At 65.6% G+C, this 56,502-nt stretch carries 53 protein-coding genes, 1 tRNA gene and 5 pseudogenes (1 of these 59 only partly in view); 17 read left to right on the top strand and 42 right to left on the bottom strand.

Annotation, left to right across the window (positions count from 1 at the left end; translation table 11 throughout):
• Positions 1-626 carry the 5' portion of an aminoglycoside phosphotransferase family protein gene (locus AC5Y39_RS07075; RefSeq protein ID WP_500017096.1) on the bottom strand. It extends 487 nt beyond the left edge of the window, so the window shows 626 of its 1,113 coding nt (coding positions 1-626); its start codon is at positions 624-626; the stop codon falls past the left edge of the window.
• A 203-nt stretch (positions 627-829) separates the two neighbouring features.
• Between AC5Y39_RS07075 and AC5Y39_RS07070 the strand changes: the two genes are divergently transcribed.
• On the top strand, positions 830-1,519 hold the full coding sequence (locus tag AC5Y39_RS07070) for a DUF427 domain-containing protein (RefSeq protein WP_500016968.1): 690 nt from the start codon (positions 830-832) through the stop codon (positions 1,517-1,519).
• 4 nt (positions 1,520-1,523) lie between these two features.
• Here the strand turns inward: AC5Y39_RS07070 and AC5Y39_RS07065 are convergent.
• Together AC5Y39_RS07065 and AC5Y39_RS07060 are read right to left on the bottom strand one after the other, a co-directional pair.
• Positions 1,524-1,967: pseudogene (locus AC5Y39_RS07065) on the bottom strand (acyl-CoA dehydrogenase family protein); the annotation flags it as partial.
• Positions 1,968-2,024: 57 nt separating this feature from the next.
• Positions 2,025-3,770 (bottom strand): annotated as a pseudogene (locus AC5Y39_RS07060) (acyl-CoA dehydrogenase family protein); the annotation flags it as partial.
• On the opposite strand from AC5Y39_RS07060, the gene AC5Y39_RS07055 reads away from it, so the two are divergent.
• On the top strand, positions 3,769-4,677 hold the full coding sequence (locus AC5Y39_RS07055; protein WP_500016970.1) for an enoyl-CoA hydratase: 909 nt from the start codon (positions 3,769-3,771) through the stop codon (positions 4,675-4,677). The pseudogene AC5Y39_RS07060 and the gene AC5Y39_RS07055 overlap by 2 nt on opposite strands.
• Before the next feature lie 13 nt (positions 4,678-4,690).
• Here the strand turns inward: AC5Y39_RS07055 and AC5Y39_RS07050 are convergent, their stop codons facing one another.
• The 12 genes and pseudogenes from AC5Y39_RS07050 to AC5Y39_RS06995 all read right to left on the bottom strand — a co-directional run bounded on the left by AC5Y39_RS07050 (position 4,691) and on the right by AC5Y39_RS06995 (position 18,062).
• Entirely contained in the window at positions 4,691-5,875 is a 1,185-nt protein-coding gene (locus AC5Y39_RS07050; RefSeq protein ID WP_500016972.1) for an acyl-CoA dehydrogenase family protein, read from the bottom strand.
• 103 nt (positions 5,876-5,978) lie between these two features.
• A complete protein-coding gene (locus AC5Y39_RS07045) occupies positions 5,979-6,161 on the bottom strand; it encodes a hypothetical protein (protein ID WP_499962939.1) in 183 nt (60 codons plus the stop codon).
• A gap of 71 nt (positions 6,162-6,232) precedes the next feature.
• The gene (locus tag AC5Y39_RS07040) at positions 6,233-6,655 is read right to left on the bottom strand and encodes a lipoprotein LpqH (RefSeq protein ID WP_500016974.1); all 423 of its coding nucleotides are present in this window, start codon (positions 6,653-6,655) and stop codon (positions 6,233-6,235) included.
• 17 nt (positions 6,656-6,672) lie between these two features.
• Positions 6,673-8,201: pseudogene (locus AC5Y39_RS07035) on the bottom strand (adenylate/guanylate cyclase domain-containing protein).
• Positions 8,202-8,243: 42 nt separating this feature from the next.
• Positions 8,244-9,506, bottom strand: a complete 1,263-nt coding sequence (locus tag AC5Y39_RS07030; RefSeq protein WP_500016976.1) for a cytochrome P450 — start codon at positions 9,504-9,506, stop codon at positions 8,244-8,246.
• Between the two features lie 45 nt (positions 9,507-9,551).
• Positions 9,552-10,769 carry a cytochrome P450 gene (locus AC5Y39_RS07025; protein WP_500016978.1) on the bottom strand — a complete coding sequence of 406 codons (1,218 nt, stop codon included), beginning with the start codon at positions 10,767-10,769 and terminating at the stop codon, positions 9,552-9,554.
• 12 nt (positions 10,770-10,781) lie between these two features.
• Positions 10,782-12,230 carry an aldehyde dehydrogenase family protein gene (locus AC5Y39_RS07020; protein ID WP_500048204.1) on the bottom strand — a complete coding sequence of 483 codons (1,449 nt, stop codon included), beginning with the start codon at positions 12,228-12,230 and terminating at the stop codon, positions 10,782-10,784.
• Between the two features lie 20 nt (positions 12,231-12,250).
• On the bottom strand, positions 12,251-13,141 hold the full coding sequence (locus AC5Y39_RS07015) for an SDR family oxidoreductase (RefSeq protein WP_500016979.1): 891 nt from the start codon (positions 13,139-13,141) through the stop codon (positions 12,251-12,253).
• Entirely contained in the window at positions 13,138-14,262 is a 1,125-nt protein-coding gene (locus tag AC5Y39_RS07010) for a spirocyclase AveC family protein (protein ID WP_500016981.1), read from the bottom strand. The genes AC5Y39_RS07015 and AC5Y39_RS07010 overlap by 4 nt, the downstream gene beginning before the upstream one ends.
• Positions 14,263-14,266: 4 nt before the next feature.
• Positions 14,267-15,379 carry an ABC transporter substrate-binding protein gene (locus AC5Y39_RS07005; RefSeq protein WP_500016983.1) on the bottom strand — a complete coding sequence of 371 codons (1,113 nt, stop codon included), beginning with the start codon at positions 15,377-15,379 and terminating at the stop codon, positions 14,267-14,269.
• A gap of 186 nt (positions 15,380-15,565) precedes the next feature.
• Entirely contained in the window at positions 15,566-16,399 is an 834-nt protein-coding gene (locus AC5Y39_RS07000; protein WP_500016985.1) for a CbbQ/NirQ/NorQ/GpvN family protein, read from the bottom strand.
• A 16-nt stretch (positions 16,400-16,415) separates the two neighbouring features.
• The gene (locus AC5Y39_RS06995) at positions 16,416-18,062 is read right to left on the bottom strand and encodes a nitric oxide reductase activation protein NorD (protein WP_500017100.1); all 1,647 of its coding nucleotides are present in this window, start codon (positions 18,060-18,062) and stop codon (positions 16,416-16,418) included.
• Positions 18,063-18,189: 127 nt separating this feature from the next.
• Here AC5Y39_RS06995 and AC5Y39_RS06990 point away from each other — a divergent pair, with 127 nt between their 5' ends.
• Positions 18,190-19,119, top strand: a complete 930-nt coding sequence (locus AC5Y39_RS06990; RefSeq protein WP_500016987.1) for an SDR family NAD(P)-dependent oxidoreductase — start codon at positions 18,190-18,192, stop codon at positions 19,117-19,119.
• 148 nt (positions 19,120-19,267) lie between these two features.
• Positions 19,268-20,539 carry a TetR/AcrR family transcriptional regulator gene (locus tag AC5Y39_RS06985; protein ID WP_500016989.1) on the top strand — a complete coding sequence of 424 codons (1,272 nt, stop codon included), beginning with the start codon at positions 19,268-19,270 and terminating at the stop codon, positions 20,537-20,539.
• Between the two features lie 18 nt (positions 20,540-20,557).
• On the opposite strand, the pseudogene AC5Y39_RS06980 reads toward AC5Y39_RS06985, so the two are convergent.
• Positions 20,558-20,728, bottom strand: a pseudogene (locus AC5Y39_RS06980) (cytochrome P450); the annotation flags it as partial.
• Between the two features lie 96 nt (positions 20,729-20,824).
• On the opposite strand from AC5Y39_RS06980, the gene AC5Y39_RS06975 reads away from it, so the two are divergent.
• Positions 20,825-21,667 carry an SDR family oxidoreductase gene (locus tag AC5Y39_RS06975; RefSeq protein ID WP_500016991.1) on the top strand — a complete coding sequence of 281 codons (843 nt, stop codon included), beginning with the start codon at positions 20,825-20,827 and terminating at the stop codon, positions 21,665-21,667.
• A 15-nt stretch (positions 21,668-21,682) separates the two neighbouring features.
• Here AC5Y39_RS06975 and AC5Y39_RS06970 read toward each other — a convergent pair.
• Together AC5Y39_RS06970 and AC5Y39_RS06965 are read right to left on the bottom strand one after the other, a co-directional pair.
• Positions 21,683-22,758 (bottom strand): annotated as a pseudogene (locus AC5Y39_RS06970) (NAD(P)H-dependent amine dehydrogenase family protein).
• 9 nt (positions 22,759-22,767) lie between these two features.
• Positions 22,768-23,754, bottom strand: coding sequence for an LLM class flavin-dependent oxidoreductase (locus tag AC5Y39_RS06965; RefSeq protein WP_500016993.1), 987 nt, complete (start codon positions 23,752-23,754; stop codon positions 22,768-22,770).
• Positions 23,755-23,871: 117 nt separating this feature from the next.
• On the opposite strand from AC5Y39_RS06965, the gene AC5Y39_RS06960 reads away from it, so the two are divergent.
• Positions 23,872-24,975 (top strand): NAD(P)H-dependent amine dehydrogenase family protein, encoded by a 1,104-nt coding sequence (locus tag AC5Y39_RS06960; protein ID WP_500016995.1) that lies wholly within the window; start codon positions 23,872-23,874, stop codon positions 24,973-24,975.
• 94 nt (positions 24,976-25,069) lie between these two features.
• On the top strand, positions 25,070-25,432 hold the full coding sequence (locus tag AC5Y39_RS06955; protein WP_500016997.1) for a hypothetical protein: 363 nt from the start codon (positions 25,070-25,072) through the stop codon (positions 25,430-25,432).
• A gap of 4 nt (positions 25,433-25,436) precedes the next feature.
• Here AC5Y39_RS06955 and asnB read toward each other — a convergent pair whose 3' ends face one another.
• Positions 25,437-27,266 carry an asparagine synthase (glutamine-hydrolyzing) gene (asnB, locus tag AC5Y39_RS06950; protein WP_500016999.1) on the bottom strand — a complete coding sequence of 610 codons (1,830 nt, stop codon included), beginning with the start codon at positions 27,264-27,266 and terminating at the stop codon, positions 25,437-25,439.
• 227 nt (positions 27,267-27,493) lie between these two features.
• Here asnB and aceA point away from each other — a divergent pair, with 227 nt between their 5' ends.
• Complete coding sequence (gene aceA, locus AC5Y39_RS06945; RefSeq protein ID WP_500017001.1) at positions 27,494-29,794, top strand: isocitrate lyase ICL2; 2,301 nt, start codon at positions 27,494-27,496, stop codon at positions 29,792-29,794.
• Between the two features lie 35 nt (positions 29,795-29,829).
• Here the strand turns inward: aceA and ripD are convergent, their stop codons facing one another.
• The gene (ripD, locus tag AC5Y39_RS06940; protein WP_500017003.1) at positions 29,830-30,321 is read right to left on the bottom strand and encodes an NlpC/P60 family peptidoglycan-binding protein RipD; all 492 of its coding nucleotides are present in this window, start codon (positions 30,319-30,321) and stop codon (positions 29,830-29,832) included.
• Between the two features lie 234 nt (positions 30,322-30,555).
• Here ripD and AC5Y39_RS06935 point away from each other — a divergent pair, with 234 nt between their 5' ends.
• On the top strand, positions 30,556-30,978 hold the full coding sequence (locus tag AC5Y39_RS06935; RefSeq protein WP_500017005.1) for a DUF5313 domain-containing protein: 423 nt from the start codon (positions 30,556-30,558) through the stop codon (positions 30,976-30,978).
• A gap of 55 nt (positions 30,979-31,033) precedes the next feature.
• On the opposite strand, the gene AC5Y39_RS06930 is transcribed toward AC5Y39_RS06935, so the two are convergent.
• A complete protein-coding gene (locus AC5Y39_RS06930) occupies positions 31,034-33,010 on the bottom strand; it encodes a cadherin-like domain-containing protein (protein ID WP_500017007.1) in 1,977 nt (658 codons plus the stop codon).
• A gap of 97 nt (positions 33,011-33,107) precedes the next feature.
• On the opposite strand from AC5Y39_RS06930, the gene AC5Y39_RS06925 reads away from it, so the two are divergent.
• The 6 genes from AC5Y39_RS06925 to AC5Y39_RS06900 all read left to right on the top strand — a co-directional run bounded on the left by AC5Y39_RS06925 (position 33,108) and on the right by AC5Y39_RS06900 (position 35,513).
• Positions 33,108-33,479: a hypothetical protein gene (locus AC5Y39_RS06925; RefSeq protein ID WP_500017009.1), complete on the top strand. Its 372-nt coding sequence runs from the start codon at positions 33,108-33,110 to the stop codon at positions 33,477-33,479.
• Positions 33,480-33,887: 408 nt separating this feature from the next.
• Positions 33,888-34,034 carry a hypothetical protein gene (locus AC5Y39_RS06920; RefSeq protein ID WP_500048195.1) on the top strand — a complete coding sequence of 49 codons (147 nt, stop codon included), beginning with the start codon at positions 33,888-33,890 and terminating at the stop codon, positions 34,032-34,034.
• A gap of 180 nt (positions 34,035-34,214) precedes the next feature.
• Positions 34,215-34,291 (top strand) — tRNA-Pro (locus AC5Y39_RS06915).
• Between the two features lie 182 nt (positions 34,292-34,473).
• Positions 34,474-34,728, top strand: coding sequence for a hypothetical protein (locus AC5Y39_RS06910; protein ID WP_500017011.1), 255 nt, complete (start codon positions 34,474-34,476; stop codon positions 34,726-34,728).
• Positions 34,725-34,973, top strand: a complete 249-nt coding sequence (locus AC5Y39_RS06905) for a hypothetical protein (protein WP_500017013.1) — start codon at positions 34,725-34,727, stop codon at positions 34,971-34,973. Before AC5Y39_RS06910 ends, AC5Y39_RS06905 begins: the two co-directional genes overlap by 4 nt.
• Before the next feature lie 63 nt (positions 34,974-35,036).
• Entirely contained in the window at positions 35,037-35,513 is a 477-nt protein-coding gene (locus AC5Y39_RS06900; RefSeq protein ID WP_500017015.1) for a tyrosine-type recombinase/integrase, read from the top strand.
• Positions 35,514-35,557: 44 nt separating this feature from the next.
• On the opposite strand, the gene AC5Y39_RS06895 is transcribed toward AC5Y39_RS06900, so the two are convergent.
• The 3 genes from AC5Y39_RS06895 to AC5Y39_RS06885 form a co-directional block, all read right to left on the bottom strand.
• Positions 35,558-36,112 carry a hypothetical protein gene (locus AC5Y39_RS06895; RefSeq protein ID WP_500017017.1) on the bottom strand — a complete coding sequence of 185 codons (555 nt, stop codon included), beginning with the start codon at positions 36,110-36,112 and terminating at the stop codon, positions 35,558-35,560.
• A complete protein-coding gene (locus AC5Y39_RS06890; protein ID WP_500017019.1) occupies positions 36,109-36,321 on the bottom strand; it encodes a ribosome modulation factor in 213 nt (70 codons plus the stop codon). The genes AC5Y39_RS06895 and AC5Y39_RS06890 overlap by 4 nt, the downstream gene beginning before the upstream one ends.
• Positions 36,322-36,548: 227 nt before the next feature.
• Positions 36,549-36,908, bottom strand: coding sequence for a hypothetical protein (locus AC5Y39_RS06885; RefSeq protein ID WP_500017021.1), 360 nt, complete (start codon positions 36,906-36,908; stop codon positions 36,549-36,551).
• 385 nt (positions 36,909-37,293) lie between these two features.
• Between AC5Y39_RS06885 and AC5Y39_RS06880 the strand changes: the two genes are divergently transcribed.
• Positions 37,294-37,932 (top strand): group I intron-associated PD-(D/E)XK endonuclease, encoded by a 639-nt coding sequence (locus AC5Y39_RS06880; protein WP_500017023.1) that lies wholly within the window; start codon positions 37,294-37,296, stop codon positions 37,930-37,932.
• 23 nt (positions 37,933-37,955) lie between these two features.
• Here AC5Y39_RS06880 and AC5Y39_RS06875 read toward each other — a convergent pair whose 3' ends face one another.
• The 7 genes from AC5Y39_RS06875 to AC5Y39_RS06845 are packed head-to-tail and all read right to left on the bottom strand — an operon-like array spanning position 37,956 to position 43,936.
• The gene (locus AC5Y39_RS06875; RefSeq protein WP_500017025.1) at positions 37,956-38,723 is read right to left on the bottom strand and encodes a sulfite exporter TauE/SafE family protein; all 768 of its coding nucleotides are present in this window, start codon (positions 38,721-38,723) and stop codon (positions 37,956-37,958) included.
• Positions 38,724-38,741: 18 nt separating this feature from the next.
• Positions 38,742-40,142, bottom strand: a complete 1,401-nt coding sequence (gene der, locus AC5Y39_RS06870) for a ribosome biogenesis GTPase Der (protein ID WP_500017027.1) — start codon at positions 40,140-40,142, stop codon at positions 38,742-38,744.
• A complete protein-coding gene (gene cmk, locus AC5Y39_RS06865; protein ID WP_500017028.1) occupies positions 40,139-40,825 on the bottom strand; it encodes a (d)CMP kinase in 687 nt (228 codons plus the stop codon). Before cmk ends, der begins: the two co-directional genes overlap by 4 nt.
• Positions 40,822-41,577, bottom strand: a complete 756-nt coding sequence (locus AC5Y39_RS06860; RefSeq protein ID WP_500048203.1) for a pseudouridine synthase — start codon at positions 41,575-41,577, stop codon at positions 40,822-40,824. Before AC5Y39_RS06860 ends, cmk begins: the two co-directional genes overlap by 4 nt.
• Complete coding sequence (gene scpB / locus AC5Y39_RS06855) at positions 41,567-42,253, bottom strand: SMC-Scp complex subunit ScpB (RefSeq protein WP_500017032.1); 687 nt, start codon at positions 42,251-42,253, stop codon at positions 41,567-41,569. Before scpB ends, AC5Y39_RS06860 begins: the two co-directional genes overlap by 11 nt.
• The gene (locus AC5Y39_RS06850) at positions 42,246-43,076 is read right to left on the bottom strand and encodes a segregation/condensation protein A (RefSeq protein ID WP_500017034.1); all 831 of its coding nucleotides are present in this window, start codon (positions 43,074-43,076) and stop codon (positions 42,246-42,248) included. The genes scpB and AC5Y39_RS06850 overlap by 8 nt, the downstream gene beginning before the upstream one ends.
• Complete coding sequence (locus AC5Y39_RS06845; RefSeq protein WP_500017036.1) at positions 43,073-43,936, bottom strand: ParA family protein; 864 nt, start codon at positions 43,934-43,936, stop codon at positions 43,073-43,075. Before AC5Y39_RS06845 ends, AC5Y39_RS06850 begins: the two co-directional genes overlap by 4 nt.
• A gap of 127 nt (positions 43,937-44,063) precedes the next feature.
• Here AC5Y39_RS06845 and AC5Y39_RS06840 point away from each other — a divergent pair, with 127 nt between their 5' ends.
• Entirely contained in the window at positions 44,064-44,813 is a 750-nt protein-coding gene (locus AC5Y39_RS06840) for an O-methyltransferase (RefSeq protein WP_500017038.1), read from the top strand.
• Positions 44,814-44,817: 4 nt separating this feature from the next.
• Here the strand turns inward: AC5Y39_RS06840 and xerD are convergent, their stop codons facing one another.
• The 11 genes from xerD to AC5Y39_RS06785 form a co-directional block, all read right to left on the bottom strand.
• Positions 44,818-45,765 carry a site-specific tyrosine recombinase XerD gene (gene xerD, locus AC5Y39_RS06835; RefSeq protein ID WP_500017040.1) on the bottom strand — a complete coding sequence of 316 codons (948 nt, stop codon included), beginning with the start codon at positions 45,763-45,765 and terminating at the stop codon, positions 44,818-44,820.
• Positions 45,762-46,385 carry an NUDIX domain-containing protein gene (locus tag AC5Y39_RS06830; RefSeq protein WP_500017042.1) on the bottom strand — a complete coding sequence of 208 codons (624 nt, stop codon included), beginning with the start codon at positions 46,383-46,385 and terminating at the stop codon, positions 45,762-45,764. Before AC5Y39_RS06830 ends, xerD begins: the two co-directional genes overlap by 4 nt.
• A 24-nt stretch (positions 46,386-46,409) precedes the next feature.
• Positions 46,410-48,170, bottom strand: coding sequence for a CTP synthase (pyrG, locus tag AC5Y39_RS06825; protein ID WP_500017044.1), 1,761 nt, complete (start codon positions 48,168-48,170; stop codon positions 46,410-46,412).
• A 139-nt stretch (positions 48,171-48,309) separates the two neighbouring features.
• Positions 48,310-49,248: a copper transporter gene (locus AC5Y39_RS06820; RefSeq protein WP_500017046.1), complete on the bottom strand. Its 939-nt coding sequence runs from the start codon at positions 49,246-49,248 to the stop codon at positions 48,310-48,312.
• 10 nt (positions 49,249-49,258) lie between these two features.
• Positions 49,259-50,443, bottom strand: a complete 1,185-nt coding sequence (steA, locus tag AC5Y39_RS06815) for a putative cytokinetic ring protein SteA (protein WP_500017048.1) — start codon at positions 50,441-50,443, stop codon at positions 49,259-49,261.
• A 155-nt stretch (positions 50,444-50,598) separates the two neighbouring features.
• Positions 50,599-52,356 carry a DNA repair protein RecN gene (gene recN, locus AC5Y39_RS06810; RefSeq protein ID WP_500017049.1) on the bottom strand — a complete coding sequence of 586 codons (1,758 nt, stop codon included), beginning with the start codon at positions 52,354-52,356 and terminating at the stop codon, positions 50,599-50,601.
• A gap of 64 nt (positions 52,357-52,420) precedes the next feature.
• Entirely contained in the window at positions 52,421-53,362 is a 942-nt protein-coding gene (locus tag AC5Y39_RS06805) for an NAD kinase (RefSeq protein ID WP_500017051.1), read from the bottom strand.
• Positions 53,359-54,168, bottom strand: a complete 810-nt coding sequence (locus AC5Y39_RS06800) for a TlyA family RNA methyltransferase (RefSeq protein ID WP_500017053.1) — start codon at positions 54,166-54,168, stop codon at positions 53,359-53,361. The genes AC5Y39_RS06805 and AC5Y39_RS06800 overlap by 4 nt, the downstream gene beginning before the upstream one ends.
• Before the next feature lie 6 nt (positions 54,169-54,174).
• The gene (locus AC5Y39_RS06795) at positions 54,175-54,351 is read right to left on the bottom strand and encodes a hypothetical protein (protein WP_500017055.1); all 177 of its coding nucleotides are present in this window, start codon (positions 54,349-54,351) and stop codon (positions 54,175-54,177) included.
• On the bottom strand, positions 54,348-55,385 hold the full coding sequence (locus AC5Y39_RS06790; protein ID WP_500017057.1) for an HAD-IIA family hydrolase: 1,038 nt from the start codon (positions 55,383-55,385) through the stop codon (positions 54,348-54,350). The genes AC5Y39_RS06795 and AC5Y39_RS06790 overlap by 4 nt, the downstream gene beginning before the upstream one ends.
• A complete protein-coding gene (locus AC5Y39_RS06785) occupies positions 55,382-56,125 on the bottom strand; it encodes a tetratricopeptide repeat protein (protein WP_500017102.1) in 744 nt (247 codons plus the stop codon). The genes AC5Y39_RS06790 and AC5Y39_RS06785 overlap by 4 nt, the downstream gene beginning before the upstream one ends.
• Between the last annotated feature and the right edge of the window lie 377 nt (positions 56,126-56,502).

Here is a 56,502-nt window from a genome sequence, read left to right as displayed (position 1 = left end):
AGCCGCCGAGCCGAGAGCCGCATGAGATGAGGCGTCAACGGAATGGTCGGATCGCCGGACGCCGGCCACAGCCATCCGAATTGCCCTGAGCCGCCGCCACTTTCGGACAGTCGTCCCCAAAATGTGCCGTGCAAGCGGCCGAGGACTTCGACCAATAGTGCCATCTTGTCGTTGTCGAGAGGATGCAGCGTGTCGGGAAACTCGCACGGGCTTGTGGCCATGTCTTCCAGGACGACGACGTAGCGTCCGGTCAGTGCGTCGAAAGCGGTCCCGTAGCACTGCGGCACGTCGTCTGAGAGTTCGAGGGCCAGCTGACTGTAGAACCGCACATCTGTTTCACCGAGCCGCGCCAGTTCCCCCAGCATCCGGATAGCGGCGCTGGCTGCGGACATCTTGACGAACACCGATGCGGGTACCTCGTCGCCAGTGAGCGCCAAGCGGGCTCTGGACGACGTGCCGGCCGCGCCGTCGATAGGCGACACCGAGAAGACGCGCCGCCCCATGACCGCCGACAACGATTCGGCGGTGAGGTCGCTGATCTTGCGTGGAAACCGTCGTGCGCCGGCCAGTGCCGCGTCGGTGACGAGGCGCTGCACGCCGTGACCGACATGTCCGGCCAGCCGCATGAAAGGCAGGGCCCGTGCCAACTCTCTCCTATTTCCGCTCGGCCGGACCCAGCGTTACAGATAGTGCTATCGATGTAAATAGCTGACTCTCTGCGTTCGACTGGCAACTGCTTCGCCGACCGCCGTACCATGACGCCCATGCTGCAGTGGCTGCGTGAGCCGTCGCGCGCACGTCGCCGCGCCGGCGTGGAGGTGGCCGCGACATGAGCCTGGTCGCCGGACGGGGACCGCTGAGCAGCGATCCCGCGGGGTGGTTCGCTCCCCCGATCCCTGCGGGCGTGGTGTACGTCGAGCCGCATCCCCGCCGCGTACAGGCGATCCTCAACGGGCACAACGTCATCGACACTGAGCGCGCACTGCTGGTGCACCGTCGGGGTCGTCCGCTGAGCTACGCATTCCCGGTCGACGACGTCGGCGATCTACCCAACGAGCCAGAAGCCGAAGCACCTGGGTATGTCCAGGTGCCGTGGGACGCGGTCGACACTTGGCTTGAAGAGGGTCGCAAGCTCGTCCACTATCCGCCCAACCCGTACCACCGGGTCGACTGCCGCCCGACGCAACGCCGCCTGCGCGTCGTGGTTAACGGCACGACACTGGTGGACACCGGCGACACGATGATCGTCTTCGAAACCGCGCTCGAACCAAGGCTGTACGTGAATCCCGCATTGGTGCGCACGGAGTTGCTTCGGCGCACCGACACGTCGACCTACTGCAACTACAAGGGGTATGCGACCTACTACGCAGCCTTCGTAGGCGACACGATCGTCGAAGATGCGGCCTGGAGCTACGACGATCCGCCGCCGGAGACGCTGCCGATCAAGGGCTTTCTCAGCTTCGACCCTGCCCGCGTCGAGGTCGTCGCCGAGCTGCCTGCGTCCGAAATCTTTACTTGAGCAAGGGATCTCGCGGCAGTCCGAGGATGCGTTCGGCGATCGTGTTGCGGGAGATCTCCGACGTGCCGCCCGCGATCGTGATCGCGCGGCCCCCCAGATACGACCGCAACAGCAGGGGCGCTTGGCCGACGACGGCCGCGGTCCCGGCCAGCTCCATGCCCAGTTCGGTGAGGCGTTGCGACTGCTCGGCCAGCACCAGCTTGGTCACGTTGCCCTCAGGCCCGGGCTCGGCGCCGGCGATGGCGCGGCTGGCCCGGCGCAGATTGAGCAGCCGAAGGGTGTGGAAGTCGGCAATCACCGAACCCGCCTGTCGCACATGGGCCGTTGCGGTGTCGCGAGGCACACTGTCGAGCAGCTTGACCAAGTCGTCGACCGTGAACGCCAGCGTGCCCGACGAACCGCCGCCGATCGAGATGCGCTCGTTGCCCAGCGTCGCGCGTGCCACCAGCCAGCCGCGGTTCACGTCGCCTACCACGTCGCTGTCCGGCACGAACACCTCGTCGAAGAACACCTCGTTGAAATGCGACTCGCCGGTGATCTCGCGTAGCGGCCTGACCTCGACGCCGGGGGCGGTCATGTCGATCGCCATCATGGTGACGCCGGCGTGCTTGGGCGCATCAGGGTCGGTACGCACGGTGGCCAGCCCCCACTGACATTGGCGCGCGAGGCTGGTCCACACCTTCTGGCCGGTCACCTTCCAGCCGCCCTCGACCCGCTTGGCGGACGTGCGCACGGCTGCCGCGTCCGAGCCGGCGCCCGGCTCGGAGAACAGCTGGCACCACATCTCCTTGCCCCGCAGTACGGGTTCCACCCAGCGCTCGCGCTGGTCGTCGGTGCCGGCCTGCGCGATCGTCAGCGTCACCCAGCCGGTGATGCCCAGGTCCGGGATGTCGATGCCGCGGAACTCCTCCTCGATCACCAGCTGCTCCACCACGTCGGCACCTCTGCCCCACGGCTTGGGCCAGTGCGGAACCAGATAACCGGAGTCGACGAGTGCGTCGCGCTGTTGGTCAGCGGGCAGCGCGCGGATCTTCGCGGCGGCCTCGCGGGCTTGCTTGCGGTACTCCTCCGCCTCGGGCGGCAGCGTGAACGACGCACCCCGCGCCTGGCCGCTGCGCTGCGCGGCGACGATGTCGAAGAGCGGATCGGCGCCGTCGGCCATCACCGCGGCCAGCGTCCGGGCCCGGCGCAGATACAGGTGCGCGTCGTGCTCCCAGGTGAACGCGATGCCGCCGTGCAGCTGAATGTTCTTCTCCGCGTTGAAGACTTGTGCACGGATCGCCTGAGCGGCGGCCACCGCCGCGGCGAACGAGAGGCTGTCGAGGTCGTCGCCGCGGGCGGCATCCCATGCGGCGGCCGTGGCCACCTCGGCGTTCACCAGCATGTCGGCCAGATGATGCTTGACGGCCTGAAAGGTGCCGATGGTTCGGCCGAACTGCTCGCGCACCTTCGCGTAATCGCGCGCCATCTCCAGCGCGGCCCAACTGACGCCGACGGCCTCGGCGGCGGCCAAAAGTCGCAGCACCGTGCGCGCCCGCTGCGCCGCGCCGCGAATGATGCGGTCATCAGCCAGCGCGACGCCTTGTATTGCGACGGTGCCGATGGACCGCGTGGTGTCGAGCCCGTCGAGCGCGGTGACGGTCACGCCGTCGGCGTCGGCGTCCACCACAATCACGTCGTCGCCCGCGGCGAGGACCAGCACGGCCGCGTCTGGGGCGCCGAGAACGGCCGGGCTCTCGCCGCTCGCCGTCATGTCCGAATCCAGCGCGACCTTTCCTGCCAACCCCAGCGCCGCCACCGTCTGGCCGCTGGCTATGCCTGAAAGCAGTTGTCCCCGAAGGGAATCCGTGCCGCACCGGTCGATGACCAGCGCTGCCGCGGCAGTCGGCAGGAACGGGCCGGGACTCAGTTCGCGGCCCTGGGCCTCGAGCACGATCGCCAGCTCCGCGAGCCCGAACCCCGATCCGCCGTACTCTTCGGGCAGCGCCAAGCCCAGCCAGCCGAGCCGGCCGGCCGCCTCCCAGATCTCGGCTGACTGCGGTGGGGCGCCGTCAAGTGTCGCTCGGGCGGCCGCGCGACTGCCTGCCCTGTTCAGCTGTCCGTACACGGAATCGGCCAGGTCGCGATGCTCATCGGTGATTGCCAGCGCTGAAGAAGTCACAGCTAGACGGTAGCGCCGCGACGGTACGCCGGGCGAATGGGATGCTCCTTTTCGGAGTACGCGATTCTCACCCGCATAGGATGCGGGCATGGCAGAGGACTACCGCTTCATCACCTATGAGTTGCTCGACGACGGGCGCATCGCCCGCATCATGCTGAACCGACCGGACGCCCGCAACGCGCAGAACCGCGGAATGCTCGTCGAGTTGCACGAGGCCTTCCTGCGTGCCGAAGCCGACGACGAGGTGCGGGTCGTCATCCTCGGCGGGCACGGCCCGATGTTCTCGTCCGGCCACGACCTCGGATCGAAGGTGTTGCAGTCGGAATACACCCCGGGACCCGATCAGCATCCCAGCTACCGGGTGAACGGGGGCACCCGTAAGGCCGCCGAGATGCTGATGCTGCAGGAGTGGCACCACTTCTTCGACAACACGCGTCGTTGGCGCAACCTGCGCAAGATCACGATCGCGCAGGTGCACGGCGAAGTCTATGCCGCCGCTCTGATGTTAATGTGGGCCTGCGACCTCATCGTCGCGGCGGAGGGCACGCGGTTCGCCGATGTCGTCGGGACCCGGTTGGGCATGTGCGGCGTCGAATACTTCGCGCATCCGTGGGAATTCGGCCCGCGAAAGACCAAAGAACTGATGCTGACCGGTGATTCCCTGACCGTCGAGGACGCCTACCAGATGGGCATGGTGTCGAAGATCTTCCCGGAGAGCGAATTAGCCGATAAGACAGTGGAATTCGCGCGGCGGATCGCCCAAGTGCCCACAATGGCGGCGCTGCTGATGAAGGAGGCGGTCAACCAGACCGTCGACAACATGGGCTTCTACAACGCTCTCAACGCCTGCTTCACACTGCACGAGCTCAACCACGCGCACTGGGCATGGGCTCATGAGAACAGGTTCCCGGTCGGCTTGGAGGAGGACGGACTGAACTGGCGGACCGCTCCCCCGGTGCGGCCCGCGGTCAAGGACCAGGTCGGTCCGGAAGCCTAGCGCCGCAACGATTTCAGCGCTTGGGTGCAGCGTAGGCCGGGCGGCCGAGACCGAGCGCATGCTCGGCGATCATGTTGCGGAAGACCTCCAGCGTGCCGCCGTAGATTCCGGTTGGCAACGCCAGTCGGAAGAGGTATTCCACTTCTCCGTCGTCTCGCGAGCCCTCGGCGTCGCGGGGCAAGCACGATGCGGTACCGAGGATGTCCATCAGATCCGGGCTGATGTCGCGCATGGTCTGTGCGATCGCGACGCGGCCGAACATCTCCGGTGTGCTCAACGCGGCCTCCATCCGCGCGACACTGCGGCCCAACCGGTACGCGACGGACTGGTCGTCGAGCAGGCGGCGCCCGCCGGCATCTGGTTGCCCGACGATCGTTGCGACGCGGTCGACGGCCTCGCCCATCAAACCGCCGTGCTCGGACATGGCCGCGATCTTCTGTAATCCCGCATCGTCCGGGTCGACGAGCCCGTGTTCGACGTTGAGTACGGCCCGCAGCACGGTCCAGCCTCCGTTCACCTCGCCGACCCGATACTTGTCGTCGACGCGCACGTCGCTGTAGTAGGTGATGTTAGTGCGGTCGCCGTCGACGGTGCGGATGGGCTGTATCTCGATGCCTGGAGTGTCCGTCGGAACCAGAAACATCGTGAGGTTCTTGTGTTTGGGCGCCTCGGGATCAGAGTTGGTGAGCAGGAAGACGTACTGGCTGTTCTGCGCGTTGGACGTGAACATCTTCGACCCGTTGATCAGCCAGCCGTCGCCGTCGCGCACTGAGCGGGTTTTACAGGTCGCGACGTCGGAGCCGCCGTCGGGTTCCGTGAAGCCCAGGCACAAGCGGACCTCGCCGGAAAGCACCCCGGGCAGGATCTCCTCCTTGATCTGGGGCGAGGCGAACGGCTCGATGGTCCGCGCGATCATCGCGGTGGTGCCGGTGTGCCACCACGGCATCCGGGCCCGGCACCGCTCGAGTTCCCAGATGCGCCGGCGCACGGCGCTGAAACCACCGTCGGAGGCGGGTTTGACCTCGCCTGCCAAGAAGCCGGCCGCTCCCGCGGCCAAATGGACGGTTTCGTCGAAGTTCTCGCCGGTCTCGCGGTCGCGTCGGCGTACCTCGTCGGTCACATGCCTATCCAGGAAAGCTCGAACGTCGTCGAGGAAAGCCTGGTCGTCGTCGGACAACTCGACGCGGGAAAAATCCACTCGCTGCTCCGTTCCGCGGCCCAGGCACTGCCGGCCCGAGCGTGACGTTCTTCGCAACTAATGTAAAGCAGCCAGCGGTGCATGCCGGCGGCGAAGGCGCCTTTCAGCCCGCTGTGGCGGCCGGTGCCGAATCCGACCACTCCGCGCGCCGGAACCGGCCGACGTCCAGGGTGGCTGGTGGTAACTGGTCTTGCGCCACGGCGGGGCTGCAATAGGCGCACAGGCCGGGACCGAACTTCGGGTAGCCGCAACCGGGGCAGCTGTCGATTGCCGTCATCTCGCCCACTCACTCCTGCCTGTCAGATCTTGGACGGACTACCCCGCTTATTGCGCATTCAACCGCGTGAGCCGCGACGATCAGCACCGAACGACAATCTTGAATGGTGCGTTCACCGGCTTGGTGCTGCCGGTCCTGACGCCCGACGCGGTTCCGGTGATCGTGAAGGTCCGATTCATGAAGCTGGCGTCGGCGGTGGTGTTGCCGCCTTTCCAATACGTCCCGGTGAAACCGCCGAAGCCTTTGATGTCGACGTTCTGGACGGCCGCCTGGTCGCCCTCGATGTCGACGATCGCGCTCGCCGTGGCCGCTACCTGGCGGATGTCGATGAACCACGACGACTCGAACTGGTTGCATCTGACGTCGTCGGTTCTTCCTTGGTCGCGCCCGTCGATCGACACGGAGGCGTTCGTCTGGCTGCGTATTTCATGCTGTGAACAACCGGAAGTGCCGGCGACCAGTAACGCCAAGATCGCAACAGCAGTGCGTCTTCCCTTCGCCACCTCGATCCCCCTCGCGTTCAGGTGCGCGGCCGCACCTCATTGTGAGACACCGGGGCGAAGATGTGGGTCGGTTCGGCGCGTCCGCGCAGCACGACATTTCCCCGCGAGACCCAGTGGTGGCGCTCGTCGTCGTCGGCACCGTCGAGTGCGGGTGCCGAGCACAGGACGCGCTGATCCGACGTCTTGGCGAGATCGGCGAGCCGAGCGGCCTCGTTGACCGGGTCGCCGATCACGGTGTACTCGTAGCGGTTCTCGGCACCGATGTTGCCAGCGAAGACTTGGCCCGCCGACACGCCGATACCGAAATCCAATGGCAGATAGCTCAATTGAGCACGAAGGTCACGAGCGGTGGTCAATGCGGCAGATGCCGGCAGGTCCGTCTTCAGCGGTGCCCCGAACACGGCAAGTGCTGCGTCGCCTTCGAACTTGTTGATCAGCCCCTGGCGCTTGTCGACGGCGTCGACGACGATCCGGAAAAACTCGTTGAGCACGTGGGCCACCTCTTGTGGCGGATGAGTGGCCGCCAGCCGCGTGGACCCGACGAGGTCGATGAACAGGATCGCCGCTTCCCGGACGTCTCCGGACAGGGACACGCCTTCTTCCATCGCACGGCGCGCCACATTGTCGCCGACATGCCGGCCGAACAGGTCACGCAGCCGTTCACGCTCAGCCAGGCCGGTCACCATTCGGTTGAACCCCTTTGGAGCTGGCCGATTTCGGAGCGCTCGTAGACCCCGACGAAGGTGTCGAGTCGGCCACGTTCGACCTCTGCCATCGCATCGACCACCTCGCGCAGCGGGTCTGAGATCGACCGCGACGTCAGGATCATCACGGGCAGGCCGATGAGCACCGCAGCGGTGGTCACCACCACCACCGGTATCTCGATGGCCGCATTCTTCGAGATCACCCAGCCGTTGGCCCTGATCATGATGATTGCGACGATCACGCCGGACGGAAGTGCGCTGCACAACGCCCACATGCTGATCAGTCGCGCCAGGACGCCCGGTGCCGTGACACCGCCTTCGGATCCTTGGGTCGCGGCGATGAGGATCGGCTGGATGGCAGGCCGGGTGAGCAACAGGCCAGTCGCCACTGCCGCGGCCGCCCCGAACAACACCCCCAAGACTGTGGGCACCATGACGGCGGCGCCGCCGTCGAGGTTGACCACGAAGAAGATGGTCCCGCTGACACCCCACGTCGCCGCGAGAATCGCCGACTGGCGGCTGATCAGCCGCACCGCATTCCGGCGTTGCGCGGGATCGGGCGTCCGGCCCGGCACGAACCAACGCAGCGCCGGCGCGATGTTCGCCACGCCGGCCAGGGACACCACCGCCGTTCCGACAGCCACGCTCACTGCCATGGTGACCAAGTTCTTCTCGGTCCACGAGGCGACAGGCGCGCTGACGTTCAAGCCTCGCAGCGGTACCAGGATCAGGAAGGCCAACGTCGTGGAAATCAGGTAGGTCAGCGCGAGACGGCCTGCGTATTGCGCCGCCAGCACGGTGCCGGTGCGGCCGAGTCCGCGGTCCCGCCTCAAACGCACCATGCAACGAAAAGGTAGTCGGAGCCGACGCGCAGTTTGGCTAGTTCACAGCACAGGCGTGAACTCGAGGTGCAGCTCTGTCATTCCACGCAGGATGAAAGTCGGCTCGTATTCGTAGCGGCGGGCCTCAGCCGGACCATGCGCTGCCTCGTCGATCGTGATGTCGGCCATTCGGTCGAGGATGCGGTTCAGCGAGATGCGGCCCTCGGCACGGGCGAGCGGTGCACCTGGGCACGAGTGGCTGCCGCGACCGAACGCTACGTGCTCACGTACATTAGGTCGGTCGATCCGAAACTCGTGGGGCTCTTCGAATTTCGACGGATCGCGGTTGCACGCGCCGGGCAACAGCATCATCGTGGTGCCTGCGGCGACCGGCACGTCACCGACCGCCGTGGAATGACGCGCCAACCGGAAGTGGCTCTTGACGGGGCTTTCCAGCCGCAGCGTCTCCTCGAGGAACGTAGGAATCAGGCTTCTGTCGGTGCGGAGCAGGTCCTGGAGATCGGGCCGCTCGCCGAGTATCCGCAGTGCCGCGCTCAGCAGCTTCGTCGTGGTCTCCTGGCCGGCGGAGAAGACGAATGTGGCCAGATGAACGACATCGATCACCTCGGGTGTCGATCCGTCGGGGTATCTGGCCAGCGCCAGAGCGGTCAGCACGTCGTCACGCGGTTCGCGCCGACGGTCCACCACCAGCTTGGTGAAGGTGTCGTCAAGCCACACCAGCGGGTTGTGCGCCGGCGAATCATCATCGAGCGCACCGACGATCTCGTCCATCATGGCTTCCCGGAATTCCTCGTGGTCCTTCTCCGGGACGCCGAGCAGGTCGGCGATGACCAGTGTGGAGAACGGCCTGGCGTAGTCCTCGAGGAACTCGCATGATCCGCGATCGACGAATGTGTCGAGCTGCTGGTCGGCCAGCCGCCACATGAAGTCTTCGTTCTCCTTGAGTCGCTTCGGGGTCAGCAGTCGGCTCAGCAGTGCCCGGGTGCGGGTGTGTTCCGGCGGGTCTTGAGTGACGATGTGCTCGCTCATCGGGATCTTGTCGCGATGCTGGGCGATCAACTCGCCGATGTCGTCGCTGTCGGATTCGAACGAGACGCCGGCGAACGGACCGGCCACCGATATGCAGGCCGAGAACGCGTCCTCCTTGTACACCGTGCACGCTTCCTTGTGACCGGTGACAGCCATGACGCCGTAACGGGATTCGCGCGACACGGGGCATTTGGACCGCAGGTAATCGAAGTAGGGGTATGGGTCGGGTACCAACGATTGGTCCGAGAAGAAGTCGACCGAGTCGAAATCGCTCACTTACACTCCTTTCGCACGACCACGACCCGGCCGTCGCACCGCAGTTCAGCCATGCGGCACGTCGAAGAGGATCGGCACGGACGTCGGCGACCGAAACGCTTGGCCGCGGATATGCGGATCGTCCGCCGCGGGGTCGAGCCGCAGGTTCGGCAGGCGGTCCAACAGCAGGTTCAGCGCCACGCGCATCTCCAGGCGGGCGAGATGCATGCCGAGACAAACGTGGACGCCGTGCCCCCATCCGATGTTCGGCTTGGGTTCGCGGAAGATGTCGAAGCGGTCGGGATCCGGGAATCGCTCCTCCTGCCGATTGGCCGCACCCAGCACAGGCATCACCGAGCAGCCGGCCGGAATCTTCACGCCACCGAGCTCAGTGTCGCGACTCGCCACTCGCGTGATCATGATCAGTGGCGGCTCCCACCGCACGCCCTCCTCAATCGCCTGCGGCAACAAGGAGCGGTCGTTGCGCACCGCGTCGAGCTGGTCGGGATTGGACAACAAACCGAACTGAAGGTTTCCCAGTGCGCGATAAGTGGTTTCGACCCCGGCGGGAAGCAGCAACCGCAGGAACGAGAAAATCTCGTCGTCAGAGAGGCGCTCGCCGTCGATCTCAGCTGCGGCCAACCGACTGATGAGGTCCTCGCGGGGCTCATCGCGGCGGGCAGCCAGGATCGGCCTGAAATACTCGGCCAGCGCCTGCGAGGCCTGACGTCCCCGCTCGGCATTGACGGTGAACGCAAGCAACGAGATCGACCAACGCTGGAACTGCGGGTAGTCCTCCTGAGGAAGACCGAGTAGCGCCGCGATAATTCGCGTGGGATAGGGAAAGTTGAACTCCTTCACCAGATCCGCGCTGCCCCGGCTGACGAATCGGTCGATCAACTCGTTGGCGACCTTCGCGATCAATTCGTCTTCCCAATGCGCCAATGCCTTGTGCGAGAACGCCTTCGCCACCAGCGCCCGGTGCCGCCCGTGCTCCGGCTCGTCCATACCGAGCATGACGTGCTCGCCGAAGACATCGCCGAAGGCTTGGATGATGATCGACGACGAGAACGTCTCGTTGTCGCGCAACATCTGCTGGGCGTCTTCGTAGCGATACACCATGAAGATCGGCTTGCCTTCTTCGCCGGGCATTCCCGGGATCTCGATGCGCTGCACCGGTTCTTCGCGCCGCAACCGGGCGAGCTCGGTGTACGGGTCACGAACCGCGCCCGACACGAAATCCTCGAATGATCCGAAATCCTCGAGATCATCGAACAACTGCATACGTCATCTCCTTCATGGGGCCGGGTAGGCGACCGTCTTGATTTCGGTGTACTGGTCGAACCCGGCGACGCCGTTCTGGCGGCCGACGCCGCTTTCCTTGTAGCCGCCGAAGGGTGAGTCCGCGCCATAAGCCGCCGTGCCGTTCAAGCCGATGAAGCCGGCGCGGATCCGCCGTGCCACCGCGATCGAATGCTCGACGGAGCCGGACATGACATTGCCGGCCAACCCGTACATGCTGTCGTTGGCGATGCGCACCGCATCGTCCTCGTCGTCGAATGGGATCACACAGAGCACCGGCCCGAAGATCTCCTCCTGGGCGATGGTCATCCGGTTGTCGACGTCGGTGAAAAGCGTTGGCCTGACGAAGAATCCCTTGTCGAAGCCGGTGGGCGCATCGGGTCCGCCCACCAGGCACGTCGCGCCTTCCTCGATGCCCTTCTGGAGGTAGCCGAGCACCCGCTGGCGCTGCTTGTCCGAGATGACCGGCCCGCACAACGTGCTGGGATCTTGCGGATCGCCGGGCATGACACCCTCGTACATCCCCTTGAGCATCGCCACCCCCTCGTCGTAGCGGGAACGCGGCAGCAGCAGCCGGGTCGGATTGGCGCAGCCCTGGCCTGCGTGCATGCACGGAGCGATGTCGATTGCGCACGCCATGCCGAGGTCGGCGTCCTCCAGCACGATGGTCGCCGACTTGCCGCCGAGTTCCAAGAACAGCCGCTTCATGGTGGCGGCGCCTTTTTCCATGATCCGCTTCCCGACGACCGTGGAGCCCGTGAACGAGATCAGGTCCACTTTGCGCGAGAGCGTCAGCTCCTCCCCCACGAAGTGATCCGAGGCGGTGACGACGTTGACGACTCCTGCTGGGATGTCGGTGGATTCGGCGATCAACCGGCCGATTCGTGTCGCGTTGAAGGGCGTGTTGGGTGCCGGTTTGAGCACCACCGTGTTGCCGGTGGCCAGCGCCTGAGCCAGCTTCTGAATGGTGACTTCGAACGGGAAGTTCCACGGCACGATCGCGCCGACGACGCCCACGGGTTCGCGCCACACCTTCCGCCGGGTGTTTTGACCGGTGAGGGACACAAACCTGTCACCGAGGTCGGTTTCCCAGTGGTATTCGTCGATCAGCTGGGCGGGATATGTGAGGGCGTCTTCCAGTGGGGCATCGAGCTGGGGGCCGTAAGTGATCGCGCGTGGGCATCCGACCTCCAAGATCAGTTCCTCGCGCAGCTCTTCTTTTTCCTTCCCCAGCGCGTCGTGCAGTTGCAGCAGGCAGCGCTTACGCAGTTCGCGGTTCGTCGACCAGTCGGTCTCGTCGAAAGCGCGCCGTGCGGCATCGATGGCGCGATGCATGTCGGCTTTCGACGCGTCGGCGACCTCGCCGATGACTTCTTCGGTGGCCGGATTGATGTTGGGGAACGCGCCCGCCTGTCCGTCGACGAGCTTGCCGTCGATCATCATCCGCGATTCGAAACGCACCGTCATCTCTGCTCACTTTCGTCAGTTCTCAGTCCGCCGGTTTTCGGAAGGCCCATCATCAGCCGGATCATGTGGTGCAGTGCCGCCGCAGGCAGTAAGCGGTTGGCGGCCAACAACATTCGGGCATCCGGCCCCACCGGCCGCCGGACGAATGGCGCCTTGGCGTCCAAGGCCTTCTCCAGTCCGGCGGCGAAACGCTCGGGCGAGCGCGCGGTGATCCTCATCGCGAATCGTCCGCGGCGATCCATGGTGGCGTGATGACGCGCATACGGTCCGTCGAAGTCGCGGAAATCAGACGTGCCTGCATCAGTGATGATGTCGGTGTCGTAGGTGCCGGTCACCAGAACGGTCACGCCGAGGCCGAATGGCGCTATCTCAGCGGCCAGCGACTCACCCCACCGTTCCAGTGCGCCTTTGGCCGCCGAATACGGCGCGATCGCCGGCATGCCGCGGACACCACCTTGGCTGGAAACCAGCACGATCCGGCCCCGGCCTGCTTTGCGCATGGCAGGCAGCAGTGCGGTCGTCAGCGCCACGGGGCCGAAAATGGTGGTTTGAAACATCTTTTCCCACAGGCTGATCGGAGTCTCCTCCACCATCCCGGCGGCCGAGATGCCGGCATTGTGCACAAGCGCGTACGGCGCACCGACCGCCTCTTCGATCATCTTGGCCGCTGCGGTCACTGACGCGGGGTCGGTCAGGTCGAGCGGGACGCAGATCAACCGTGGATCGTCAGAGGAAGCACCCGTGGCATCCAGAAGCCGCTGCCAGCCGGCGTCGGCCGAGCGCATCGCCGCCACCACTTGCCAGCCAGCCTGGTAGAGGCGGGTTGCCGACGCGAGTCCGAGTCCTCGTGAGGCACCGGTGATGACGACGCTGCGCGGTTCCGTCATGGCGTGGGCGCACACCGATTGCTCTTGGCGCCCAGCTGCACGTCCGGCCGCCCGTCGGGCTGCGCGCTCATCCAGGTCGACCAGATGCCCACCGAATAGGGGCCCGGTTGACCGTTCTCCTCGTAAAAGCCTTGCGGGTCATAAACTTTGGCTTCCGGGTACGGCCATGGGCAGGCAACGGACGTCGCGGTGCGGGTCCACTTGATGATCGCGAAACCGGTTCCATATGCGAAGTAGGCGATGTTGACGATCACGAACATGACCACGAACATCCCGAGCGTCGGGCGATTCGGGAAAATGCGGGCCCGCCGGGCCAGCTTCTCCGCCACGGTACGGCCGGTGTCGTCGCGGTACAGCAGCACCCCGGCCGGGATCATCACGAACGTCACCATCACGGTTTCCCAAATGAACGGGAACTGGTATGTCTGCCCGGCGAATACAGAGCCGAACGGGATGACTTGCGAATAGATGTAGAAGCCGGTGCGTACCAGCGTGATCTCCAGCATGGCGTCGATCAGGATGCCGATCGGCAAGATGATCAATGCCAGGCTGATCAGCGGATGGCGCCACACGAACGAGTCGACGGGCCGGCGCGCCTGGATCTTGCGCATGATCCAGATCGCCGGGAAATAGGGGCCCAGGTAGAACATGATGTAACCGATCACCAGGAACGGTTCCACCGTCGGCGACAGCGACACCAGCGGCCAATCTTCAGGCCAGTGCCACAGTTCCGGGTTGTACACCGCGTACGGCGACCAGTTCATGATCGGGTCTTGCCAGACGATCAACGTGGTGACGATGCCCATCAGCAGCACCGGGTGAGCGCCGTGTCGGCGCCAGGCCACCACGTACACGAGCACGATGATCGACATCGAGATGATCGTGAAGATCTGGAAGAGATCCAGCCAATGGTGGAAGCCGAACAGCGGTTCCACCGGGCGCGGCGCGCCCGCTACCTCCGGGTTGCGAATCCGGGGCGACACCGCGCCTTTTCGTGCGTTGACGGCAATGAGCGCGAGCAAGATCAGGGCGACGGCGATCCACACGGCGCCGATCCACGATGTCTTCTTCGATTGGGCCGGCGGAGTTTCGGGCGGTGGTGTGGCTTGCGTCGTCGTCACCTGCTCACTCCTCACCGAATCGGTCGACCAGATGTGAGTTCACGCCGTCGGCGTCGAGCTTGCGTGCGACGAGGTAGCCCGCACCCATCCAGGCCCGGCGGATCCAATTTCCGAACGTGACTCGCGTTCCCGGTGCACCGGATGCGGCCGGCATCATCTTCACCCTCTCGAGGGCTTCCTTGACGCCGCGCGGACTCAACGGATGTGCGTCACTGAGCGCCCGAAGCAGCGTCATAGCCACGTCACGGTTCACCACCGTCACACACCACTCGGGGCGCCGGCCGTATGCCGCGTTGTACTCGTCGAGGAACTTCTGGCCTACTTGGTTGCCTTCGTCGTACTGGTCGACGCCGACCCACCCCATGAACGCGTCCCACATGATCGGGTTGAGCCAGGCGTTCTGGAAGGCGGTGCCGCAGAACCGCGGCGGATCCCAGTCGAGCGCTTCGAGTGCAGGGTTGACGAAGACGATGCCGAACCCGAAGCCGCAGTGCACGATCGCGGGTGCCTTGGCTTCGTAGAGCGTGCGGACCGCATCGGTGACGTCTTGACCCGTCTGCGCAATCGACGCTTCCGCGACGATGCGAATGCCTTTGTGCTTACATGCTTTTCGAAAGTAACCCAGATAAGTCTCGCCGACCAAGGATCGCTCGTAGAGCACGCCGACTTCCCTGTGGCCGCCTTTGGCCAGCAGGTCTGTCCAGAAAATCGGTTCGTCGGTCATCGATCCTTGCGGGAACGAGAAGAACCACTCGCCCAGCGCCTCGTCGGAACCCGTGACGCTGATGCACGGCACTTTGAACCGCTCGTTGATTGCTTCGGCCGTGGGGACGCAGTTGTCGGTGATGTGCGGACCGAAGACGGCCAGGCAGCCCTCGTCGCACAGCTCACCGTAGGCGTCGATCACGGCCTTGACCGAACCCTTCGGCAGTCCCTCGACCTCCCGGTAGATGATCTCGATCGGCCGGTCGATCAGTCCTTGCTCGACGCCCTGCTTGAACACCAGATCGAACGGTTGAGTCAGGTCTTGGAAGTAGGTCTCTGGAAAGCCTTCTGGGAGTTTGAAGTCCATGAGATAGCCGATCTTGATCGGCAAGGCGGTGCTCTCGTAGGACATGGAACCTCCATGGGCGTCGACGCGGGCTGGTCGATCGCAGTGGAAACCTAATATTTGTTCAGACCCTAGCGGCACTGCCGCGCGTCGTCAATCATTCGGCGGCCTCGCACTGGCCACCGCAGGCGACAATTTGTGCGCGCTGCTCGAACTTCCCTTGCAGAACGCATCTTTCGTGGGCGCCCCGTCTCATTCCGCAGGCTCGTCGGAAAGATATGCGTCGATCATCTCCACCAGACCGCGGGTCACCAGCGAGTCGTCCGTCAGTGGGCCGACGATCGCCGCCCGGGCGGCTTCGCGCGGACTCAGCCCTTCGGCAATGAGCCGACCCGCCGCGATCAACACTCTGGTGGAGGCCACTTCCCGCAGTCCGGCAGTGTCGAGCCGACGAATTGCATGCCCGAATCGCACGAGTTGTGCCGCCTTGTCGTGGTCGATCCCGGCCTCACACGCGACGATCTTCTCCTCGATGTCCGATGTCGGGAATCCCAATTCGATGGCGACCATCCGTTGACGGGTCGAGTCCTTGAGGTCCTTCAAAACACTCTGATAGCCAGGGTTGTACGACACCACCAAGCAGAATTCCGGCGCCGCGTCCAGGGTGACGCCCAGGCGCTCGATCGGCAGCTGGCGGCGGTGGTCGGCCAGCGGATGAAGCACAACCGTGGTGTCCTGCCGTGCCTCGACCACCTCGTCGAGATAGCAGATCGCACCTTCTCTGACGGCTCGCGTCAACGGGCCGTCCACCCATTCGGTTTCGCCGCCGCGCAGCAAGAACCGGCCGACCAGATCGGCCGTGGTCAGATCGTCATGGCAGGCAACGGTGATCAGTGGACGCCCGAGGTCGTAGGCCATCGCCTCGACGAAACGCGTCTTACCGCAACCCGTCGGGCCTTTCAGCAGAATGGACAATCCTTGCCGATAGGCCGCCTTGAACACGGGCTCCTCGTTGCCTACCGGCACGTAGTAGGGGCGGACTGTGTACTGCTCGTCGCGCAAGCGCTCGTCGACATTGTCAGGCATCATTTCCCTTCTGCTGCTAAGAGACTCGTCGTCGGATGTCGGCGGATTGCAATGCCACCCGAAACAGCGGCCCGACCATCCGGTTGAGCTGGTCGAGCCGATGAATGGTCGCGTGCGCGGCGCTGCCGAACACGCGCTTGAGTTCCTCTGCCTCTGTGCTGGCTCCGATGGTCAAGCAGACACAACCCGTGCCGTTGTGGCGGGCTTCGGCAAGGGCGCGGCGCGCATCAGCCGCGCCGTAGGTTCGTTCGTAGCCGTGGTCGTATGCCAGCCCGTCCGACAGCACGACCAGTAACCGCCGGGCTGTGCCGCCCTGTAGCTCGAGCACGGCCGTGCCGTGCCGGATCGCCGCGCCGAGCCGTGAGTATGCGCCGGGTGTCAGGGCACGCAGGCGCCGCATCATCAGCGTGTCGACGTCGTCGTCGAAGCGTTTGACCGGCATGACTTGCACGGCGGAGCGGCCCTGCGAGTGAAAGGCGTAGAGCGCCACGCGGTCTCCGAGGTCGTGGAGTGCGACGGTCAGCGCGGCGGCCGCGGAGCGTTGTTGTTCGTGGACGGTTTGACCGACGGCACCGGGCTCGGCGACCGAACCGGAGATGTCGAGCAGGATCATGACGGAAAGCTCACGCCGAAGCCGAAGGCTGTCGAGGTACACCGCTTCGTCGGGTGCCGACCCGGCCATTACCTCGACGCGTGCTTCCACCGCCGCGTCGATGTCGATGTCGTCGCCCTGGGCCTGCCGGTGACAGTGATCGAGGCCCATGCCCAGGCGCGCGAGCGGCCGGCGTAATCCGTAGGCCTCCGCTGAACCCAGCGACGTGTCGTCGGCCTTCGGGTGGGGCTCGACCTCCTCGACCGTGCACCACCTCGGGCGGTAACGCCGTCGATGCATGTCCCATTCGTGATACTTCGTGCCTTCGTGTTCGTCGTTCCCGTCGTCGGCGACATCCGTTTGACCGGTCGAGAACACCGCGGTGACGCTGCCGGACGTGCCGGAGCGGGTGCGGTGAGTCGGCGCATCGGCCCCGGGTGAACCGCCCTCGCCGACTTGGCGGACCACGCCGAGCATCTTCTGCAGCAGCCGGCCGATCGCGCCGCCACCGCCGACCGGACTCGAGAAGAGGTCGATGGTGTCTTCGCCGTCGCGGTCGTCGTCCTCTTCGTCGAGTTCGGGTAGCGGATTCTCGCGCTGGCGGTGCGAGGCATACTCGCCGCCTCGCTGCGAATTCTCAATGTGTCCCTTGCTGGTCAACAGCTTTCGTGTCTGGATCGCGCCGAAGATGTCGGGCGGGTCGGCGATCGGTTCTCGGCTTTGCGCCACGGCAAGCGACCCAGCAGGTGAATCGCTGCGGGCCGCTGCGTCCCGATCAACTAGCGCGCGGGCAAAAGGGGGCAAGAGATCGTCGTTGGCCGCCAGCGCCCGATGGCCTTCCACGGCCAGATACCGTCGTGCCAGACTTGGCCGCCGCTTGAACCTCCGGACGATGTCCGGTTCGAGGCTGCCCGCCGCAAGCAACGATGCCTGCACGGCGAGCGCATTGCGCTGATCGCGAGGCGCAATTCCCGGGTCGATGAACACTGTGGTGCCGTCCGTCCACGACGGTTCGCCATGCTCGGCGGAGGCAACCTGCAGCGGACGGCCGGACAGCGCGGACGCCAGCATGCTCAACCGCGCGTAGCCGTCGTCACCGGCGTCGTTGCTCGTCAAGACATCCCTCGCGTTGACCAAATATCTGTTCCACCGTATGGTCCGATGACGGCACAGTCAATCGCAATGGATCGAGGGGCACATGATCGACTTCACCGGGCAGGTTGCGAACGTCACCGGCGCGGGACGCGGCCTCGGGCGATTGTATGCCCTCGAGTTCGCGCGGCGCGGGGCTTGCGTTGTGGTCAACGACGTCGGCGCAACTATGCACGGCGAAGGGTCAGACCCCAGTGTCGCCGAGCAGGTCGTCGACGAGATCACACGTGCGGGTGGCGTCGCGGTTGCATCGCACGACTCGGTGGACAGCCCCGCCGGCGCACGGGCGATCGTCGACACCGCCGTAGACCGCTTCGGCCGGTTAGACGCAGTGGTGAGCAATGCAGGGATTTTCAACAGCATTGCGTTCGAGGATCTTTCGCCCGACGACTGGCGCCGTATGCTCAGCGTTCACCTCGACGGCGCGTTCTACCTGAGCCAGCCGGCGTACCGGGTGATGAAGTCGCAGGGCTACGGCCGCTTCGTCTTCATTTCGTCGTCCGCCGGAATGTTCGGTCAGCACTTGGAGGCTCACTACGCGGCCGCGAAGGCAGGTCTCGTGGGACTGGCCAACGTCATCGCCCTCGAGGGCGCCCCACACGGGATTCTCGCCAATACGGTGCTACCGTTCGGCTTCTCCAGAATGGTGACGGAAACGCTCGGCGATCCGAAAGCCCTTGAGGAGTCGGGATTCCTGAAGGCAATCAATCCCGAACTCGTCACGCCGATCGTCGTCTATCTCGCTAGCCGAGCCTGTGAATGCAGTCATCGCAATTATTCTGCTTTCGGCGGCCGCTTCGCGCGCGTATTCGTCGGCCTCGCCGAGGGATGGCTCAGCGAACCCGGCAGCGATCCGACCGCCGACGACATCGAAGCACATCTGGCGGAAGTTTCGGCGACGGAGCCGTTCACGGTCCCCGAGTCGATCTACGAAGAGGTGTTCGCGGTGTCCGAGCGGCTGGGCATCGCACCGTAGCCCAGGACACCGCCGCAAACGTGCGGCGTATCTATCGCAGTCCACAGCCCTGGTCGTGCCCGCGCCGAAAGGGCCGTTCACCTGGTAATCTATACCAAACTCTTGGTTCCTCCACGGGAATGGAGCCAATGAAGTCCCGGGAGGTGTTGTGGCGCTTGAACATCCGTCTGGCGCTGACGACGCCAAGGGCAGCCGGCGAACCGAAGTGCTCGAAACGGCGGCGTCGCTGATCGCGTCCTCCGGTCTGCGCACCTCCCTCCAGGAAATCGCCGACGCCGCGGGGATCCTGCCCGGCAGTTTGTACCACCACTTCGAATCCAAGGAAGCCATCCTCGTCGAGCTCATCCGGCGGTACCACGCCGACTTGGATCGCATCGGCAGAGAAGCCCTCGAAAAACTGGACGAACCGGACTCGCGCCCCGCTTCGGAAAAGATCGTGGAATTGGGCTCTGATATCGCACGTTGCGCGGTCAAGCACCGGGCAGCGCTGCAGATGTCGTTTTACGAGGCTCCCAGCTCCAACCAGGAGCTCGTCAAACTGCTTGAAGAGCCACCCACTGCTGTCCAGCAGGCGATGCTGCAGACACTGCGAGCCGGCAGGTGGAGCGGCTACATCCGACCCGAGATCGACCTTCCCACGCTTGCCGATCGCATTTGCCAGAGCACCATGCACGCCGGCCTCGACGTCATTCGCCACAACTTCTCACCCGACCGGGTTGCCACCGTTCTGTGCCGAATAATGTTGCAGGGTCTGGCAGCTCGCCCGCCCAGCGATGCCGAACTGGACCGCTCCAACGCTTTCGCCGCTGCCGAGGAGGCTATCAAGACCTGGATCGAGGAGACGGCTGCCGAGGCTGACGACAAAGGCGCCCACGTGCGTGCGGTGGCGCGCGCCGAGTTCGGCCGCAAGGGTTACGAGGTCACGACGATCCGCGACATCGCTTCGGCGGCTGGACTGGGCACCGGCACGGTCTATCGGTTGATCGGCTCCAAGGACCAGCTTTTGGCCAGCATCATGTTGTCGTTCGGCACCAAAGTCGGCGGCGGATTCGCGGCTGTGCTGGGTTCGGATTCGTCTCCGATCGAGAAGCTCGACGCACTGAGCTGGGTCTTCATCAACGCACTGGACCAATTTCCCGACGAGTGGAAAATCCAGCTGGCGTGGATGCGCCAGTCACCGCCCGACACCCCTAATCCGGGACTGTTGTTCACCGAGCGGATGCGTCAACTGAAATCGCTTCTGTCGCAAGGGATCAAGTCCAAAGAGGTCCGCGTCGACTGCCCTTCCATAGAGCTGCTGTCGCGTTGTGTGATGGACGTCTTGTGGATGCCCGAGAACATCGTGCGTGATCTGGAAACGCGGGCGGCGCTCATCCTGGCGCGCGACACCGTCGTGCGCGGGGTTGCCGAGCGCGGGTAGCCCAGTTTGACGGGCAGCCGGGCCCACGCGTGTGACGTCTGACCACCGACTCAACGCGTAAAGGTTGTACTTCTCGTTGTGGTAGAGCGGGGCTTCGTCGCGCAGGCGCTTCCAGCAGGGGTACGGGTGGTCGTCGATGTCGAAGTCGAAAGGGTCGTAGTACACGTCAAGAGTGCTGGAACCTGCCACACTGAATCTTCGGGTCGACCATCTCTGGAACCAAAGATATGTTCCTCGTATGGTAACGGTGTTCCCCTGCAGCGGCGGGCTCTTGGAGAGGATGACATGACTGGTATCGAGCAATTCCGCTACGACAACAAGCGGGCACTCGTGGTGGGTGGTGCCACCGGTATGGGAGCCGCGGCCGCCAAGCAGGCCAAGGAGCTCGGCGCAGAAGTGGTCGTGATGGATTACGCCCCGATCAGCTATCCGGTCGACAAGGCGATCTCCGTCGACCTGCGCGACCCGGCATCGATCGACGCCGCGCTCAGGGAAGTGGGTGGCCCGGTGCATGCGGTCTTCTCTGCAGCCGGTGTGGCCGACGGACCGGACCTCATGCGCATCAACTTCATCGGCCATCGCCATCTGATCGACCAGCTCTTCGCCAATGACCAGCTCCCCCGCGGCTCAGCCATCTGTTTCATCTCGTCGCTGGCGGGCCTGGGCTGGGAGAACGACCTTCCGCGCATCCAGGAGTTCTTGGCCACACCCGACTACGAGGCGGCCCAGCAGTGGGTGGCGGCGCATGAAGCCGAAGGTTTCCTGCACTACGGCTTTTCCAAGCAGGTGATCAACGCGTACGTGGCCATCCAGTCCTACCCGTTCATCAAGCGGGGCGTGCGGATCAACGCGATTTGCCCGGGTCCCACCGATACGCCGCTGGCCCAAGCCAACGCAGATCTGTGGCTCTCGTTCGCCCAGGATTACCGCGACGCGACCGGTTGCAAGGTGCATACCCCCGACGAGATGGCCAGCGCGATGATCTTTCTCAACAGCGACGCGGCCAGGGCCGTCAGCGGCATCAATCTTCTCGTAGACAACGGGCACGCGATGGCGTCGATCACCGGCTCCTACGCACCCGGCAAGCCGATCCTCGACTTGATCATGGGCAAGGTCTCGCTCGGCTGACCGCCGCGAGCCGAATCATCCGAAAGCGTGCGGGGGCAAGGTCATCGGCAGGTCAAGTGAACTCAGAAGCCCCGCAGGCGCTTTCACGACATAAGGGATAGCGTTGACGACGCGCATCGCGGTGCCGGTCATTGCGGCCCGGCCCGCAGCGTGACCCTCCGCGGCGCCCATCGTCATCGAACAGTGGATGTCGGGATCGCCCTCGATGTCCACGCGATAGGTCGCGTCGTATTTCGAATTGGGCCAGTCCGGGGCGACATCGCGGGCCATCCGGATAATGTGCTCGACGACGATCGCTTCGTTTCCGCCGACGACTCCGGCGACTCGCGTGCGCACTGCTCCGCATGTACCGGCTTTGATCGTGCCGAACGCAACTTCGATGTCTTTGTCTGTGACCCGACGGTCCAGTGAACCCGTGACCTCCTGGATGTCGACGCCGAGACCTTCCGCAATCAGGTGAATCGGTGCGCCCCAAGCCAATTGCATGAACCCGGGTGTCTTGAGCATCGGCTCGAAATTCAGGGGCCGGCCGAACCCCATCCCGTCCATCATCACCTCGGCGACGGGATAGTGGTCGTTGAGCGCGACTTCGGTGACGGTCATAGTCCGGATGGTCCTGGACTGTGTCGACAGCAGCAGCGCGAGGTGATCGGATGCGAATCCCGGAAAGATGCCTGAGACGTAGAACGAGACGTTGTCGGACTTCGATGCGGCCTCGAGCTGATCGTGCCATTCCTTCGCGAAGTAGGCGGGCGGGTAGACCAGGCTGGTGGACGTCGTCGAGACCACGTTGATGCCGGCCTCGAGCAACCGCAGATAATCGGGAACCGCGGCGGCGTCACGCTCCGGGCCGCTCGCGGCATACACGACGCAATCGGGCTGCAGCGCGATCAGCGCCTCGGCGTCGTTGCTCGCCGCGATCCCGACGGGTTCCCCACCCGCGAGCTCGCCGGCATCGCGGCCGACCTTGTCCGGTGATGCACCCACACGCCCACCAATTCGAGGTCCGGCCGGTGCCGGACCGCTTCGATAGCGATAGAGCCCACACCACCGGTCGACCAGACGACGACGCGAATTGGCTTGGCTAACAATGGTTCTCCTCAGACGGTTTTCGATACCTGAGCGCGCTCGACAGCGCTCGCTGCACGTTCGAGGTAGGGCCATGCCAGCTGTGGCGGTAGTCCGCCGCACAGTGGCAGCAGCTGCAACCCCCGCCCGCCGGCGACGTAAGAGCTCGCTTCGTCGACCGTGAAAATGCGGTACGGACTCGGCCCCGCCCGAAGTTCGTCGACGCTTCGGGCACGCGAAATGCTGGCCACTGTCTCGTCGCCGTGCCGGTACGCGGCGGCGGTCACCGCATCGTGGAGCAGATATCGGCCGAGTTCGTCCCACGCGCGATCGACGTCATCGGCGACGAACACCGCTGTTGGCGCATTGCTATCGGGGAACTGGACCATACCCGGCTGGTGGCCGTTGGCGCGGCACTGCACTTCGTAAAAGTCCTTGAGCGCAGGCGAATTCACTTGGGAGATGAACCCGAGCCCGTGGCGGGCCGCCCGTTTCGCTGCCGCAGGACTGCCGCCTGCGATCATTATCAGCGGACCACCGGGGGTCGCGCACGGCGGCGTTACATGGATGCGGCGGCCATCATGGTCGACCGGCTCACCTTCGAGCAACGCCAGCAGCAGTCCCAACTTCTCGTCGGCGAGCATGCCGCGTCGGCGCATGTCGACGCCGAAGTGTTCATACTCTTGCGCACGGTGCCCGATGCCAAACGCGTAGATGACACGCCCCTTGCTGATGTTGTCCAGCACACTGATCTCTTCGGCGAGGCGCACCGGGTCCCATAACGGAATCACCACGGCGGCCAGCAGAATCGCCAAGCGTTCGGTGCGCGCGGCGATCGCGGATGCCAGGATCGTCGGCGCCGGTAGATGGCCGTCCTCGGCGCCATGGTGCTCGGACAGCACTGCCACTACTGCGCCCCTCGTCTCGGCCCACGCGCACATCTCGATGGCGGCGCTGTAGAGCTCGGGGGCCGAGGCGCCGATGGCCGGCGCGCGCATGTCGAACCGCAGCGTGATCATCCGGGCCGCGACTCTACGCCGGAACAGATGTTTGGTCTAGTGTGAGCCCAGAGTGACCGGCTCCGCTCCACCAGCCGGCGAGTCCGGACCGGTCCAGCGATCAATCGAAGGAGAGCTATGGCGTCAGCCGCGAAGCGAGTTGTCGTGTGGTCCACGGGCGGCATCGGGTCTATCGCGATCCGCGCCATTTCGCGCCGACCTGATATCGAGCTGATCGGGGTCTGGGTGCACTCGGAGCAGAAGGTTGGCAAGGACGCCGGCGAACTGGCCGGCGGTGAACCTATCGGGGTGGCCGCCACCAACGACGCCGATGCGCTGATTGCACTCAAGCCCGACTGCGTCGTGTATGCCGCGAGTGGACCGGAGCGCGACGCCATCGCTATCCCCGACTATGTACGGCTGCTCGAGTCCGGCATCAATGTCGTCACGACGAGCACGACGCGCTTGGTCAATCCGTCGGCATACGAGCCGGCGGAATGGCGAGACCAGATGGCGGCCGCCGCGAAGACGGGCCAGGCGTCCCTCTACGCCTCGGGAATCGAACCGGGGTTCGCCGCCGACTACCTGCCGCTGGTCCTGATGACCCAGTCGGCCTCAATCGAAAAGGTTCACGCATACGAGATCGGAATGTACGACGACTACGGGGTCGCGGACATCATGATCGACGGGATGGGCTTCGGGCAGCCACTCGACTACACGCCGTGGGTCAGCTTTCCCGGCGCGATTGCCGGAGAGTGGCAGGGCCAGATTCGGCTCGTGGCTGAGGCATTGGGTGTCGAGGTCGAGGAAATCCGCGAGAACTTCGACCGTAGGACGACAGATCGGACTTTCGACGTGGCGTTCGGCACCGTGGAAGCCGGAACCTGCGCCGCGCTGCGCATGCAGGCGATCGGCGTCGTCGACGGCCGCGAAGCGATCGTGATCGAACACGTGACTCGGCTGGCGCACGATGTCGCACCGGAATGGCCGCAGGGCATCGGCGACATGTCCTACCGAGTGGTGATCCAGGGCCAGCCGGACATCGACTGCACGATGGCGGTGAGCCTCCGGGATCGCGAACGCGCGGGTATCTCCGGCATGGCCGCAGGCGCGGGAGCAATGGTCGCCACCGCGATGCGCGTCGTGAATGCAGTTCCCCACGTGGTCGAGGCGCCCCCGGGATTGCTCAGCTCGCTCGATCTGCCGCTCACACTTCCGCGCAACGCCTTCGCTTCTGCATGAGAGCGCACGCTTCGTCTCGACCGGTTTTCCGCCGCGCCACGCCGGTCAGACGGATACGCTCGGTTCGACGCGGCGAAATGTTGGAGGGCAAGCCATGCGCAAGCTCGCGCTGATGGCGGCCGGCGTGGTGCTGCTGTGTGCCGCAGCAGCATCGGCGTCAGCCGACCCGGTCATCTATCCCCCGCGCTACGGCAGCAGCGGGATCTACGCTGTCGGCGGCCGGACCGTCGAGGGCCTCACCGCGTCGATCCCGCCCGGCCATTACCGCGTCGACCCGGCGCCGGGGATCTTCAAAGCTCCAGGCTTCTGGCTGCGATGCAGCGGGGTGCCGTGCTCGCCGACCAATCCCGAGCACATCATCGCCACGGGCGACTATCCCGACAGCACGCTGATGGAGATCCTGCCCAGCGACACCGCGGTCTGCCTGTTCAACGTGACGCTGAACTTCCTCGGCTGACGCGTCAGAACACGATCTCCGGGCGGTACAGGTCCAGCCACACTGCCAGGTCCAGGACCCGTTCGATGCGCGTCCGGTCCACCGGCTGCAGCGTCGCGGGATCCAACCGGGTGATGTTCTCCAGTGCCTCGCGGTCGATCAGGCCGAACAGCCCGTCGTCCCCGGAACCCAGAAGATCCTTGGCGTGAGCCTGAATGGCGGCGCCATACTGCGGATCGGACGTCGACGGGTACGGGCTCTTCACGCGGTTCACCACCGACTCGGGCAGCACGTCGCGGGTTGCGCCCCTCAGCAGGCTCTTCTCCCGGCCGTCATAGGTCTTCAACGACCATGGTGTGTTGTACACGTATTCGACGAGGCGGTGGTCGCAGAACGGCACCCGCACCTCCAGCCCGACGGCCATGCTCATCCGGTCCTTGCGGTCCAACAGGATCCGCACGAACCGGGTGAGGTGCAGGTAGCTCATCACCCGCATCCGGTGCGTGAAATCGTCCTCCTCGTCGAGGCGCTGGACTTCGCCGACAGCTTGGGTGTAGCGGTCGCGCATGAACGTGTCGAGATCGACGGCGGATCGCACTGCCGGCGTGAGGATCTCGCCGCTGGTGTCGATCGGGCCGTCGCCGATCGCGATCCACGGGAAAGCATCCGTCTGCTGCACCTGCGGATCGTGGAACTGCCGGTAGCCGCCGAAGATCTCGTCTGCCGACTCCCCCGACAGCGCCACCGTCGACTGCTGACGAATCGCCTTGAACAGCAAGTAAAGTGACGCGTCCATGTCGCCGAGGCCCAGCGGCATGTCGCGAGCGCCGACAACTTTGCGGCGAAGATCCATGTCGGCGAGCTGGTTGTGATCGAGGACGATGTCGGTGTGGTCAGAGCCGACATGCTTGGCCACGTCGTGCACGTACGGCGTATCCATCGTCTGCCGCATCGCGGTGGGCGTAAAGTTCTCGGCCTGGTTGACGAAGTCGACGGCGAAGGTACGCACCGGCTCGCTGAGTTCTCGTGCCGACAGTGCCGTGATGGCGCTGGAATCCAAGCCGCCGGAGAGTAGGACGCATTCCGGAACGTCGGCGACGAGCTGGCGACGGACGATGTCGTCGAGCAGCTCGCGCACCTTGGCAACGGTGGTGTCGCGGTCGTCGGTGTGAAGCTTGGATTCGAGGCGCCAGTAGGTGCGTTCGCGCACGCCGCGCTCGTCCACAGTGACGATGCTGCCGGGCTCGACCTCCTGCATCCCTTTCCACACTGCGTGTTTGGGAGTTTTCACCGGAACGAGAATCTCGCGCAGACCGTCGATGTCGACGACCCGTTTGGCGAGGGGGTTCGCCAAAATCGCCTTCGGCTCGCTGCCGAACAGCACGCCGTGCGGCGTGGGATAGAAGTAGAACGGCTTGATGCCCATCCGGTCGCGGATCATCACGAGCTTGCGGTCGCGGGAGTCCCAGATCGCGAACGCGTACATGCCGTTGAGCCGGTCGGCCACGGCTTCACCCCACTGGAGGTAGCCGCGCAGCACGACCTCGGTGTCACTGGAGGTGTGGAACTTCTCCCCCTTGGCGCTCAGCTCGTCGCGCAGTTCGGTGAAGTTGTAGGCCTCGCCTGAGTACACCATGACGACGTCACCGTGCGGAGTGGACACCGACATGGGTTGCGCGCCACCCGGGATGTCGATCACGGCAAGGCGCCGGTGCCCCAGGGCGGCGTTGTGGTCCGACCACACCCCGGAGGCGTCCGGGCCGCGGCAGGCCATGGTCTGCGTCATCGCGTCGATGGTCGCGCGCTCGCGCGACAGGTCTCGGGAAAAGTCCACCCACCCGGTGATGCCGCACATGCCGTTACCTCCGTTTGTTTCGGGGATGTAACTACATTGGTATCCTATATAAATCAGAGGCGCACCGTGACCGTGGTCACACGGGCGCACCGAGCGCGGCGTAGCGTTGGCGCCGAAAGGGTCCAAACCGGGGCCCAGCCGGCCTTTTGCTCGCGATAATCATGGGGCCGCCGCGCTGCATGGCGTCGTCGGGGGAAGTCCGGGCTCAACGAGGAGTGTGTAGAACCATGGCGATCATCGAGGCCGATCTGTCGGCCCCCACACCGTTCGAGCAGGACGTCGCCGCCACGCAGCGGTACTTCGAGAGCCCTCGCTTCGACGGCATCACCCGGCTTTACACCGCCCGCCAGGTGGTCGAGCAGCGCGGCACGATCCCCGTCGACTACACCGTGGCCCGCGAGGCGGCGGCTGCCTTCTATGACCGGCTCAGGGAACTGTTCGCCGAGCGCAAATGCATCACCACCTTCGGCCCGTACTCGCCGGGGCAGGCCGTGACCATGAAGCGCATGGGCATCGAGGGCATTTACCTCGGCGGCTGGGCGACATCCGCCAAGGGCTCCTCTACCGAAGATCCCGGACCAGACCTCGCGAGCTACCCGCTGAGCCAGGTGCCCGACGAGGCCGCCGGACTGGTGCGTGCGCTTCTGACCGCCGATCGCAACCAGGAGTACCTCAGGCTGCGCATGAGCGAAGAGCAACGTGCAGCGGCAACGACGTACGACTACCGCCCGTTCATCATCGCCGACGCCGACACCGGTCACGGCGGAGATCCTCACGTACGCAACCTGATTCGCCGTTTCGTCGAAGCCGGTGTGCCGGGGTACCACATCGAAGACCAGCGTCCCGGCACGAAGAAGTGTGGCCATCAGGGCGGCAAGGTGCTGGTTCCCTCCGACGAGCAGATCAAGCGGCTCAACGCCGCCCGCTTCCAGCTTGACATCATGCGCGTGCCGGGCATCATCGTCGCGCGAACCGACGCCGAGGCGGCAAACCTGATCGACAGCCGCGCCGACGAGCGTGATCAGCCGTTCATTCTCGGGGCCACCAACCTCCGAATCCCTTCGTACAAGTCGTGTTTCCTCGCGATGATGCGGCATTTCCACGAGCTGGGAGTCAGGGAGCTCAACGGGCACCTTCTGTATTGGCTTCCCGAAGGCGAGTACGCCGCGGCGCAGGCTTGGCTTGACAGCCATGGCATCTCGGACGTCATCGCCGAGGCGGCCGCTGCCTGGCGGCATGACGGCGATCCTTCCAATGACGCGCTTTACGACAAGGTCGAGTCGGAGTTCATCGCGACGTGGGAGGATGACGCGGGCCTTAAGACCTACAGCGAGGCGGTCGAAGACCTCATCGCATTCGGCGAGAACGACGGCGAACCGCTGAGCATGAGCGCTGCCGAGTGGCGGGAATTCGCCAAGCGGGCCTCGCTGTACACCGCGAGCCAGAAGGCCAAGGAACTAGGCGTCAGCGTGGCCTGGGACTGCGAACTGGCCAAGACCCCGGAAGGCTATTACCAACTGCGGGGCGGCATTCCGTATGCGATAGCCAAGCAGTTGGCAGCTGCTCCGTTCGCCGATCTGTTGTGGATGGAGACCAAGACCGCCGATCTTGCCGATGCGCGGCAGTTTGCCGAGGCGATTCACGAGCAGTATCCGGACAAGATGCTCGCCTACAACCTGTCGCCGTCGTTCAACTGGGACACCACGGGCATGACCGATGACGAAATGCGGGCGTTCCCCGCAGAACTCGGCAAGATGGGCTTCGTCTTCAACTTCATCACCTACGGCGGACATCAGATCGACGGGGTGGCGGCCGAAGAATTCGCCACCGCCTTGCGCCAGGACGGCATGCTGGCGCTGGCCCGGGTGCAGCGGAAGCTGCGGTTGATCGAATCCCCGTATCGCACACCGCAAACGCTCGTCGGCGGACCGCGCAGCGATGCGGCGCTGCTGGCGTCGTCAGGTCGCACAGCGACCACCAAAGCGATGGGTAAGGGCTCGACGCAGCACCAGCACCTGGTGCAGACGGAGGTGCCGAAGAAGCTGCTGGAGGAATGGCTGGCGATCTGGGGTGAGCATTATCAGCTCGGCGAGAAGTTCCGGGTGCAGCTGCGGCCTCTTCGCGCAGGCGGAGAACTGTTGGAACTGGGCATCTTTGGCGAGCGCGAAGGCGGCGAGGAAGAAAAGCTGGCCAACGTGATCGTCGACCCGATCAAGGACCGCTACGGCCGCAGCATCCTGACGGTGCGCGACCAGAACACGTTCGCCGAGAAGCTACGCCAGAAGCGGTTGATGACATTGGTTCACCTGTGGCTGGTGCACCGCTTCAAGGCCGAGGCGGTGTACTACGTGACGCCTACGGAGGACAACAAGTATCAGACGCAGAAGATGAAGTCGCACGGCATCTTCCGCGACGTCCACCAGGATGTGGGCGAGATCATCGTGGCCGAGGTGAACAAACCCCGCATTGAAGAGTTGCTGGCGTCCGATCGGAAGGCGCTGCAGCGATTGATCCGCAAGGAGGACTGAATCGCTGTGGGCCGGGGGGTGACTCGCGCCTACAGTCACCACTCGATCACGCGGACGAGGTAGGGCGTCATGCCTGCCGTACGTACCGGAGACACCGTGACGACGGGATCAGTGGCCTCGATCATCTGGCCGTTGCCGATGAACAGCGCCACACTCTGAGTGCCTTCCGGGCCGTAGAAGAGAAGATCGCCGGGGAGTGCCTGAGTGGGCAGGATCTTGCGGCCGACCAGGTACTGCTGACCGGATGACCGCGGCATCTTCAGACCTGCGCCGGCGAAGGCGTACTGGATCAGGCCGGAGGCGTCGAACCCGACGGTTGGGACGGCCGGGTCGGTACCGCGGGTAGGGCCGGAGACATTGCCGCCGCCGTAGACGAAGGGCACGCCGCGCTGTGAGAGGGCGCGTGCGATGACGTTGTTGATCAGTTGCTGGTGAGATACGGGTCCGGCCAACGTATCGGCGGTCGCGGTACCGGGCAGCGCCAGCAGCATGGCCAGACTGGCCGCAACGGCCCAGATGCGCCTCATGGGAACTACACCCTTTCTGATCGAGCGCTGCATGCATTTGCGCAGCAGTCACTGCAGCCACTTCTTTAACGCCATGGTGCCAGCAGCGTTCTGGCCGAACGGCTTTCGGACGACGATCGTCTCCGGACCGTGACCGAACGGTGACGTGTCGACGTCCCTCCCATGTCGGTGACAATGGGGGTAGGCGGCCGCCGCGGCGGGTATTCGTCAAGAACGACAAGTCAACGGAGCTCTATGGCAACCGCACGACCGAATGTTCTGCAGTACATCGCGTACTCGTATGGGCTGATCCGCCTGCCCGACTCGATGCGGGAGTGGGTCGCGCGTGATCTCGCCGGCAAGGGAGCCGTCCGCCGGTTCATGATTCTGGCGGCGATACCGCCGCTCATCGTTCTCGCGCCGTTCTGGTTATTGCCTGCCTCGCTGTACGTGCACATCGAGATGACGCTGCCGATTTACATTTGGGCCCTGCTGATTTCACTTGCGCTGAACAAGGTATGGCGGCGGCACCGGCTGGCCCAGCACGGGTTGGATCCGAATTTGGTCGACGTGCTCAAGCGTGAACGGGAAGCACGAATCCACGAGGACTACATCCGGCGCTTTGGACCCCGCCCGGAAGAGGCCAAGTGGCAGTCCAACAGCAATCCCTTCTTCTGACCGTCGGGCCGGATCATCATTGTTGCCTTCCGAGCTCACCCTGCGCGCGGCGACCTCAGGACTGAGGAAGGATGTCCACTTCGACCGATTGCGTTGTGGTGGCACCGTACTTGTCGGTGACCGTGATATCGAAGGTGTCGGTCGTGGGCCCGCCCGAGGCTGCGGCGCGGCGCGCGGCGGAGGTGGGGGTGTACGTGAACGTGCCCTTGCTCGACGACAAGGACACGGCGCCGTACGTGGGCTTCTTCGACACCGAGAATGAGTAGGGGTCGTGGTCCGGATCGGAGGCGGGCAACGAGCCCTTGATGGCCCCGTTCGCCGCGGGGTCACCTTTGACGGCTGTCCCTGCGATGGGCGCCTGATCCGACGGTGCAATGGTGGCTGTCACGCTCACTGTCTTTACTCCGCCGTGCCCATCGTCAACGGTGACGGTGAACTTGTCGGTGTCCGTGTTCCACGTTTCGCGGGCCCTTTGGCGTGCTTCGTCCGTCGGGGTGTAGGTGAATGTCCCGTCCGGATTCAGCGTCACCGACCCGAAGGCGGGATCTGTCTTGCTGTAAGTGACCGCGTCGTTGTCGGCGTCGGTGACCGCGACGGAGCCGGTGACCGTCCCGCCGACGGGGTCTGGCTTTTTCACCGCTGCCTTGGCCGAGGGCGCGGCGTTCTTCGGTACGACGTCGACGGTGAAATCGTGGGTTGCGACGCCACCGAAGCCGTCGTCGGCTGTGATGGTGAAGGTGTCTTTCTTGTCGGCTTCCGTCGCGGTGGTCGCGGCGGCGGCGTGGCGGGCGGCCGCGGTCGGCGTGTACGTGTACGAACCCGTCGGCGTCACCGTGACAGTGCCCTTGTCCGAGGGTGTGGCGGAGTAGGTGAGCTTGTCCCCCTCGGGGTCGGACGCCGTCACCTTGCCCGTGACCTTGCCGGTCGTCGTACTCGGCTTGCTCTGGCTGACGTTGGTGATTGTGGGCTTCGTATCAGGCATCCCCGGTTTCAGCCGGAGGACGACGGCCTGACCGTTGTGATCGCCGGTGCCACCGTTGGCCAGATCAACGTCGTCGAGCCGCTCGGCGACGCCGCTGTCGACGAGCTGCTGTGCCAGGTCATCGCGCGCCGTGTCGAAGGAGACGTATTGGTGCACGGACCCTTCGGTGCTGAACGCGCCGGTCCACACATAACCTTGGCCTTCCACGAGCGCGGGCCCGAACATCCGGCCGTGATCGCTCCCGTCGGCGAAGGCCTGCAAGAAGCCGGTGGGCTGTTGACTGTAGGTGGTGCCGTCGATGATGGCCTGATAGCCGGTGCTGTGCAGGCCCTGGGCCGGGAAGCCGGCCACTTTCATGGCCCGGTTCAGTTTCGCGGCGGATTCCGCTTCGCTGGTCGACGTCGGGTCGACGATGACGACGTTGATCGGCTCTGCAGGGACCTGCCCGCCCCAATTCGACACCTGCCCATCGGATTTCAGCATCCATTTACCGAGGCTTCCGAATGGAGTTGAGGCCACATCGCCGGGTTGTGGGTTCGCCGTTTCCGCGGCGGCGGCGATAAGACTGCGCGGCGCCACAGTGCTCGGCGCCGCAATCGAAGCTTGGGTGAGTGACATCTGTTCGATCTCGCGGCGAATCAGCTGCAGCGCGCCCAGAACAACGGGCGCAGGGGCGACCGGAACGTCGCCGGTGCCGACGCCGGTTGAGGTGATGCCGATCGCGGCGAGCAGGTTCGACACCACCTTGGCGATCGGGTTCTCAGGCGGCACCGCGGTCACGGTCAGCGGCTTACTGACTATGGCTTCGCTGGGCTGACGCAGGGCCGTGGCAGCGTCGTCGACCCAAGAGCGCACCGGCGCCGTCGCAGCGAAGGTGATGTGGCGGTCGGCGGACGCAAGGGTGCTCGCGTTGGCGACTGCGTCTTTCGACGCGGCGACGCGGGCGGTATCGACGGAGAGGGAGGTCGGCTTGTCGTTTTCCGCGGTCGCCAGCGTGCGGGCCGGACCCGTCGGCTCGGAGTTGTTGTCGCGGTGCGGCCGCGTCGTCACTGCCGGCTTCTGGTCCCAGCTGGCAGACCTACTGGAGTCCGCGGGCTCGGAGGCTCGGCCGGCCGATTCGTCGGGGGTTGGGGCACGAGGGCGGCCGATGGCAGACAGTCGGTCGGCGATGTCGCTGAGGCTCGGCACGCGGCCGGGAGCAGGGGTGCGCAATCCGCCGGAGCTGCGCACCACCACGGACGGGCCGGTGCTGTTGGAACCCGAGACGGAGTCCGAGGTCTTTGATTGCCCCGAGTCGCTGCCCGACACCGACGGGCCGCCGGTGGTGACCGATGTCGACGGCGGCGTGGCTGTACCGCGTTGGCTTGACGAGTCGGGTTGGCCATTGGACGAGGTCTTGTCGGAACCCGAGGTGGAAGAGTCGGTGTCGGTGGGCTTGGCCCAAGCGGTGCCCGGTGGGCACGCGATGGCCGCGCCGATTCCGAGAGCAGCGGCCAGCAAGCCCACACGGGCGATGTAGCGGGCGTACTGCAGTGGCGGGCGGTGTGCCGACTCAGCGGGACGCACGTGAGAGCGCGCCGTGGCTGGTCGAAGCGCCCTGCCGTCGTCGCGACGTTGCGGGTGGGCCGGAGTCCGCAAGGTCGACGCGGAGTCGAACCGCTCCGCCGGCGACTCTTGATACGGATTTGCTGTCGAGTCCATGACCGGCTCCTCCGCGATGGCTGATGTGGTTAGCCGACATGGCTTCGCTCCACTCTGACATGCCGCGTCGTCAGAGTGAAGGGACGAAATACCCCATTCCTTGGCCGTCTGGAGCGCCGATTCCGGCGTTGCTCAGCGATGTGGAAAAGTTCGCTCACGTGGCTAGTGCGGGATGCGGCGGAAATGGACTGTGGTTGAGCCACGCGAAAGGAGATGTCGTTTCGACGTGAAGAAACTGTTGTTGACCATCGAGGCCCAGCCCCTTTTCTTTGCTGGCTGCGGTCATCGGGCGACTGCAAGTGCGGACTTCATGACAGGTCATCGTGAAGAGATGAAGAAAGTGCAGCCCTCGGCTCACGAATGCATCGACTGAAGGCTATGGGCATGAGGTTCTGATGCTCGACGCTGCGGTGCCTGGGCTTCTTCAGTACGACTTCCAGAGCGATACGCTCTGCGCCGCCACATGCAGCGTCACCCCAACGTGCATTTCCGACTCCGCCTCAATCCTGAGGTAAGGTTCCTCGAGTCCGCCGACTCGTTCCGGCGGAGAATACGGGCTGTGGCGCAGTTTGGTAGCGCACTACACTGGGGGTGTAGGGGTCGCAGGTTCAAATCCTGTCAGCCCGACCATATGACCTGCGGAAACACAGGCCCGTGCAATATTCGTGCGACTGTGGTCGCCCCCAACGGTTCGCGGCAATTGCGCCGACTTAGACATATGCACGATTCCGAAACCTTCGCCCCTCGCGACATATGTACGAAATGCCCTGCAGCCCTTGGCAATTCGAGGGCACCAGGGTTAGCTTCAGCGCATGACAGATACTGATGCAATCCTCGCGGACCTCAGCGCAGGGCTTGACGCTGCTGGCGTGTTCACTGGCTTGCCGGTCGACGACGGCGAGCTACTGGTCGCCGCGCTGAGCTTCGACGTCTGCCTGCGGAGCGATCCAGCCCGCTCTATGCGAACCCGCGCAGCGGCGGTGCGCGCCGGTCGGTGGCCGTGCGAAGACCGCCCTGGCGTCGCGCAGGCGTTCGACGTCGCCGCGACGCTGGTCGTCCAGCTATGACCGGGCCCGCGCGCCAGCCGGTCCCGCCGGCGTGGGCCGGCCTGATCGACGCGTACCTTGCCGCCGAGGCGGGCGCGGGCCGGTCACCGGAAACAATCGCTACACGCCGCTGCCACCTGTCACGGATGGCGCGCGGGATGCAGTGCGAACCGTCGGCGGTCACGTCGGCAGGCATCCTGGCGTGGTTCGGCCGGCAGTCGTGGAGCATCGAAACCCGCCGGGGCAACCGCAATACCGCCGCGTAGTTCTTCGAGTGGGCGCACCGCGCCGGCCACCCTCCGACCGACGCCGGCGCCGACCTTCCGGTGATGCGCGCGGCGGCACCCGCGCCGCGGCCGGCGCCCGACGCCGTGTGGTCCGCAGCGATCGCCGGCGCGGATCCGCGCGTCCGACTGATGCTCAGGCTTGCGGCCAAAGCGGGTCTACGGCGCGCCGAGATAGCGCGCGTGCATCGACGCGACGTGACCCGCGGGCCGGCCGGCGCGACGCTGCTGGTCCACGGCAAGGGCGGCAAGCTGCGTGTCCTACCGATCGGTGACGATCTGGCCGCGGCGATCGCCAGCGTCGACGGTTACCTGTTTCCCGGCGACGAGGACGGTCACCTATCGCCGCGGTGGGTGGGCAAGCTGATGGCCGGCGCGCTGCCCGACCACTGGACCGCGCACACACTGCGCCACCGGTTCGCGACGCGCGCCTACCGCGGATCCCGCAACCTGCGGGCGGTGCAAACGCTGCTCGGACATTCGTCGATCGCGACGACGGAGCGGTACACCGCTCGACGATGACGAAGTTCGGACCGCGGCGATGGCCGCTCGCTGACCGCACCGATCTACTGCGGCAGAACGCGAATGTGGTCGACGAAACGCTTGGCGGTCCGCTGACTGACGCTTCTCGTGACGATTTCTCTGCCGCACTGCGGCCACACCCGAAAAGCCTTGTAACGGTCCGCATATGCAATCACTTCGGCGCCACCGGGGATCATCCCCAACGTGTCGTTAGAGAACTTCCACATCTGGACATCGTGCGCCTCGACGCGCACAGGCATATCCGGCCCCATCGGCATTGACGACTTTGTCACCGAGCGCCGCGACTCGTAGTCCCACATGACGTTTGGAGTGTCCAGCTTCGAACCATCGGGCATCATGACGATGGCTAGGCCGATATTCCGGATAGTAACCGCCTCGGCGCCGCGGTTCACCACGACGACGACCATCTCGTCGAACTCGCCGCCGACGTCGGACCCCGGCGTGATCACAACGTGTTTTCGCCCGGTGATGTCCACCGTGGTTCGCGGCCACCGTAGCCACGCCAGCAGGTTTGTCGCCGCGAAGGCCGACGTCGACAGCACAAGTGCCGCGACGGCCATCCAGTCGCTCACCGTCACGCGGTGAATCTAACGCCGGTTCGTCCCTGCGCCACGAGGTAACGCTGCCTTGCCGGTCCAGTGTCGACGCGGACCCTCAGCATTCGCATGTAGCCGCGCATCCACAGTTTCGCTAGCACCAGCGACCGGCTGGCATACGGGTTACGGTCGCCAAGTTCGGCGACCGAGCCTGCGTATTGCGCGAGCGTGTATTCCGCGCGTTTCGTCACCCGGCCATCATGCAGCCGTGTGGTGCCGGCGCGGCGGATCCCACGCCGGGCGTCCGTCGAGCCGAGCGGGCCGTGAACGCGGTCAGTCGGAGCGGCGCGAGCGTTTAACTTGAAGGCGTGGGGATCGTCTACCACTACGCGAGTGCGCAAGCGTTCAATGGTGTCGTCGAGAACGCTGAAGTGTGGGCTACGGACTTCAGGTACCTGAACGACTCCCGAGAACTGGTCTATACGTGGGCAGTGTTCGTCGAGCGGCTAGAGGCGAACTTCGCGTCTCCGAGGTCGGGCAGGATCAGCCGTTCCAACATCGACTTGTAGTGCTGGCGGGTCCGTGGCCGCAGCGGGCGCTGTTCAACCCAGCGGTTGGCGTAGGCGCGTAGCGTGATGCCGTCTGACCGTTCGACGGCGCCCCAGGTGCCGAGGTCAATCTTGCGGCGCTCGTCGCCTATCCAGCGTTCGGCGTCCGTCTCATGCATAAACGTCTTGCGGGCTTTGTGGAGCTTGCCATCGGGGCCGATGTAGGACGCCTGGAAGCGTCCGGACGGTAGCTGTCGGATGCGGCCGAAGCTGCGTCGATTGCGCGCCATTGCGCCATGCCCCCTGCGTGCTCTCCGTGCAATATTCGTGCAACATCAATGTACCGGAACGCCCGACAGGGTTAGACACTGTCGGCGCGGCGAGTCGCCTATTTCAGCAGCTAGAAGCACTGAAAACGCTGGTAAGAACGCGCAGTCACCACCGAATGATGAAACTGATTCAAATCCTGTCAGCCCGACAAGCCGCTCGACCGAATTGATGAATCGCCGCCGAGGCGAGATGGCGCATAATGGAGCGCAACAGATTAATTGGCGGGCGATGAGGCGGCACTACTCCGACGATCAGCTGATAGAGGCGGTTCGAGCTTCCCGCTCGTGGCGCGGTGTCCTCCGAGCACTCGGTCTTTCTGCTACCTCAGCCGCCGCCATGCGCTCCGTGCGCCTGCATGCTGACCGGCTGGGACTTGACTACGCCCACTTCACAGGACAACGGCGCTGGACGGATCAGCAGCTCGCCGCGGCGATACCCTCCGCAGCGAGTTGGAGCCAGGTCGCCGAAACGCTCGGGCTGGCTGGTGGCTCGAGTACGACTACATTACGTGGCCACGCCGTACGGCTCGGCCTTGACACCGCTCACCTTGACCTGCGGCGCAAGGCACAACCCGCAGTCGGGATGATGTTGCCGCAGCGAAGCAATCTGGCCCGGGCTGGTTCACTTTTGGCGGCGGCGTGGTTCGAACTTTGCGGTCATTGCGTTTCCTGGCCGCTAGAACCGTGCCGCTACGACTTGGTCGTATGGGCGGGAACTACAGCCCAACGCATCCAGGTGAAGACGACCAATGTGAAGCAAGGGGCGTCGTGGACGGTATGGATCTCCAATACCGGCAAAGAGCGTAAGACTTACGACCCGGATGAGATCGACCACTTCTTCGTCATTGACGGTAACTTTGACTACTACCTCATCCCCGTGGCGGCGGTGGCAGGTCTGACCGCGATCCACCTCTCCGCCTACAAAGACTTTCGGCTTCGTCGGGACGTCGCGCCGTCGGCGCCGCTCAAGGTCGAAGGTCAATGAACCGGCGTTGTTGTTCAATCCCGTCACAGGGTCACCAGCCGGTACAGCCCGATCAGGCCCACGACGACGATCGCCGCCCGCAGCGCATTCGGCGGCAGCCGGCGCCCGAAGTGCGCGCCGACGAAACCGCCCACCAGTGAGCCGACCGCGATCAGCGCTGCCGCCAGCCAGTTGATCCGGTCGAACGCGACCACCGTATACGCAAGGGCGGCAACAACATTCACAACCAACGCCAGCAGGTTCTTGGCGGCATTCATCCGCTGCAGGTCCTCGGGCAGCAGCGCCCCCATCACGCCCATCAGCAGGATCCCCTGCGCGGCGGTGAAATAGCCGCCGTACACGCCGACGGCGAACGTGAGAGTCACCAACGCTGCGAGGCGTCCCGCCGGCAGATGGTCCGGCGCCCGGCCAGCCTCCTCCGCTCGCCGGCGTGCCCAGGTTTGTATTCGCGGCCCCACCACAACGAGCACAAGTGCGGCCACCAACAGCACCGGCACCACCTGCTCGAACACCTTCGCAGGCAGATGCAGCAACAGCCACGACCCCAGTGCGGCCCCCGTCAGCGACGCGAGCAGCTGCCACCTGAGCCGTGGCCACTGACCGCGCAGTTCGCGTCGGTAGCCCCAGGTCCCCGACACGCTGCCGGCGACCAGTCCGACGGCGTTGGACATCGTCGACGTCACCGGCGGAATCCCGAGCGTGACGAGCGTGGGGAATGTGACCAACGTGCCCGACCCCACGATCGCATTGATCGCGCCCGCCGCAACTGCGGCGAGCGCGATCAAGCTCATGTGAAAAACGGACACCGCTTACCGCGACCGCGCCTTGCGTTTCTCGCGCACCCGCACGTTGATCCGGATCGGGCTGCCCTCGAAGCCGAACGTCTCACGCAACCGCCGCTCCAGGAAACGCCGGTATCCGGCTTCGAGGAAACCGGTGGTGAACAACACGAACGTCGGTGGCCGAGCCGCCGCCTGGGTAGCGAACAGAATCTTCGGCTGTTTACCGCCGCGCACAGGCGGCGGCGTCGCCGCCACCACCTCCTTGAGCCACGTATTCAGCCGTCCGGTCGAAATGCGCGCATCCCAGGACGCCAGCGCGGTCTCCAGAGCGGGCACGAGCCTTTGCACCGCGCGGCCCGTCCTGGCCGAGATGTTCACCCGCGGAGCCCACTGCACCTGCACGAGTTCGCGATCGATCTCCCGCTCCAACAGCTCGCGGCGGTCTTCATCCACCAGATCCCACTTGTTGAATGCCAGCACCAACGCACGCCCAGCCTCGATCACCATCGACAGCACACGTTGGTCCTGTTCGGTCAGCGGCTGTGACGCGTCGATCAGCACGATCACCACCTCGGCAGCGTCGATCGCGCCGTGGGTGCGCACCGACGCATAGAACTCGTGACCCCTGGCCTGACCCACCTTGCGTCGCAAGCCCGCCGTGTCGACGAACCGCCACACCTTCCCACCGAGCTCGATCAGCGAATCCACCGGGTCGACGGTGGTGCCGGCCACCTCATGCACCACCGAGCGCTGGTCCCCCGACAGCTTGTTCAGCAGCGAACTCTTTCCCACATTCGGCTTGCCCACCAGCGCCACTCGGCGCGGACCACCCACTGCCGCGACGGTTTCCGAAACTTCAGGCAGCGCGCCCACCACGTCGTCGAGCAGATCCGCCACACCTCGCCCGTGCATCGCGCTGATTGGATACGGCTGCCCGAGCCCAAGTGACCACAGCTGGGCGGTGTCAGCCTCGCCGCGTTCGGTGTCGACTTTGTTGGCCGCCAGAAAGACTGGCTTCCCGGATCGTCGCAGCGTTCTGGCGGCTGCTTCGTCGCCCGCGGTGGCGCCGACGACGGCGTCGACCACGAAAATGATGGCATCCGCGGTCCGCATGGCCACCGATGCCTGTTCGGCGACCAACTGCTGCAAACCTTTTGCGTCCGGCTCCCAGCCGCCGGTGTCTTGAACGACGAACCGGCGACCGGTCCACAGCGCGTCATAGGACACCCGATCGCGGGTCACGCCCGGCACGTCCTGGACCACCGCCTCGCGACGACCCAGGATCCTGTTGACCAGCGTCGACTTCCCGACATTCGGGCGGCCGACCACCGCCACGACCGGCGGCGAAACCGAATGCACCGAGGCCTCGTCGGCAACGGCTTCGCCGATGTTCCAATCACTTTCGTCGACCCAGGTGCCGTCGCTCATCGCCGTGCCCGCGCCCGTTGCTCGACGACGTCGACCAGATGAGCAACCACCTCGGCCTCGGTCATGTTGCTGGTGTCGACGACGATCGCGTCGTCGGCCGGTCGCAGCGGCGACACCGCCCGCGTCGAATCCAGATGGTCGCGGCGCCGCACGTCTGCGAGCACGCTGTCATAGTCATCCCCCAGCCCGTTGGCGATGTTCTGATCGTTGCGCCGACGCGCCCGCGTCTCTGGCGATGCCGTCAGGAAGAACTTGACGTCGGCGTCGGGCAGCACCACTGTGCCGATGTCACGGCCCTCCACCACCACGCTGCCCTCTCCAGTCGCAAGCTCGCGCTGCAGTCGCACCAACTGTTGCCGCACGGCGGGCACCGCCGAAACTGCCGACACCGCACGCGTCACCTCGTCCGTGCGGATCATCAGCGAAACATCTTCGCCCGCAAGGAAACACCGCTCGTCGTCCGGGTCATACCCCACCGACAGGGGCACGTCGGCCGCTGCAGCGCCGACGGCTTCGGGGTCGGTCACGTCGACGCCGGAGCGGAGCATGTGCAGTGTCATGATTCGGTACATCGCGCCCGTATCGAGATACCGAGCGCCGAGCGCACGGGCCAAACCCTTTGATACGGAAGACTTTCCGGTACCAGCGGGACCGTCGATCGCGATTGCGAGCGACCTGCTCACAACCCCACCGCCTTGTACAGTAGCCCGATCTCGTCCCGTCGGAGTGGTCGCAAACTCCCCGGCCGCTGATTGCCCAGCGACACCGCGCCGATGTCGGTGCGCACAAGCGACTGCACCGGATAGCCCACCGCCGCCAGCAAGCGGCGGACAATCCGTTTGCGGCCCTCGTGCAGCGTCACCCGCACCATCGTCTTGCCTGGGACCGAATCCATCACAGCGAAGTCGTCGACAGCCACCGGACCGTCCTCCAGTTCCACACCGTCGCGCAGTGTCTTGCCGAGGCCGCGAGGCACCGTCCCGTTCACCGTGGCCACATAGGTTTTCGGCACTTCATACGACGGGTGCATCAGCCGGTGCGCCAATTCGCCGTCGTTGGTCAACAGGATCAGGCCTTCGGTGTCTGCGTCCAGGCGCCCGACGTGAAAAAGCTTCTTGTTGCCCCGAACCCGGTGCTCGATCAAGTCGCCGATACACGGGCGCCCACGCTCGTCGGACATCGTCGAATGCATTCCGCGCGGCTTGTTCAAGGCCAGGTGCACCAACGTGTCGTCCAGCATCACGCGTGCGCCGTCCACGCGAACCACCGACACGCTCGGGTCCACCCTGGTGCCCAACTCGGTGACCACGTGTCCGTCGATCTCGACACGCCCGTCGAGGATCATCCGCTCCGCGACCCGCCTAGACGCAATACCGGCCTGTGACAACACTTTCTGCAGCCGGACACCTTCAGAAGACGACACGTCAGTCCTGATCCACGTTGATCTCCGGCACCGGATCGTCAGCGGAAACCCGATTCAGACGCGCGAATCGCGGCTCGCTGTCGAGGGTTTCGGTGATGTCGTCGATGACGTCGATGTCCGGCAGCAGCGGTGCGATGTCGGGTAGGTCCGCTAGCGACGAAAGGCCGAGCCGCTCGAGGAACAATTCCGTGGTCGCAAACGTCACCGCGCCGGTGTCGGGATCCGTGCCGGCCTCGGTGATCAGCCCCCGGGCCAGTAGCGTGCGCATCACCGCGTCGACGTTCACGCCACGCACCGCGCTCACCCGTGCGCGGGTGACCGGCTGGCGGTATGCCACCACCGCCAGCGTCTCCAAAGCGGCGCGGGTCAGCTTCGAGCGGGCTCCGTCGAGCAGCAGCTTCTCCACGTACGGCGCGAACCGCGCCCGCGTGTACATCCGCCACCCGCCGCCGGCTTCCCGCAGGTCGATCCCGCTGCCGCGGTCGGCCAGCTCGGCGGCCATCCGCTTCAACGCGGCCGCCACCCGATCTGTGGTCTGCTGTGTCACCGTCGCCAACGTCTCCACCGGCACCGGAGTGTCGACCACCAACAGCAGTGCCTCCAGCACTGCCGTCAGCTCGACGTCGTCGAGCTCGCTCTGAGGCTGCAGCTCGATCCCCAGATCGAGGTCTGGGACCTGTTCACTCATCAGAGGCCGTTTCGCTCCTCGCGTCGTCCGCAGTGGCTTTCACCAAGTCGTCGTCGGTCGGCCGGTCTCCGGTCCATGAAACCTGCAGCACACCAAGTGGTTCTGACTGGTCGAATGCTACCGCTCGCAGCCGGTACAGCTCGAGCAGCGCCAGGAACCGCCCCACGATCTCGATCGTGTCGCCGCAGCCGGCCACCAGCTCCGAGAACGCCGTCCACTGCCCCACCCCGCGACGTGCCAGCTCGTCGAGCACGCGCCCGGCCTGCTCGGGAATCGACACGATTGTCTGGTGCAGGTGCTCGGTGGCCACCGTAGGGACCGGCCGCGGCGTCAACGCGGTCGCGGCGATCTGGGCGAACGCGGTCGCGTCGACGCCCAACATCACTTCGGGCAGGAGGTCGGCGAAGCGATCCTCCAGCGACACCGATCGCGGGTAGCTGCGCAGCGCTGCGGCCTCCAGCTCGGCGAACATCTCGGCGACGTGCTTGAACGCCCGATACTGCAGCAGCCGCGCGAACAGCAGGTCGCGCACTTCCAGCAGAGCGAGATCCTCGGTGTCTTCCACCTCGCCGGCCGGCAACAATCGAGCTGCCTTCAGGTCCAGCAGTGTCGCAGCCACCACCAGAAACGCGGTCGTCTCCTCCAATTCGAGTTGCGCGCCAATGGCTTTCGTGTAGGCGATGAACTCGTCGGTGACTTGATGCAGCGCTACCTCGGTGACGTCGAGGCGGTGCGCGAAGATCAGTTGCAAGAGAAGGTCGAACGGCCCCTCGAAATTGCTGAGCCGAACGTGAAATGCCGGCGCGGACTCCGTCGACGTCACGCGCCGCCGAACCGGTCGATCACCTCTCGGGCCAGCGACCGATATGCCTCTGCTCCAGCAGATTTCGGCGCCCACGTGGTTATCGGCTCACCGGCCACGCTGGTCTCCGGGAATCGAACCGTGCGAGTGATCACGGTGTCGAACACCAGGTCGCCGAACCGCTCGACCACCCGCGCCATGACTTCGCGGGCGTTGATGGTGCGGGTGTCGAACCGTGTGATCAGGATTCCGGTGATGTGCAGCTTCGGATTCAACCGGTCGTGCACCTTGTCCACGGTGTCGGTCAACAACGCCAGCCCGCGCAGCGAGAAGTATTCGCATTCGGTGGGAATCACCACACCGTCGGCGCATGCCAGCGCATTTACGGTCAGCAGTCCCAGCGACGGCTGACAGTCGATGAGCACATAGTCGTAGCGGTCGAGCACCGGGTACAGGGCGCGGCCCAGCGTCTGCTCGCGGCCGACTTCGTTGACGAGCTGGATCTCGGCGGCCGACAGGTCGATGTTGCTGGGCACCAGATCCAGATGCTTGACCTTGGTGTGCACCATCACGTCGTCGATCGATACCCGCGACTCGATCAGCACGTTGTGAATCGTCGCGTCCAGCTCGTAGTGCGGCACGCCCAGTCCGGCGGACAGCGCCCCCTGCGGGTCGAGGTCGACCAGCAGCACCCGCCGGCCGTACTCGGCCAGCGCTGCACCGAGGTTGATGGTCGACGTGGTCTTGCCGACGCCGCCCTTCTGGTTGCACATCGCGATGACCTTCGCCGGACCGTGAGCGGTCTTGGGCTGGGGCTCGGGGATGGCCCGCGGCGGACGGCCGGTGAGGCCGACGCCGGAGCCTTCCGGCTCGTCGGTCACGCCGGGCCGTTCACTGTTGGGGTGGCGGACATCCGGGCAAGTTTAGCGACGTGGCGACCCCGAAACGGGCAGACCCGCGGTCTACGTAGGCCCCCGTTGCGACAGCACGCTCCATAGGCTGTGAAGCATGAGTGTGAAGCGACGGCTGGGAATGTTGCGGTGGTCGGTGATCCGCATGGGACTCGGTGCCCGCCATTTCTCGCGGACCGGGCAGTGGGGCGACGGACGCGAATCGGCCGTCGTCGACTACGTCGAAAGCCATGCCACAAGAGGCGACATCGACGACGTCCTGAACACCATCGACAGGTTCGCCTACGAGCAGTCGTTCCTGATCAACATCGGCGACGAGAAGGGACTGCTCCTCGACGCGGCTGTGACACGGGCCCAGCCGCGTCTCTGCCTGGAGCTCGGCACCTACGTCGGATACGGCTCGCTGCGGATAGCCCGGGCGGCGCCGCAGGCGAAGGTTTATTCGGTCGAGGCATCGGCGGCGAACGCTGCGATCGCGCGGCGAGTCTGGGCCCATGCGGGCGTCGCCGACCGCATCACGTGCGTCGTCGGCATGATCGGCGACGGCGGCCGCACTCTCGATGCGCTCGCGGCAGACGGGTTTGACGCGGGAAGCCTGGATTTCCTGTTCATCGATCACGAAAAGAGCGCATATCTCGACGACTTGCACAGCATCCTCGCCCGCGGCTGGTTGCATCCCGGGTCAATCGTGGTGGCCGACAACGTATTGGTCCCCGGGGCGCCCAAATACCGCAAGTACATGGCCGAGCAACAGGGCAAACGGTTCGCCACGGTCGAGCACAAGACGCACGCCGAATACCAGAGGCTGGTGCCGGACCTCGTGCTGGAATCCGAATACGTCGGCTAGCGGGCTAGTGTGCCCGCGGGTGTGCGCCCGCCCAGACCTCACGCAGCGCGTTGACCGTCACCAGCGTGTAGATCTGCGTGGTGGTCACCGACGCATGCCCAAGGAGCTCCTGCACGACACGTACGTCGGCGCCGCCGTCGAGCAAATGGGTGGCGAAAGAGTGGCGCAGCGTGTGCGGCGATACCCCGGAGCTGATCCCGGCGCGCTCGGCCGCGTCCTGCAGCACCTGCCATGCGCTCTGCCGCGAGAGCCGGCCGCCGCGCGCATTGAGAAAAATTGCCGGGGTGCCGCGTCCGCGCCGTGCCAGATCCGGCCGGCCCCGCACGAAATAGGTGTCGAGCGCTTCGATCGCCGGGCGGCCGACCGGCACGAGCCGATGCTTGCCGCCCTTGCCCCGCAGCAGCACCGAGCGGGCGTGGGTGTCGACGTCGTCGACATCGAGACCCACTGCCTCGGAAATCCGCGCCCCCGTCGAATACAGCAGTTCCAGCAGCGCACGGTTGCGCAGGGCCAGCGGGCCGTCGGACGGGCTGTCGCCCCCGGCGCCGGTCAGCAGCGCCAACACCTCGTCGACTGTGAGGCTCTTCGGCAATCGCCGAGTCGGTGTCGGCGGCTTGACCGACTTCGCGACGTCGATGTCGGTCAGCCCCTCCGCGGCGGCAAACCGGTGCCATCCGCGCACTGCGATCAACGCCCGCGCGGCCGACACCGCCGACAACGCGGGGACGCCGGTGTCCGGGTCACCTCGACGCAGCGCCACCAAGAATTCGCTGACGTCGTTCTCGGTGACGTCAGCAAGGTCATGCACGCCGCGAAGCACCAAGTGGTCCAGGTAGCGGCGCAGATCCCGCCGATAGGAGCTCAAAGTGTTGGCCGCGACGCCGCGCTCGATGGTCAGGTGGTCGAGGTAATCCTGCAGCTGGCCAGTGAGCGCGGGCGCGACCGCGGTCATTCGCGACCCAGCCGGCGGGCGAACGCGGTGGGCCGGTCGGGCCACCGGGCGTCGACGGGCCGGCTCGGCTTGCCGTCGACCACGACCGCGTACGCGGCCAATACCCCCGCCGCCGCTGATGCGTTGACGATCTCACCGGCGAGCACCATGTTGGCCGCGGTCTCGAGCGCAAACCAGTGCACGCTCAGGTCCGCCTCCTCGTCCTCTGCCTTCGGCCGCCCCACATGGGACAGACCAGTGGCCAGATACGTGCGTACCGATTCGTCGGAGAACCCGGGCGAGGACGCGGTGTCCAGCAGCACCCGCCACTGGTCGGCGGCGAGCCCGGCTTCTTCCTGCAGTTCGCGTTTGGCGGTCGCGAGTGGTTCTTCATCCGCGGTGTCCAGCAGACCCGCGGGCAGTTCCCACAGCCGGCGCCCCAGCGGGTGCCGATACTGGTAGACCATTGCGACTTGCTGACGTTCGTCCACCGCGGCGATCGCCACCGCACCGTAGTGCTCGACCACCTCGCGCTTCGCGGTGGCACCGCCGGGCATGCTGACCTGATCGACGCGCAGGGCCAAAATGCTGCCCTGGTAGACGGTTTCCGATGAGACGGTCTCGAAGACGTGCTCAGCCATGCCGCGTGCTCTTCGCGCAAGCCGTCATGGACGCGCCACTGGCTGGTGCAGCAGCCCCGTTACTCCTGTCGGGTGTTCGCTACCGTTCGGCGGCGCTTCCGGAATCTCCACCGGAAGCCGTTCTGCCGCTTTGTATTCCAGCGCCGCGCCGACGAACGAGACGAACAGCGGGTGCGGTCGGGTGGGCCGGCTCTTCAACTCCGGGTGCGCTTGGGTGCCGACGATGAACGGGTGCACGTCACGGGGATACTCGACGAACTCGACCAGCCGGCCGTCGGGCGATGTCCCGGAGAACCGCAGACCGCTGGCTGCGATGCGATCACGATACGCGTTGTTCACCTCGTAGCGGTGCCGGTGCCGCTCCGACACCTCCGTGGCCTCATAAGCCTCTGCCACAATGGATCCCGGCTCCAGCACCGCGGGGTATGCGCCCAGCCGCATCGTGCCGCCCATGTCCGCTTGCCCGGCGACCACATGCTTCTGGTCGGCCATGGTGGAGATCACCGGGTCGGGGGTTTCCGGATCGAACTCGGCCGAATTGGCCTGGGTCAGCCCGACGGAGCGCGCTGCCTCGATCACGATGCACTGCAAGCCCAAGCACAACCCCAGCACCGGTAAACCATGGGTGCGCGCGTAACGGATCGCGCCGATCTTGCCCTCGATGCCGCGGATTCCGAAGCCACCCGGGATCAGCACCCCGTGCACGTCGCCAAGCGCAGCCGCCGCCCCGCTTGCGGTCTGGCAGTCATCGGAAGCAACCCAACGGATTTCGACCCGCGCGCGATGCTTGAATCCGCCCGCCCGCAGTGCCTCAGCGACCGACAGATAGGCGTCGGACAGGTCAACGTACTTGCCTACCAAGGCAATCCGCACGGTCTCACGCGGTTCATGGACCCGCCGCAGCAAGTCGTCCCATTCGGTCCAGTCGACGTCGCGGAACGGCAGGTTCAGCCGGCGGACCACGAACGCGTCGAGTTCTTCGCGGTGCAGCACCTTGGGGATGTCATAGATCGAAGGCGCGTCGGGTGTGGAGATGACGCCGTCGATGTCCACGTCGCACATCAGCGCGATCTTGTTCTTGAGCGGCTCGGGGACGTCGCGGTCACAGCGCAGGATCAATGCGTCCGGCTGAATACCGATGCTGCGCAACGCGGCCACCGAATGCTGGGTGGGCTTGGTTTTCAGCTCGCCTGACGGCGCCAGGTATGGCACCAGGGACACATGCAGGAAGAACACGTTTTCCCGCCCGACGTCGTGGCGGACCTGCCGGGCCGCCTCGAGGAAGGGCTGCGATTCAATGTCGCCGACGGTTCCGCCGATCTCGGTGATCACCACGTCGGGCCGGTTGCCGTCGGCATCCGGCTCGGCCATCGCGAGGATGCGGCTCTTGATCTCGTCGGTGATGTGCGGAATGACCTGTACGGTGTCACCGAGATATTCACCGCGGCGCTCTTTGGCGATGACCGACGAATACACTTGGCCGGTGGTCACATTCGCTTGCGCCGACAGATTGCGGTCCAGGAAGCGCTCGTAGTGGCCGACGTCGAGGTCGGTTTCGGCGCCGTCCTCGGTGACAAACACCTCCCCGTGCTGAAACGGGTTCATGGTGCCCGGATCGACGTTGAGATACGGGTCGAGCTTTTGCATCGTCACCTGCAACCCGCGCGCGGTGAGGAGCTGACCCAGACTCGAAGCGGTCAAGCCCTTGCCGAGCGACGACGCCACCCCGCCGCTGACGAACAGATGCTTGGTGGCGGTTTGCGGGTGCTTGCGTAACGCTGGCAAGAGCGACTCCCGTGACGACGGCGCAGGGCTTTGTCTTTTCCAGGCTTTTTCACCTAGCTGGGGCCTGTCGACCCACGGAATTTCACCTTAACACCGCCGCCGACAACGCGGCGCTAACACGCCCGGCCCGCGGAAGCGTCTACTGCGGCACGGTGAGTGCCTGGGCCCCTTCGCCGCTGCCGTATTGCGTGGCGCGGGCTCCGCTGAGCAGGTCATGCAAGGCCAAAATGGTCGTGATACGACCCGATTCCATGTCGACGTTGTCGACGGTGGTGACGACTCCCGCCATGCCCGAATCGGCGCGCACCACGGCGACCGCGGCCGTGCCCGAGGCCGAACCGTCAGCACCTGCCAGAACGGTCCCTGCGCCGTGGGGCGCCAGCGCCGCGGCGAACCGTGCGACGGTGGGGCCGCTGTTGCCGGCGTCCTCTTTGAGCGCGCCGCCGGTCACCACGATCGCGGTGTTGGCGGCACCGACTTTGCCCTGGTAGGTGATGAAGCCGGTCTGGCGCAAGGCCGCCAGGACGGTTTCGCGCTGCGTGTCGTCGACGGGCGGAGTGGCTGGGTTCTTGTTGAGCTGAAGCACAATGCCCAGCAGGTCTCCGGCTTGGGCACCCTGGTCCACCGATGCGGTGTTCAATTGTGACCCCGCCGGCAATATCGACGAGTTCACCACCGAGAGCAGTTTGTCCGCGGCGTTGCCGTCGACGAATTGCTGGGTGAGCGTGACAGTCCCGCTCAGCGTGCCGCCAGCGTCACCCACGAGTCTGGTCAACGAGGTGACGGTGTCGTCGGATGCGTCCGGAGTGCGAAAGATCACCACCGACTTGCCGCCCAACGCACCGTTGACCATCCGCCCGGCCATCGCGGCATCGAATTCGCTTGCGTTATTTAGCTTTTCGTTGAGCGTATTGTTGTGTTGTTCCAGTTCGCTGATCTTGTCCTGCAGCTGCTTTTTGTCGTCGCGCAGCCCCGACACCAGCGTGTCCGACAACAGCCCGGATCCCAACACCACGCCGACGGCCAGTGCGAGGAACACGGCGGCTAGCGAAATCGCATGCTGGCGAAGCGAAATCACGGGCAGCGTCCTAGGCGACCAGTCCCTGGACCCACAACGAGAACCGGTTCCAATACACGAGAACCCAATCCAGCACCGCATGCTCGCTGCGCGACACCCACAACGCCACAATGATCGCGATGAGCATCGCCAACACCAGCATTGCAATCGCGCCGCCGGAGATCCGGTTGCGGTAGAGGGTGGCGACGGCCTTGGCGTCGACCAGCTTCTGCCCGACCTTCAGCCGGGTGAGGAACGTCGACGGATTACTTTGCGCGCGACTGCGATCGAAGAACTCCTCGATGGTCGCGCTGTGGCCGGCGGTGACGATCAGCGCCGCGCCGTGGTGGTCGGTCAGCAGCAGCGCCAGATCCATCGCCGAGCCGGCCGCCGGGAACGTCATGGCGCCGACTCCCAAATCCTGGATTCGGTTCAGGCCGGGCGCATGGCCGTCGGCATCGGCCGGCAGCACCACCTGCGCACCGCAGCGCAACACGTCGACGGTCATCTTCTCCGGGTCGCCGACGATCAGCTGCGGTCGATAACCCGCCTTGCGCAACACATCCGCACCGGCTCCGACACCCACGAGCACCGGCTGGTACTCCTTGATGAACGGCTTGAGACTCTTCAAATCGTCTGCGGCAGAGTCTTCTTCGCCGACGACCACGACGTGGCGACGGTTGAGATCCACGTCGATGTCCGGGATACCGATTCCGTCGATGAGCAACGGGCTTTCGCTGCGGATGAACTCAATTGTGTTGCCGGCGAACGCCTCCAAGTGTGCGACGAGCCCGCTCTTGGCTTCGTGCATCAAGTCGGCGATTTCTTCGTCGCTGCGTTGCGAGCCGACGACCAGTCGGCGGTCGCCGGAGTAGACCGCGCCGTTGTGCACGCGCACCCGGGCACCGTCCTTGACCTTCTTGAAGACGTCCGGGCCGGTGTCGTCGATGAGCGTCACGCCGTTGGCCACCAGCACCTCGGGGCCCAGATTGGGATAGCGGCCGGTGATCGACGGCGACGCGTTGACCACCGCTGCGACCCCGGAGTCCACCAGCGCGTCGGCGGTCACGCGGTCCAAGTCCCGGGCGTCGAGCACGACGATGTCTCCGGGCCCGACGCGCCGCAGCAGCCGGTCGATGTCTTTGTCCACCACAGCGGTGCCGACGATTCCGGGGCGCGATGACGTGTTTCGGGACAGCAGCGAAGACATCTTCATGCGGCGATTCTGGCCACCAATGCGGCCGAGGCTCGGGAGGCGCGCCGTAACAACAGCCACACAAGTTAACTTCCGTCACACCCCGGTTGCCCCGCGAGCGAGCGTGTCCGTACGCGACACGCCGCGTGTTTGCGTACGGCAGCGCACGCTCACGGCTAGAGGGACGCGCGCTCAGCGGCGGCCGTCTCCAGCAGCTCGCGGGCGTGCGCTCGGGCGGTGTCGGACTCGCCCAGACCCGCCAGCATGCGGGCCAGCTCGGCCACGCGTCCGTCGTCGTCAAGCCGACGTACCACGCTGGTGCCGTTGCGGCCCCCCGCGTCGACCACCAGATGCACGTCCGCATACGCCGCGACCTGCGGCAGGTGCGTCACGACGATCACCTGATGCGTGCGCGCCAGCCGTGCCAGCCGTCGCCCGATCTGAACGGCCGCCCGCCCGCCTACGCCGGCGTCGACCTCGTCGAACACCATCGTCGTGCCTTCAGCCGATGCCGCGAGCACAACCTCGAGGGCGAGCATCAGCCGGGACAGCTCACCTCCCGACGCGCTCTTGTGGACCGGCAGCACTGCGCCGCCCTTGTGCGCGGCGAAGCCGAACTCGACGAGGTCGGTGCCCGACGATCCCGCGTGCACCGTGGTCCCCGGCGGCACGATCAGCGGCGCGGAATCGTCGGGACGCGCCGGCAACGGCTGCACCGCAACTGTGAACTCCGCGGCGCCCATCGCAAGTCCCGACAGCTCCGCGGTGACGGCCTTCGCCAGACCCTTCGCGGCCTTGGTCCGCGCCTTCGTCAGGTCGGCGGCCGCGGCGGCCACCTGGTCCGCAAGGTCATGAACGGTACGGGACAGCGCCGTCAGCGCCTCCTCCGAAACGTCGATCTGCGCCAGCCGCTCTCGCGCCTGCCCTGCCCAGGTCAGCACGCCGTCGATGTCTGCCGCGTACTTCCTGGTCAACGTGCGAAGCTGGGCCTGGCGTGCCAGCTTGGTCTCCAAAGCACTTGCGTCCGTTGGTAATTCGTCGAGATACGCCGCCAATTCACTGGCCACGTCGGTGACCAGTGTCAGCGCCTCCCCTAGCTGAGTGGACAGTGCTGCCAACGCGCTGTCGCCGGTTTCCAACGCTGACATGGCTCGACCGATGAGGTCGGTCGCCGAACCGTCGGTGTCACCGATGTCGTCGCGAGTGCCCGCCAATGCGGCGCGCGCGGTCTGCGCGGCTTCTCGCAGCGCATCGAGTTCGGAGAGACGGCGGATGTCGGCGACGATCGCCTCGTCTTCCCCGGGCAGCGGGTCGATCGAGCTGATCTCGTCGATCGCGAACTTGAGCCGATCGGCCTCCTGCACCAGTTCGCGCGCATGCTGGGTCCGCTCGGCGAGATCGCGGCGCGCTTGCAGCCAGTCGTTGCGCAGCTTGCGGTAGCGGTCGAGCTTGGGCGCGACTCCGGCGTACCGGTCGAGGGCGGCGCGTTGCTCGTCGGGCCGCATCAGCCGCAGCTGGTCGTTTTGGCCGTGCAACGTCAGCAATTCGGTGGTGAATGCGCTCAGCGACTTCGCCGGCACGCTGCGGCCGCCCAGATAGGCGCGGGACCGGCCGTCGCTGGTGACCGACCGACTGGCGATGACGCTGCCGTCGTCGTCACGCTCGGCGCCGCAGGACTCGAGTATCCCGACGATGTCAGTCGCCGCGGTTTCGTCGAGATCACTTGTGGTGAAACGGCCTTCGACCACAGCACGTTTGGCTCCGGAGCGGACGCGGGTAGCGTCGGCGCGAGCGCCACCGAGCAGATGCAGGCCGGTCACGACCATCGTCTTGCCGGCGCCGGTCTCCCCGGTGAGCACCGTCAAACCGCGGTCGAACTCGGCCACCGCCGAGCCGATCGCGCCCAGCGATTCGATCCGGATTTCGGAGAGCACTCAGTGCCTTCTCTTCTTCGCGCAAGCGCTCATCAGTGCCTTCTCTTCTTCGCGCAAGCGCTCATCAGTGCCCCGCTGTCGTCGTCGGGCCGCGCCACCCGGTCACCGGCAACCGGAACTTCCGCACCAGCCGGTCGGTGAACGGCGCACTGTCGAGGCGCACCCAACGCACCGGCGTAGCGCACCTGGTCACTTCCAGTCGTGCGCCGGCGGGCACCAGCATTTGACGCCGGCCGTCGCACACCACGACAGCGTCATTGCCGTCGTCTTCCACTTCGATCGCGATGCAGGCCGCCGGGCTGGTGACCATGGGACGGGCGAACAATGCGTGGGCGTTGTTCGGCACCACGAGAATGGCCTCGAGGTCCGGCCACAGGATCGGGCCGCCCGCCGAGAACGCGTACGCCGTGGAGCCGGTCGGCGTGGAGACCAGCACACCGTCACAGCCGAACGACGAAACCGGCCGTCCGTCGACTTCGAGGACCACGCCCAGCACACCGAGGTGCGTGCCTTTCTCCAGGCTGGCCTCGTTGATCGCCCACCCCTGGCCGACGACTTCGCCGTCGGCACGCACCGAAACATCGAGAGTCATGCGATCTTCGACGCGGTAGTCCCGGTCGATGATGTGGTGCAGCACACGGTCGATCGCCTCCGCCTCCGCTTCGGCCAGGAACCCGATGCGGCCTAGGTTCACGCCGAGCACAGGTACGGCCGCGTTTCGGGCCAGCTCAGCGGCACGCAGGAATGTGCCGTCGCCGCCCAGCACGAGGACGAGCTCGCAGCCGACGGCCGCGTCGTGCGTCGGCTCGACGACCTCGATGTCGACGCCCAACGCACGTATGTCGTCCGGTGACAGGTGCAGCTTGCCGCGGTCGACCGCCTCGGCGGACAGGACACGCAGACTGATTCCGTTGTCTCCCAACACTTTATGGACACGGCGGGCGGTGTCGGTGGCTTCGTCACGGCCGGTGTGGACCACCAGCAGCACCGCGCGTTCGCTGGTCACTGCGGACCCTCCGCGACCGCGCGCGCCACCGCCTGCGCCAACTCGTCACCCGTAAGGCCGTGGTCGGTGCGGGACCGCAGGTGCAAGAAGTACTCGACGTTGCCCGACGGTCCAGGCAGCGGGCTTGCGACCACGTCGACGGGCTTCCAGCCGAGTTCCGCTGCGCGTCGCGCGACGTCCAGCACGGCGCGGCTGCGCAGAACCGGGTCACTCACCACCCCGCCCCGGCTTACATGGGCCTTCCCCACCTCGAATTGAGGCTTCACCATCGGAACGATATCCGCCTCCGCGGTCGCACACGACGTGAGCGATGCGAGCACCGTGGTCAGCGAGATGAACGACAGATCGGCGACCACCAGATCCGCGGGGCCGCCGATGTCTTGCAGGGAAAGCTCGCGCACATTCGTGCGGTCCAGCACCCGCACCCGAGGATCCGACCGCAGCGACCATGCCAACTGCCCATACCCCACGTCGACGGCAATCACCTCGCGGGCTCCGCGGTCGAGCAGCACTTCGGTGAACCCGCCCGTGGAGGCACCGGCGTCGAGGCAGCGCCGATCCGTTACCGATATCGAGAACGCCTCGAGGGCGCCGATCAGCTTGTGCGCACCGCGTGAAACCCAACTTCGGGCGCCGTCGTCTGCGACAGCCAGCCGAGCAGTGGCGGCGACCGCGGTAGCCGGCTTGGCGGCCGGCATTCCGTCGATCGTGACTCGGCCGGCGTCGATGAGTTCGGCCGCCTGCTGCCGCGAGCGCGCCAGCCCGCGTCTCACCAGTTCGACGTCAACACGTGCCCGCCGGGCCACCGGTGGTCAACCTTTTTCCACCGACTCCAAGGCGCGGACCAGCACGTCGTGCGCCTGTTCGAGCCGTGCCGCGATGCCCTCGATATCCAAAGCGCTCAGATCGGCGCCTTGCGCAGAGACGTCGGGCAGGTCGGCCAGCAGCGCAGCGATGTCCGCGCGGATTCGGTCTGGATCTGCAGTCATGACGCCTTCACGCTATCCGATGCCAGGACCCCGGCGGCGACGGCGCGGCGCAGCGCCTGATGCGCGAGCCGGTCTCCGGCGACGATCGGCCGCGCGCGGGGGTAGTCGGCTTCCCGCCACACCGCATCGGCGACCGCGCGAATGACCGAGAGTCCGTCGTCGTCGGCGGGGTTGGCTCGGGAGGTGACGATGACGTCGTCACAACCGGGTTCGACGTGCCACGCCGGTTGAGTGGCGACACGAAGCCGCTCTGCTGGATCCGTCAGTCCGCGAAGATCGTTGGCGATGTACGTCGGGCGCTCATGCTCTGCGGCAAACACTGCCTGCTCGGCCGTGCTGACCCCTGTGAGCACCATCATGCTGGGTAACTGGGCTGCGTTGGCGCCTGCGATATCGGTGTCCAACCTGTCGCCGACCACCAGAGGACTGTCAAAATTCCCGCGGCTCAACGCATCTCGAAACAGCGTCGGCTGAGGTTTCCCTGCAACTCTGGGCTGCAGATCGGTGGCAGCGCGAAGTGCGGCGACCATTGCGCCGTTGCCTGGCAGCAGTCCACGTTCAGTCGGAAGCGTGAGATCGACGTTCGCCGCGAGCCACAGTGCGCCACTGCGAATTGCCAGCGCCGCTTCGGCGAGGTTGGGCCAGCAGGTGTGCGGCGAGTGTCCCTGCACAACCGCGACCGGTCCATCGGCCCACTGCCGGACCGGCCGCAGACCGACTGCAGCGACTTCTGCGGCGAGCGCCTCGGTGCCGACGATCAGCACCGCCGCGTCGGCGGCCAGTTCTGCGGCGAGCAGTCGTGCGGCTGTCTGAGCGCTGGTGACGACGTCGTCGGGCTTTGCGGTGAACCCGATGTCGCGCAGATGTTCGGCGACTTCGGCCGCTGACCGCGAAGCGTTGTTGGTGACGAACAAGACCTGCGCGTCGACGGCTGCGAGTGTTTCGACGGCGCCGATGGTGGGTGACACGCCCCGAAACAGGGTGCCGTCGAGGTCGAGAAGCAAGCAGTCATGTTGACGCGCAAGGGATGTCATGTATCAGCGAGCTCCGCAACGCGATCCTCGGCGTCGGTGACACCGTCGACGTCGGCGGCGGCCGCATGCAAGAACCACTGCAACGCCTCTTCCTCGCGTCCGAGTGCGAGGAGCGTGTCCGCGTAGGCGTAGCAGAGTCTGGCGGCGGTCTGCCCTTGGCGGGCCGGGTCGATCGGCGGTGACGACAGCGTGGCGAGCGCCTGCTCGAGCTGGCCCAGATCAGCGCGGGCACCGGCGGCGACGATCCGCATCTCGTCGGCGTCTTCACCGGTGAGTTGGGCAGCCTCCGGACTGCGGGCCAGCTCGATCGCGCGCTCGGGACGGCCGACACCACGCTCGCAGTCGGCGATCAGCGGCAGCAGTACCGACTTGCTGCCGAGGCGTCGGGCCGCACGCAGTTCCGCGAGCGCCTGAGCCCAGTCACCGCAGCGGTAGGCCGCGATGCCGACCGCTTCGCGGACCGCAGCGATCCGTCCCGAACGCGCCCGCGCGGCGCGGGCGTGGGCCAGCGCCGCTTCGGGGTCGTCGTCGAGGAGCTCCCCCGCGGCGACGAGGTGCTTGGCCACCATGTCCGCGTTGACGCGGTCCAAAGTGGTTAACTCTCGCCGGATTTCGGGTGCCAACTGCCTGGCGTCGATGTCGGCCGGTAGCGGTGGTGCCGGCGACCGCGCCTCCGGAGCGCTGTCGGCGTTGTCCGGCTGCGGCTGCGCCCGGCGGGCACGATTGGGCCCCGAGCGCATCGGTGGTTGCGAACGCTTGTCCCGCCGGTGCGTGCCCCGCGGACCGCCTCCACCGCTGCCGTTGGCGTCGGGACCGTTGCCGCGGATGTGACGACGTTCGCCGCCTGCTCTGTTGTCGACCACTGAAACCTTTCGCACGTAACCCCGTGTCAGGATACGGTCCGGCGCGAGCAGTGACGGGAGTGCGTTGTACGGTCGCGGTCGCCGTGTTCGGGATACGTCGACCGGCGCTCTGGGCAATTAACGGACAGGCAGAATGATACGTGAATGCGTTCTCGTGCGGCAGCAGTTCGAAATGCGGCTAGCAATATTTGAATGAATAGGTCTCTAAATGGAGAAATGCCCCCCGGTTTGGTCCGGGGGGCATTTCTTTAATG

The organism is Mycobacterium sp. NGS39, assembly GCF_059812765.1.
The sequence above is the reverse complement of the archived record's forward strand: the minus strand, read 5'-3'. Positions and strand labels throughout refer to the sequence as shown.

What these genes read in the sequence shown, in the direction of transcription:
- steA (WP_500017048.1), bottom strand. Translation starts at nt 50,443, where the DNA reads ATGAAGATGTCTTCGCTGCTGTCCCGAAACACGTCATCGCGCCCCGGA.
- AC5Y39_RS07005 (WP_500016983.1), bottom strand. Translation starts at nt 15,379, where the DNA reads ATGTCCTACGAGAGCACCGCCTTGCCGATCAAGATCGGCTATCTCATG.
- scpB (WP_500017032.1), bottom strand. Translation starts at nt 42,253, where the DNA reads ATGAGTGAACAGGTCCCAGACCTCGATCTGGGGATCGAGCTGCAGCCT.
- AC5Y39_RS07055 (WP_500016970.1), top strand. Translation starts at nt 3,769, where the DNA reads ATGGCAGAGGACTACCGCTTCATCACCTATGAGTTGCTCGACGACGGG.
- AC5Y39_RS06975 (WP_500016991.1), top strand. Translation starts at nt 20,825, where the DNA reads ATGACTGGTATCGAGCAATTCCGCTACGACAACAAGCGGGCACTCGTG.
- AC5Y39_RS06955 (WP_500016997.1), top strand. Translation starts at nt 25,070, where the DNA reads ATGCGCAAGCTCGCGCTGATGGCGGCCGGCGTGGTGCTGCTGTGTGCC.
- AC5Y39_RS06795 (WP_500017055.1), bottom strand. Translation starts at nt 54,351, where the DNA reads ATGACTGCAGATCCAGACCGAATCCGCGCGGACATCGCTGCGCTGCTG.
- AC5Y39_RS06840 (WP_500017038.1), top strand. Translation starts at nt 44,064, where the DNA reads ATGAGTGTGAAGCGACGGCTGGGAATGTTGCGGTGGTCGGTGATCCGC.
- AC5Y39_RS07015 (WP_500016979.1), bottom strand. Translation starts at nt 13,141, where the DNA reads ATGACGGAACCGCGCAGCGTCGTCATCACCGGTGCCTCACGAGGACTC.
- AC5Y39_RS06785 (WP_500017102.1), bottom strand. Translation starts at nt 56,125, where the DNA reads ATGCGCTCGGGGCCCAATCGTGCCCGCCGGGCGCAGCCGCAGCCGGAC.
- AC5Y39_RS06790 (WP_500017057.1), bottom strand. Translation starts at nt 55,385, where the DNA reads ATGACATCCCTTGCGCGTCAACATGACTGCTTGCTTCTCGACCTCGAC.
- AC5Y39_RS07020 (WP_500048204.1), bottom strand. Translation starts at nt 12,230, where the DNA reads ATGATGATCGACGGCAAGCTCGTCGACGGACAGGCGGGCGCGTTCCCC.
- AC5Y39_RS06875 (WP_500017025.1), bottom strand. Translation starts at nt 38,723, where the DNA reads ATGAGCTTGATCGCGCTCGCCGCAGTTGCGGCGGGCGCGATCAATGCG.
- AC5Y39_RS07070 (WP_500016968.1), top strand. Translation starts at nt 830, where the DNA reads ATGAGCCTGGTCGCCGGACGGGGACCGCTGAGCAGCGATCCCGCGGGG.
- aceA (WP_500017001.1), top strand. Translation starts at nt 27,494, where the DNA reads ATGGCGATCATCGAGGCCGATCTGTCGGCCCCCACACCGTTCGAGCAG.
- AC5Y39_RS06925 (WP_500017009.1), top strand. Translation starts at nt 33,108, where the DNA reads ATGGCAGACAGTCGGTCGGCGATGTCGCTGAGGCTCGGCACGCGGCCG.
- xerD (WP_500017040.1), bottom strand. Translation starts at nt 45,765, where the DNA reads ATGACCGCGGTCGCGCCCGCGCTCACTGGCCAGCTGCAGGATTACCTC.
- AC5Y39_RS07025 (WP_500016978.1), bottom strand. Translation starts at nt 10,769, where the DNA reads ATGCAGTTGTTCGATGATCTCGAGGATTTCGGATCATTCGAGGATTTC.
- der (WP_500017027.1), bottom strand. Translation starts at nt 40,142, where the DNA reads ATGAGCGACGGCACCTGGGTCGACGAAAGTGATTGGAACATCGGCGAA.
- AC5Y39_RS06910 (WP_500017011.1), top strand. Translation starts at nt 34,474, where the DNA reads ATGACAGATACTGATGCAATCCTCGCGGACCTCAGCGCAGGGCTTGAC.
- AC5Y39_RS07000 (WP_500016985.1), bottom strand. Translation starts at nt 16,399, where the DNA reads ATGCCTGACAATGTCGACGAGCGCTTGCGCGACGAGCAGTACACAGTC.
- AC5Y39_RS06965 (WP_500016993.1), bottom strand. Translation starts at nt 23,754, where the DNA reads ATGATCACGCTGCGGTTCGACATGCGCGCGCCGGCCATCGGCGCCTCG.
- AC5Y39_RS06830 (WP_500017042.1), bottom strand. Translation starts at nt 46,385, where the DNA reads ATGGCTGAGCACGTCTTCGAGACCGTCTCATCGGAAACCGTCTACCAG.
- ripD (WP_500017003.1), bottom strand. Translation starts at nt 30,321, where the DNA reads ATGAGGCGCATCTGGGCCGTTGCGGCCAGTCTGGCCATGCTGCTGGCG.
- asnB (WP_500016999.1), bottom strand. Translation starts at nt 27,266, where the DNA reads ATGTGCGGCATCACCGGGTGGGTGGACTTTTCCCGAGACCTGTCGCGC.
- AC5Y39_RS06935 (WP_500017005.1), top strand. Translation starts at nt 30,556, where the DNA reads ATGGCAACCGCACGACCGAATGTTCTGCAGTACATCGCGTACTCGTAT.
- AC5Y39_RS06990 (WP_500016987.1), top strand. Translation starts at nt 18,190, where the DNA reads ATGATCGACTTCACCGGGCAGGTTGCGAACGTCACCGGCGCGGGACGC.
- AC5Y39_RS06905 (WP_500017013.1), top strand. Translation starts at nt 34,725, where the DNA reads ATGACCGGGCCCGCGCGCCAGCCGGTCCCGCCGGCGTGGGCCGGCCTG.
- AC5Y39_RS06900 (WP_500017015.1), top strand. Translation starts at nt 35,037, where the DNA reads ATGCGCGCGGCGGCACCCGCGCCGCGGCCGGCGCCCGACGCCGTGTGG.
- AC5Y39_RS06885 (WP_500017021.1), bottom strand. Translation starts at nt 36,908, where the DNA reads ATGGCGCGCAATCGACGCAGCTTCGGCCGCATCCGACAGCTACCGTCC.
- AC5Y39_RS06960 (WP_500016995.1), top strand. Translation starts at nt 23,872, where the DNA reads ATGGCGTCAGCCGCGAAGCGAGTTGTCGTGTGGTCCACGGGCGGCATC.
- AC5Y39_RS06995 (WP_500017100.1), bottom strand. Translation starts at nt 18,062, where the DNA reads ATGCTGGCGTCCGCGCTGTCCGGCCGTCCGCTGCAGGTTGCCTCCGCC.